The sequence below is a fragment of the Kitasatospora phosalacinea genome (genome assembly GCF_000716545.1).
In the GTDB taxonomy this organism is placed as follows: domain Bacteria; phylum Actinomycetota; class Actinomycetes; order Streptomycetales; family Streptomycetaceae; genus Kitasatospora; species Kitasatospora phosalacinea.
Window position 1 is genome coordinate 1 of the sequence record NZ_JNWZ01000060.1, and the last position, 43492, is coordinate 43492.

General features: G+C 72.7%; 36 protein-coding genes and 5 pseudogenes. 18 read left to right on the forward strand and 23 right to left on the reverse strand.

All coding sequences use genetic code 11. From position 1 onward, the window contains the following. Nucleotides 1–140, reverse strand: a pseudogene (locus tag OO48_RS37630) (5'-methylthioadenosine phosphorylase); the annotation flags it as partial. Nucleotides 141–608: 468 nt separating this feature from the next. Here OO48_RS37630 and OO48_RS25900 point away from each other — a divergent pair. Continuing rightward, on the forward strand, nucleotides 609–1367 hold the full coding sequence (locus OO48_RS25900; protein ID WP_033220447.1) for an alpha/beta hydrolase: 759 nt from the start codon (nucleotides 609–611) through the stop codon (nucleotides 1365–1367). A 293-nt stretch (nucleotides 1368–1660) separates the two neighbouring features. Continuing rightward, nucleotides 1661–2203, forward strand: a complete 543-nt coding sequence (locus OO48_RS25905; protein ID WP_033220449.1) for a GNAT family N-acetyltransferase — start codon at nucleotides 1661–1663, stop codon at nucleotides 2201–2203. Between the two features lie 140 nt (nucleotides 2204–2343). On the opposite strand, the gene OO48_RS25910 is transcribed toward OO48_RS25905, so the two are convergent. The 4 genes from OO48_RS25910 to OO48_RS25925 all read right to left on the reverse strand — a co-directional run bounded on the left by OO48_RS25910 (nucleotide 2344) and on the right by OO48_RS25925 (nucleotide 7204). Continuing rightward, nucleotides 2344–2925, reverse strand: a complete 582-nt coding sequence (locus OO48_RS25910) for a DUF4291 domain-containing protein (protein ID WP_033220451.1) — start codon at nucleotides 2923–2925, stop codon at nucleotides 2344–2346. Nucleotides 2926–3066: 141 nt separating this feature from the next. Further along, nucleotides 3067–5295: a serine/threonine-protein kinase gene (locus OO48_RS39350; protein WP_051732797.1), complete on the reverse strand. Its 2229-nt coding sequence runs from the start codon at nucleotides 5293–5295 to the stop codon at nucleotides 3067–3069. 69 nt (nucleotides 5296–5364) lie between these two features. Next, nucleotides 5365–6585: a serine hydrolase domain-containing protein gene (locus OO48_RS25920; protein WP_033220495.1), complete on the reverse strand. Its 1221-nt coding sequence runs from the start codon at nucleotides 6583–6585 to the stop codon at nucleotides 5365–5367. A 133-nt stretch (nucleotides 6586–6718) separates the two neighbouring features. Then, nucleotides 6719–7204, reverse strand: a complete 486-nt coding sequence (locus OO48_RS25925; RefSeq protein ID WP_081952378.1) for a carboxymuconolactone decarboxylase family protein — start codon at nucleotides 7202–7204, stop codon at nucleotides 6719–6721. A 127-nt stretch (nucleotides 7205–7331) separates the two neighbouring features. On the opposite strand from OO48_RS25925, the gene OO48_RS25930 reads away from it, so the two are divergent. Both OO48_RS25930 and OO48_RS41250 read left to right on the forward strand, forming a co-directional pair. Continuing rightward, nucleotides 7332–8261, forward strand: coding sequence for a pirin family protein (locus OO48_RS25930; protein ID WP_033220455.1), 930 nt, complete (start codon nucleotides 7332–7334; stop codon nucleotides 8259–8261). A 203-nt stretch (nucleotides 8262–8464) separates the two neighbouring features. After that, nucleotides 8465–9528 (forward strand): annotated as a pseudogene (locus OO48_RS41250) (IS630 family transposase). Nucleotides 9529–9542: 14 nt separating this feature from the next. Here OO48_RS41250 and OO48_RS25945 read toward each other — a convergent pair. Together OO48_RS25945 and OO48_RS25950 are read right to left on the reverse strand one after the other, a co-directional pair. Further along, entirely contained in the window at nucleotides 9543–10019 is a 477-nt protein-coding gene (locus tag OO48_RS25945; RefSeq protein WP_051732801.1) for a hypothetical protein, read from the reverse strand. Between the two features lie 174 nt (nucleotides 10020–10193). Beyond that, nucleotides 10194–10625: a helix-turn-helix domain-containing protein gene (locus OO48_RS25950; protein WP_051732803.1), complete on the reverse strand. Its 432-nt coding sequence runs from the start codon at nucleotides 10623–10625 to the stop codon at nucleotides 10194–10196. A 185-nt stretch (nucleotides 10626–10810) separates the two neighbouring features. Here OO48_RS25950 and OO48_RS25960 point away from each other — a divergent pair, with 185 nt between their 5' ends. Beyond that, nucleotides 10811–11605 (forward strand): hypothetical protein, encoded by a 795-nt coding sequence (locus OO48_RS25960; protein WP_033220459.1) that lies wholly within the window; start codon nucleotides 10811–10813, stop codon nucleotides 11603–11605. Between the two features lie 428 nt (nucleotides 11606–12033). Here the strand turns inward: OO48_RS25960 and OO48_RS25965 are convergent, their stop codons facing one another. From OO48_RS25965 to OO48_RS25975, 3 genes are all read right to left on the reverse strand, one after another. After that, a complete protein-coding gene (locus tag OO48_RS25965; protein WP_157845538.1) occupies nucleotides 12034–12648 on the reverse strand; it encodes a hypothetical protein in 615 nt (204 codons plus the stop codon). 65 nt (nucleotides 12649–12713) lie between these two features. After that, entirely contained in the window at nucleotides 12714–13913 is a 1200-nt protein-coding gene (locus OO48_RS25970) for an IS110 family RNA-guided transposase (RefSeq protein WP_033220463.1), read from the reverse strand. Nucleotides 13914–14240: 327 nt separating this feature from the next. Further along, nucleotides 14241–15077: a YwqG family protein gene (locus tag OO48_RS25975; RefSeq protein ID WP_033220500.1), complete on the reverse strand. Its 837-nt coding sequence runs from the start codon at nucleotides 15075–15077 to the stop codon at nucleotides 14241–14243. A gap of 159 nt (nucleotides 15078–15236) precedes the next feature. Between OO48_RS25975 and OO48_RS41255 the strand changes: the two are divergent. Both OO48_RS41255 and OO48_RS35780 read left to right on the forward strand, forming a co-directional pair. After that, nucleotides 15237–15729 (forward strand): annotated as a pseudogene (locus OO48_RS41255) (transposase family protein); the annotation flags it as partial. A gap of 219 nt (nucleotides 15730–15948) precedes the next feature. Further along, nucleotides 15949–16278: pseudogene (locus OO48_RS35780) on the forward strand (transposase family protein); the annotation flags it as partial. A 188-nt stretch (nucleotides 16279–16466) separates the two neighbouring features. Here the strand turns inward: OO48_RS35780 and OO48_RS25990 are convergent. Continuing rightward, nucleotides 16467–17324: a LysR family transcriptional regulator gene (locus OO48_RS25990; protein WP_106970415.1), complete on the reverse strand. Its 858-nt coding sequence runs from the start codon at nucleotides 17322–17324 to the stop codon at nucleotides 16467–16469. A 70-nt stretch (nucleotides 17325–17394) separates the two neighbouring features. Here OO48_RS25990 and OO48_RS25995 point away from each other — a divergent pair, with 70 nt between their 5' ends. The 4 genes and pseudogenes from OO48_RS25995 to OO48_RS26010 all read left to right on the forward strand — a co-directional run bounded on the left by OO48_RS25995 (nucleotide 17395) and on the right by OO48_RS26010 (nucleotide 23561). After that, nucleotides 17395–18126 (forward strand): SDR family oxidoreductase, encoded by a 732-nt coding sequence (locus OO48_RS25995; RefSeq protein WP_033220467.1) that lies wholly within the window; start codon nucleotides 17395–17397, stop codon nucleotides 18124–18126. 607 nt (nucleotides 18127–18733) lie between these two features. Next, nucleotides 18734–19053, forward strand: a pseudogene (locus OO48_RS26000) (NAD(P)(+) transhydrogenase (Re/Si-specific) subunit beta); the annotation flags it as partial. Between the two features lie 383 nt (nucleotides 19054–19436). After that, entirely contained in the window at nucleotides 19437–20957 is a 1521-nt protein-coding gene (locus tag OO48_RS26005; protein WP_051732809.1) for an arabinofuranosidase catalytic domain-containing protein, read from the forward strand. A 207-nt stretch (nucleotides 20958–21164) separates the two neighbouring features. After that, nucleotides 21165–23561, forward strand: a complete 2397-nt coding sequence (locus OO48_RS26010; RefSeq protein ID WP_081952381.1) for a ricin-type beta-trefoil lectin domain protein — start codon at nucleotides 21165–21167, stop codon at nucleotides 23559–23561. A gap of 130 nt (nucleotides 23562–23691) precedes the next feature. Here OO48_RS26010 and OO48_RS26015 read toward each other — a convergent pair whose 3' ends face one another. From OO48_RS26015 to OO48_RS26055, 9 genes are all read right to left on the reverse strand, one after another. Beyond that, nucleotides 23692–24957 carry an RICIN domain-containing protein gene (locus OO48_RS26015; protein ID WP_425338585.1) on the reverse strand — a complete coding sequence of 422 codons (1266 nt, stop codon included), beginning with the start codon at nucleotides 24955–24957 and terminating at the stop codon, nucleotides 23692–23694. Nucleotides 24958–25499: 542 nt separating this feature from the next. Then, nucleotides 25500–26504: an aldo/keto reductase gene (locus OO48_RS26020; RefSeq protein WP_033220471.1), complete on the reverse strand. Its 1005-nt coding sequence runs from the start codon at nucleotides 26502–26504 to the stop codon at nucleotides 25500–25502. Nucleotides 26505–26600: 96 nt separating this feature from the next. Further along, nucleotides 26601–27362, reverse strand: coding sequence for an SDR family oxidoreductase (locus OO48_RS26025; RefSeq protein ID WP_033220473.1), 762 nt, complete (start codon nucleotides 27360–27362; stop codon nucleotides 26601–26603). Beyond that, a complete protein-coding gene (locus OO48_RS26030) occupies nucleotides 27359–28402 on the reverse strand; it encodes a (R,R)-butanediol dehydrogenase (RefSeq protein WP_033220475.1) in 1044 nt (347 codons plus the stop codon). The genes OO48_RS26025 and OO48_RS26030 overlap by 4 nt, the downstream gene beginning before the upstream one ends. A gap of 4 nt (nucleotides 28403–28406) precedes the next feature. Beyond that, on the reverse strand, nucleotides 28407–29348 hold the full coding sequence (locus OO48_RS26035; RefSeq protein ID WP_051732811.1) for an amidohydrolase family protein: 942 nt from the start codon (nucleotides 29346–29348) through the stop codon (nucleotides 28407–28409). Between the two features lie 143 nt (nucleotides 29349–29491). Next, complete coding sequence (locus tag OO48_RS26040; protein ID WP_033220481.1) at nucleotides 29492–31477, reverse strand: DUF8034 domain-containing protein; 1986 nt, start codon at nucleotides 31475–31477, stop codon at nucleotides 29492–29494. Between the two features lie 36 nt (nucleotides 31478–31513). Next, on the reverse strand, nucleotides 31514–32422 hold the full coding sequence (locus tag OO48_RS26045; RefSeq protein ID WP_081952382.1) for a carbohydrate ABC transporter permease: 909 nt from the start codon (nucleotides 32420–32422) through the stop codon (nucleotides 31514–31516). After that, complete coding sequence (locus OO48_RS26050; RefSeq protein WP_033220483.1) at nucleotides 32412–33326, reverse strand: carbohydrate ABC transporter permease; 915 nt, start codon at nucleotides 33324–33326, stop codon at nucleotides 32412–32414. The genes OO48_RS26045 and OO48_RS26050 overlap by 11 nt, the downstream gene beginning before the upstream one ends. Further along, nucleotides 33323–34684 (reverse strand): ABC transporter substrate-binding protein, encoded by a 1362-nt coding sequence (locus OO48_RS26055; RefSeq protein WP_033220487.1) that lies wholly within the window; start codon nucleotides 34682–34684, stop codon nucleotides 33323–33325. The genes OO48_RS26050 and OO48_RS26055 overlap by 4 nt, the downstream gene beginning before the upstream one ends. A gap of 284 nt (nucleotides 34685–34968) precedes the next feature. Between OO48_RS26055 and OO48_RS41260 the strand changes: the two genes are divergently transcribed. Both OO48_RS41260 and OO48_RS34570 read left to right on the forward strand, forming a co-directional pair. Beyond that, on the forward strand, nucleotides 34969–35121 hold the full coding sequence (locus OO48_RS41260; protein ID WP_167346479.1) for a hypothetical protein: 153 nt from the start codon (nucleotides 34969–34971) through the stop codon (nucleotides 35119–35121). After that, nucleotides 35118–35516 carry an FCD domain-containing protein gene (locus OO48_RS34570; RefSeq protein ID WP_051732813.1) on the forward strand — a complete coding sequence of 133 codons (399 nt, stop codon included), beginning with the start codon at nucleotides 35118–35120 and terminating at the stop codon, nucleotides 35514–35516. Before OO48_RS41260 ends, OO48_RS34570 begins: the two co-directional genes overlap by 4 nt. Here OO48_RS34570 and OO48_RS26065 read toward each other — a convergent pair. Together OO48_RS26065 and OO48_RS26070 are read right to left on the reverse strand one after the other, a co-directional pair. Further along, nucleotides 35513–36313 (reverse strand): FadR/GntR family transcriptional regulator, encoded by an 801-nt coding sequence (locus OO48_RS26065; RefSeq protein WP_245194807.1) that lies wholly within the window; start codon nucleotides 36311–36313, stop codon nucleotides 35513–35515. The genes OO48_RS34570 and OO48_RS26065 overlap by 4 nt on opposite strands. Before the next feature lie 193 nt (nucleotides 36314–36506). Continuing rightward, nucleotides 36507–36944 (reverse strand): MarR family winged helix-turn-helix transcriptional regulator, encoded by a 438-nt coding sequence (locus tag OO48_RS26070; protein WP_033220488.1) that lies wholly within the window; start codon nucleotides 36942–36944, stop codon nucleotides 36507–36509. Nucleotides 36945–37056: 112 nt separating this feature from the next. Here OO48_RS26070 and OO48_RS26075 point away from each other — a divergent pair, with 112 nt between their 5' ends. From OO48_RS26075 to OO48_RS26085, 3 genes are all read left to right on the forward strand, one after another. After that, complete coding sequence (locus OO48_RS26075) at nucleotides 37057–39054, forward strand: aldehyde dehydrogenase family protein (RefSeq protein WP_081952384.1); 1998 nt, start codon at nucleotides 37057–37059, stop codon at nucleotides 39052–39054. 71 nt (nucleotides 39055–39125) lie between these two features. Continuing rightward, nucleotides 39126–39917: a maleylpyruvate isomerase family mycothiol-dependent enzyme gene (locus tag OO48_RS26080; protein WP_033220489.1), complete on the forward strand. Its 792-nt coding sequence runs from the start codon at nucleotides 39126–39128 to the stop codon at nucleotides 39915–39917. 223 nt (nucleotides 39918–40140) lie between these two features. Then, nucleotides 40141–40689 carry a hypothetical protein gene (locus OO48_RS26085; RefSeq protein ID WP_051732816.1) on the forward strand — a complete coding sequence of 183 codons (549 nt, stop codon included), beginning with the start codon at nucleotides 40141–40143 and terminating at the stop codon, nucleotides 40687–40689. 25 nt (nucleotides 40690–40714) lie between these two features. Here the strand turns inward: OO48_RS26085 and OO48_RS26090 are convergent, their stop codons facing one another. Next, the gene (locus tag OO48_RS26090) at nucleotides 40715–41137 is read right to left on the reverse strand and encodes a hypothetical protein (protein ID WP_033220491.1); all 423 of its coding nucleotides are present in this window, start codon (nucleotides 41135–41137) and stop codon (nucleotides 40715–40717) included. A 924-nt stretch (nucleotides 41138–42061) separates the two neighbouring features. On the opposite strand from OO48_RS26090, the gene OO48_RS36675 reads away from it, so the two are divergent. Together OO48_RS36675 and OO48_RS26095 are read left to right on the forward strand one after the other, a co-directional pair. Further along, nucleotides 42062–42262, forward strand: coding sequence for an RICIN domain-containing protein (locus OO48_RS36675; protein WP_245194808.1), 201 nt, complete (start codon nucleotides 42062–42064; stop codon nucleotides 42260–42262). Between the two features lie 192 nt (nucleotides 42263–42454). Beyond that, a partial coding sequence (locus OO48_RS26095; RefSeq protein ID WP_033220492.1) for a non-reducing end alpha-L-arabinofuranosidase family hydrolase occupies nucleotides 42455–43492 on the forward strand: 1038 nt, incomplete at its 3' end.

Genomic DNA, 43492 nt, shown 5'->3' on the forward strand with positions numbered 1-43492 from the left:
GCGTCGGACGGCGGCCCGTACGGGGTCTCGACACGCACCTCGGTGACGTCGTCGAGCAGGGCGTACAGGCCCGACCCGCCGATGACGCCGAGTTCGGCGGTCGGGGTGCCGTCGGTGCGGGGCGGGTGGACGTCGGCCATGGCTCTCCCTCGGCTCTGGCGATCGGTCGCGGCCCCGCTCCCGGCCCGGTCCCGGACCAGACCGGGCGGGGCCGGTGGCTCGGGTGGGTCCGGTGGGGCGGGTCCGCGGTGCGCGGGTCCGGCGCGTGGGCGGACCGGTCCGGCCGCGCGCCGTGGGCACGCTCCCAACCTTACGAGCAGTCAGCTCGCCCGACGCACACCGGCGGTCGCGGTGCGCCGCCCACCGGCCGCCCGCACACCGCGTGATCGCGGCCCGCCCGGCGCACGGGGCCGCACGCTCGTCCGGTGCGCTCGTCCGGTGGGCTCGGCCGGTGCAATTGGCCGGTGTGCCCGTCCGTTCGCCGTCCTCGGTCCGGGGCGGCCGTCCGACGGGGGCGCCCGCGTAGAGTGGCGGTTTCGGTCGTCGGGTGCGGGTGGGCCACTGCGAGCGACCACGGCATGTGAACGGCTAGGGCAGGGGACGGTGCGATGAGCGGTCGGGTCGCGGTGCGGGTGGGTGGTGGGGTGGTGGGGGCGCACCGGCCGCTGGCTTGGCGGGTGCTGCCGCCCTCACCGGACGCGGCGGTGCTGGTGCTGCACGGCGGCAAGGAGTTCGGGGCGCAGCCGCCTCCGGTGCTGAACCTGCCGGGGTTGCGGATGCGACCGTTCGCGAAGGCGGTGCAGCGCGGGGCGGGGGTGGCGGACGGCCGGTCGGTGGCGGTGGGCACGGTGCGCTACCGCTGCCGCGGGTGGAACGGTGACCGGGCGGACGCGGCCCGTGACGCGGAGGCGGCGCTGTCCGACCTGGCCGAACAGTTGGGGCCGGTGCCGACGGTGCTGATCGGACACTCGATGGGCGGCCGGGCCGCGCTGCGGGCGGCGTCGCACCCGTGCGTGCTGGGCGTGGTGGCGCTGGCACCGTGGTGCCCCCGGGACGAGCCGACCGAGCACCTGCGGGGCCGCTCGGTGCTGATGCTGCACGGCGACCGGGACAAGATCACCCCGCCGGAGGACACCGACCTGTTCGCACTGCGGGCCCGGGGGCACGGCGCGCGGGTGGCCGGCTACCGGGTGCCGGGCAGCGGTCACACCCTGATGCGGCGGGCCGGCGACTGGCACCGCGGCACCGCCGCGCTGGCCCTGGCCCTGCTCGGCGTGGGCCCGCTGCCCGAGGAGGTCGACACCGCGCTGTCCCTGCACGGCCAGGATCCGGACGGCCTGCGCCTCCCGCTCGGTCGCCGCCGCTGAGCAGCCCGGCACGGCAACGGCACGGCACGGCAACGGTCCGGCACGGCACGGCAACGGTCCGGCACGGCACGGCAACGGCCCGGCACGGCAACGGCCCGGCACGGCTCCACTCGGCCCGGCCCCGGTCGTGCCCGGCGGGCGGTGCCCAGCGGGCGGTGTACGGCGGTCGGCGGGCGGGTGACCGTCCGGTGACAGGTGGTGCGGATCAGGCTTCCGGCTCGCCTCGGGCGGGTAGGGAGCGCACACTCCGGTGGAGGGAGACGTCCGCCAATCGACTGAGGGAGGACCCGCCCATGGGGATCAGCCTGACCACTGATCGGCTCGTCGTCCGGGACTGGACACCGGACGACGCCGAGGACGCGCTGGCCGTGTACGGCTCCACGGATGTCGCCCGCTGGCTGACGCCCGTGATGGACCAGGTCGTCGACGCCGAGGCGATGCGTTCGGTGCTGCACCGCTGGGAGCGGGAACAGGCCGAGTTGCTGCCGCCGCGCGGACGGTGGGCGGTGGAGCGCCGCGAGGACGGGAAGGTGATCGGCGGGCTGGGGATCCGCCCGCTGCCGCCCTACGACGAGGACCTGGAGATCACCTGGCAGCTCTCCCCGCAGTCCTGGGGCCAGGGCTACGCGACGGAGGCGGGCCTGGCGCTGCTGCACTGGGTGTTCACCCAGGACATCGAGGAGGTCTTCGCGGTGGCCCGGCCCAAGAACGACCGGGCGCACGCGGTGGCGAAGCGGCTGGGGATGCGCTGGGTCGGCGAGACCACCAAGTACTACGGCCTGAACCTCCAGGTGTACCGGATCCGCCCGGCCGACCTGCCCGGAGACCGTCCCTGATCCCCGCCCCTCCCCGCCTCTGATTCCGGTGCCACGCCCACCCCGCCCCTGCTCCCCCACACCTGCTTTCCGGTCCTGATCCCCCGGCGCTGATCCCCGGCGGCCCCTGCCCGGCCGGGGCCGACGACCCGTCTGCTCGCTCAGTCCGCCCGGTACAGGCGTGCGGCGAGTCCGGCGGGCAGCGGGTAGGGGCGTTCGGTGGGCAGCAGACGCCGGGCCAGATCGGTGCGGCCGGCCCGGACGTGCTCGGCGGCGCGGCGGACGCGCGGGATGAGGTCGGTCAGTGCGACGGTCCACTCTTCGGCGTACGCGCGGACGGTGTCGCGGCCGAGGCCGACCTGGATGCTGTAGTGGTTGAGCGCGGCACCGCGCAGCGAGCGCTCCGGGTCCCACTGGACGTGGACGGGGGCGGCGGCCAGTCGGTCCTGGTCACCGGTGGTCAACTCGGCGGCGGCGAGCGCCTGTTCCCAGCCCCGGCGGGTGATCCGCACGGCGAGGACGCGTTCCTGCCCGGGCTTGGCCGCCCAGTTGCTGCGGTGCAGCAGCCAGGGCAGCGAGGGCTTGATCCAGGTCATCCGCCGGAACGAGAAGGGTGCGACGAAGCGGCCCGCGCGCAGCGCCGCGTCGGCGATCGCCGGGTAGTACGCCTGGTGGACCACGAGGGTGGTGTCGTCGTGGTCCGCCCGGATCTCGTACCGCCCGGCGGAGCGCTGCTGGGCCATGCCCCGACCCTGCCAGTCCCCCCGCCGCTCCGGCCAGGTGTTTTCCGCCGCCCACCACCGCGCACCACCACCGCGCACCACCGCCCACCCCGGCCCCCGCCCCCGCCCCCGATCCCGATCCCGGCCCCGACCGGTACGGCGTCAGGGCTGCTCCTCGACCTGGCGGCGGGTGAGGGCGATGGTGAGCAGTCGGCCGTGCTGTTCGCCGAAGTGCGCGGCGGTGTCCACGTGCAGCACGTTGAGGTGGTGCAGGGCGGCGGCGCGGTCGCCGGCCCGCGCGGTCAGGCGGGCGGCGTCGAGGCGGGCCCGGAAGGTGACGAAGTGGTGCGGGCCGAGGGTGCGGGCGGCTTCGGCGGCGGTGTCCGCGAGCACGGTGACGGCGGTGGCGGGGTCGCCGTGCTCACCGAGGGCGAGGGCGGCGCGGATCCGGGCGGTGAGGGCCCCTTCGTCCGCTCCCCCCGTCCCGACCGCCCCCGCCGTCCCTGCCGCACCCACCGCACCCACCACCGCGCCGGTCGCCGGGGCCGGGTTCGGGGCGGCGGTGCGGGCGTTCCAGCGCGTCCGGGCCTCGCGGGCGCCGAGGGTGCGGACGTGGGAGGGGCCGAGGGCGCTCTCGCAGTCGCGGACGAGTTCCTCGAACGCGGCGGCGGCGCTCTCCGTGGCGCCCAGCTCGCCGAGGTGGTGGGCGAGGCCGGAGCGGGCGGTGAGGGTGAGTTCGTCCAGCGGTCCGCGCAACTGCGCGCAGTCCCGGACCAGTCGGTCGTACAGCCGGAGCGCCTGCCCGCCGTCGCCCGCCCCGGCGGTGGCGTACGCGTGGCCCTCCCGGGCGGAGAGGGTCTCCATGGCGGCCGGTCCGTGGGCGGCCTCGCACTCGGCGGCGAGCCGGGCGAACAGCGCGATCGCCCGGCCGCTGCGGGGTGCGGCGCTGTACGTCCAGTGGGCCTGCCAGTAGCGGGCCTCCAGGACGTCGGGGTGCCGTTCGCCGTGCTGCCCGGCGAGGCCGTCGGCGGCGATCTCGTACGCGGCCGAGGCGGAGTCGTACTGCCGGCCCTCGGCGAGCAGTTCGCCGAGTTGGGTGTGCACCCGGTGGTGGAGCGGGTCGGCGGGGGCGAGTGCGGCGCGGGCGCGTTCGCCGAGCAGCGCGGACATGCCGAGGGCGACGCCGAGGGCGCCGGAGCGGGCGGTGTGGTGGACGAGTGCGACGCGCTGGTGGAACACGGCGGGGGCGTCCGGGCCGAGGACCCTGGCGGTGTGTTCGGCCAGGTCGGTGAGGAGCGCGGCGGCCTGGGCGGGCTGTCCGGCTTCGCCGGTGCGGGTGGCGTGGGCGAGTCGCAGGTCGAGGGCGTCGGGGTGGTCGGGGCCGTACAGTTCGGCGGCGGCGGGGAGGAGGGCGGCGAGGGCGCCACGGCCCGGGGCGGGCGGGAGTTGCTCGGCGGCGGCGCGGCGGGCGATCAGGTCGAGCACCTCGGGGTGCCGGGCGATCAGCGGGTGCGGGCGGACGGCTCCGGCGCCCCGGGGCGCGCCCCGGTCCTGTTCGTGCCGGGCGACCAGGGCGAGGCCGGCGGGCGGCAGCCAGGGCGCGGCCGGGTCGGGGTCGAGCAGGGTGATGAGTTGGCGGGGTGTCGGGCGCAGGGCCGGGTCGGGGTCGAGGCAGCGGGCGACGGCGGGCAGCAGCGGCGCGGGGACGTCGGTGAGGTCGGGCCGTCCGTCGACGGTGCGCTGCAGCACGGGCCAGATGTCCTCGGGTCCGCCGTTGCCGGTCCAGGGGTGGCGGCCCTGGGCCGCCGCGGCGAGGACGGCACCGAGGGCGAACACGTCGCTGGGCGGGCCGACTTCGGCGGGCCGTGCGATCTGCTCGGGCGACATGTAGCCGGGGGTGCCGGTGACACCGTCCATGGTGAGGGTCTGGCCGGGGGCGCGCGAGATGCCGAAGTCGATCACCTTCGGGCCGTGCGCGGTGACCAGCACATTGTCCGGTTTGACGTCGCGGTGGACCAGCCCGGCGGCGTGCACGGCGGCGAGTGCCTCGGCGATGCCCGCGCCCAGGCGGCGCACCGAGGGGACGGGCAGCGGCCCGGTGGCGCGCAGCAGTTCGGCCAGGCTCGGCGCGGGGACGTACGCGATCGCCAGCCAGGGGCGTTCGGCGTCCAGGTCGGCGTCCAGCACGGGCGCGGTCCACGCGCCGCCGACCCGCCGGGCGGCCCGGGCCTCCCGGGCGAAGCGGCGGCGGGCCGCGTCGTCGCGGGCGTACTCGGGGTGCATCACCTTGACGGCCACCAGCACCCCGCCGGCGGTGCGGCACAGGTGGACCTGCCCCATGCCGCCCGCCCCGAGTTCCCGCAGCACCCGGTACGGCCCGATCTCCCGCATGTCCGAACCCCTTCCCCCGTCGTCGCTGTCAGGACGACGGGAGGGCGGGCCGGGGTTCCCGGCCTGGGGTTACTTCTCGGCGGGCAGCTCGTACACGTGGCCGGGGGTGGCGATCGAGGTGACCGCCTCGGCGAACAGGGTGGAGGGTTCGTTGCCCTCGTGGATGATGTCGGTGTTCAGCAGGATCACCAGGGTCGCGTCCTGCTCGGGCAGGTGGAGGGTGACGCTCTCGTAGCCGGGCAGTGAGCCGTTGTGGCCGACCCAGCCGCCGATCCGGAACAGGCCGAGCCCGTAGCCGGCGCCGTCGCCGAAGCCCGGGACGGGCAGGAACTTCTCGCGTTCGGCCTGGGTGACGGGGCTGAGCAGGGCGCCGGTGGCCAGGGTCTTCGCCCAGTGGCGCAGGTCGTGCAGGTCGGAGATCATCGCGCCGGCCGCCCAGCTCCAGGACGGGTTCCAGTGGGTGGCGTCGGCGACGGAGCCGTCCGGGGTCTGGTCGGTGTAGCCGTGCGCGTAGGGGCGGGGCAGTTCGGCGGCGCGCGGGAAGAGGGTGCGGTTCAGGTGGGCGGGCTCGGTGACGTTGCGGTGGATGAAGTCGCGCAGCGGCATCCGGCCGAGCTTCTCGACCAGCAGGCCGAGCAGGACGGCGTTGGTGTTCGAGTACTGGTAGTCGGTGCCGGGCGGGAACACGTTGTCGTGCTTGAACGCGTACGAGAGCAACTCCTGCGGGGTGAAGGGCCGTTCGGGGTCGCTGAGCAGGGCGTGCACGAAGTCGTCGTCGAAGGTGTAGGAGTACAGCCCGCTGCGCATCTCGGCGAGCTGGCGGATCGTGACGTGCTCGCCGTCGGGGACGCCGTCGAGGTACTCGCCGATCGGGTCGTCGAGGCCGACCAGTCCCCGGTCGACGAGTTCGAGCACGGCGGTGACGGTGAAGGTCTTGGTCTCGCTGCCGATCCGCAGGTTCAGGTCGGGCGTCATCGGCTGTCCGGTGGCCTTGTCGGCGACGCCGTCCGCGTGGACGTACGTGCCGCGGCCGGGCATCCACAGTCCGACGATCACACCGGGCGTGCCGGTCCGTTCGCGCACGTCGGTGATCGCCGCGTCCAGCCGGGCCGCGAGGGCCGGGTCGAGCGGGCAGTCCTCGTCCGCCAGTTGGTGCACCGGGCGGAGCGCGGGTTGTACGGCGGGGCGGGCGAACGGGGCGCCGGAGTCGGCGGCGGCCGGGGCGGCGGGGAGGAGGGCGGTCAGGGCGAGCAGCGCGACGGCGAGTCGCCGGGCGCGGGGACGGCGCATGACGGGCATCTCTTCCGGGAGGGGGGTGGGCCTGTTCCGCACAGGTCACCACCCGGACGCCCCCGCCGCGCCCCGCCCGCCCGCCGCGCCCCGCGATTCCACCCGTGCGGCGGCCGGGCCTGCCGACGGGGCGTCAGCGGGCCGGGCGGACGGGGTGCTTGCTCAGGATCGACACCCGGTTGAACGCGTTGATGGTGATCGCCACCCAGATGACCGCCGAGATCTGCCCGTCGTCGAACACCTGCCTGGCCTGCGCGTACGCGGCCTCCTGCGCGGCCGCGTCGGCGGGGTGGGTGGTCGCCTCGGCGAGCGCGAGGGCGGCGCGCTCGCGGGCGTCGAACACGGCGGCGTCCCGCCACGCGGCCAGCACGCCGAGCCGCTGCACGCCCTCGCCCTCCTTGAGCGCGGCCTTGGTGTGCACGTCCAGGCAGTAGGCGCAGCCGTTGAGTTGCGAGACGCGCAGGTTGACCAGTTCGACCAGGCGGCGGTCGAGCCCGGCCTCGGCGGCGGCCTGCCGGACGGCCTCGGCGGTGCCCAGCATGGCGCGGAACGCCTGCGGGGTCTGCTTGTCGACGTAGACCCGACCCGTCGGGGCCGCCACCTCGGTCACCTCGGTCACCTGGACTCTCCTCCACTGCTCCACCGCGCACCGGTGTTTGTCGGATGCTCGGTTCCATGATAGTTGAAGATGAAACGATTTGCCGGACGTGCTCGCCGATCCGCGGCGGCACGGGAGGGAGCACCCGATGAGCAGCACCACCGAGAACGGCGCGGCCGAAGTCCTGCCCCCGCGCGACGTCCCGCTCGGCGGCCCGCGCGCGATGACCGTCCGGCGCACCCTCCCGCAGCGCGAACGCACCCTGATCGGCGCCTGGTGCTTCATCGACCACTACGGCCCCGACGACGTCGCCACCACCGGCGGCATGGACGTCGCCCCGCACCCGCACATCGGCCTGCAGACCGTCAGTTGGCTGTTCAGCGGCGAGATCGAGCACCGCGACAGCCTCGGCGTGCACGCCTTCGTCCGGCCCGGCGAACTCAACCTGATGACGGCCGGCCGGGGCATCGCGCACTCCGAGACCTCCACCGCCGCCACCACCGTCCTGCACGGCGTCCAGCTCTGGGTCGCCCTCCCCGACGCCCACCGGCACACCGCCCGCGACTTCCACCACCACGTCCCCGCCCCCGTCCCGCTCCCCGGCGGCGGCCAGGCCCGGGTCTTCCTCGGCACCCTGGCCGGCGACACCTCCCCCGTCCCCACCTTCACCCCCCTCCTCGGCGCCGAACTCACCCTCCCCGCCGGCGCCACCGCCACCCTGGACGTCGACCCCGCCTTCGAACACGGCCTCCTCGTCGACCAGGGCGACGTCCTCTTCGCCGGCACCCCCCTGCACCCCGCCGACCTCGGGCACCTCCCGCCCGGCCGCAGCACCCTCACCCTCACCAACACCTCCACCACCCCGGCCCGCCTGATCCTGCTCGGCGGCCCGCCCTTCGGCGAGTCCATCGTCATGTGGTGGAACTTCATCGGCCGCACCGGCGAGGAGATCGCACAAGCACGGCTCGACTGGGAGAGGGGCGAACGGTTCGGCGAAGTCCACGGCTACCCGGGCGACCGCCTGCCCGCACCGGAGCTGCCGAACGTGGCCCTCAAGGCGCGCGGAAACCGGCACTGACCTGCGGTAACCCACGGCCGGGGCGGTCGCGTCCACCGGAGCGAGACCGGTGCTCCACGACCGCCTCCGGCAAGGGATCCCGCACTGGCGAACGTTGTCGGCAAGGGTCTCGACGGCAGTCGCAGTCGACCTACTGAACCTGAAAGAGTGATGTCGGGGCTGTTGCCTGACGGCCACCGGTCTCCTCCGGTAGCTCTGTTGGCGTGAGGTACGCGCAGGATGGCGGGCTGACCGACACCGAGAGGGCCGCGCGGGAGCGGATCCGGTTGCGGGCCGTGGAACGCTTCGAGTCGGGGCAGAAGAACAGGGAGATCGCCGCCGCGTTGCGGGTGAGCGAGCGGTCGGTCGAGCGGTAGCGGCGGGCCTGGCGCGAGCGCGGAGAGACCGGCGTCCAGTCGAAGGGACCACCGGGGCGCCCGAGGCTCGGCCCTGGCCAGCTCGCCAGGCTGGAAAGGGAGTTGGGGAGCGGGCCGCTCGCCCATGGGTGGGCGGACCAGCGGTGGACGCTCGCGCGGATCAAGACGCTGATCGGCCGGCTGTTTCACGTCTCGTACACGGTCGAGGGCACGTGGCAGTTGCTCAAGCGGCTCGGCTGGTCGTGGCAGCAGCCGGCCCGTCGCGCGATCGAGCGCGAAGACAGTGCTGTCGAGGTGTGGCGGGAGGAGACCTGGCCGCGGGTAAGGGAATCGCGGCGGAGCGCAACGCGTGGCTGGTCTTCGAGGACGAAGCCGGGCAGTCGATGACTCCGCCGCGTGCCAGGACCTGGGGCCGGATCGGCCGTACCCCGGTCGTGCGGGTACGGGCCCGGGGCTCCGGACGGCTGTCGATGGCGGGGAAGACCTGCTTCAAACCGGGCGAGCGGTCCCGGCTGATCTACGCGGTGCGCGAGTACCGGGGCCGCAAGAACGAGCCGAAGGGCTTCGGCTGGCGGGACTTCCGCGACCTGATCGTCCGTGCCCGGATCCAGCTCGGCGGTCCGATCGTCCTGGTCTGGGACAACCTCCGCCTCCACCTGACAGTAGGGATGCGGGAGTTCATCGCCGCGAATGCCGACTGGCTCACGGTGTTCCAGCTGCCGACCTACGCCCCCGACCTCAATCCGACCGAGGGCGTCTGGTCCCTGGTCAAGCGCGACATCGGAAACCTCGCCGCCGCCGACCTCGGCCAGATCACACGGGCCGTGAAGCGCAGACTCAAGCGCATCCAGTACCGCCCGGACCTGGTCGACGGATGCCTCCTCGGCACCGGGCTCATCCTCGACGGCTGACCGACATCACGCTTTCAACTGCAGTAGTTGTTCCGGGCCGGTTCGTCGGGGTCGGCAGCCAGGGTGGGTGCGAGGGTGGCGGCGATCGCGGCGAGGTCCGCCTCGCGGTTTCGGCGGCGTAGCCGGCCCTGGTTGTTGGCGTCGAGGTCGCTGGGGCGGATGATCGCGAGGCGCAGTCCGTGGGCGGGGATCTCGGTGTCGCGGCGGGTGTCGTACAGCGCCCGCTGTTCGCCGCGGTGGACGCCGCTGATCGTCAGTTTCTCGGGCTTGTCGAAGAACGTGACCGGCTGGTCGTGCTGGCGCTCGCGGTACTCGACGACCAGTTCCAGGCCGGGCCAGTATCCGTCGACGGGCAGCGTCGCCCGTCGTCCGCCGGCGCCGGGGTCGCCGCGCAACCAGTCGAAGCGGTGCTCGCGCAGGCCGCTCTCACCGAGGTACTCGTCGCACAGGTCGAGGACGTACGCCTCGTCCCGGTCAGCTTTTGTGCCCATGACACGGCATCTTGCCAGCCGAACCGTCCGGACCGGGCCCGGTTCTGCATCCCTGCCCGATGCCCGGGGTGGGGCAGGCCGGTTGTCCCGCCCGGCCTGGCGTCCAGGGCGGAACCGGTGTCTCCCTGCGCCCGTGACAGGGGACCGCAAGGCCCCGGGGAGGCCGGTTCCGGGTCAGCCGGCGATGGTGAGCAGGGTGCGGCGGCGGCGGGCGCCGCGGGCGTCGCGGGTGGCGAGGCGCTTCTTGTAGTTGGTGATGAAGTGGTCGTCGTCGAGGCGGTCGTCGGGGTCCATGGCTTCGATGGCGTCCCATGCGTCGGCGGGGGTGCGGTAGCCGGAGATCATGGGGTTGAACTGGTAGCTCTTGTAGCCGCCGTCGGGCCGGTACACCAGGCGCGCGGCGTTCAGGGCGGCGAGGGCCACGATCGCGCTGGAGCGGCTGATCTTGAGCTTCTCCGCCAGTTTCGCCTGCTGGAAGACGCAGCGGCCGCCGGCCTCCTGCTGCTCCATGAGCATCCACAGCACGCGGTTGGCCTGCCCGGGCAGGTCGAGCTCGGCCACAACACCCAGCAGGTCCACCGGCGTGTACAGCACATCGGCAGCCATGATCATCCCTTCCCGTCGGGTTCTATGGCCTCGTCGCCGAACAGCATCCCAGCCTGCACCACCGCAGCGGCAGCCCGCCCGCGCTCCCGTGCCCGCTCCCGGCGCAGCTGCGCCCGCTCTTCGCGGTAGCTTTCCGGTGACGCAACGGCGAGGGCACCCGAGTGCCAACAGGGGGCGAACACGCGATGGTTTCCGCGCAGATACTGGTGGGCGGCGACGGTTCCGAGACGGTACTCGAAGAAGACGCTCTCCAGCACGTCGACCCCTGCGCCCGCACCGACATCCCGCTCGTGGTGGTCCAGGAGGCCAGGACCGACGGTGGGCACCACGTCGAGATCGTGCTCACCGATGGTGCCGTGCACCGTGTGGACGGCGGCAACCCGACGGCCGCCGCCGCCTTCCTGACCGCGCTGACCGCAGCCCTCCCCGAGCGGCGCGATCCCGCGGGCAGCGCTCGCGTCACGGTCGCCCCGCAGGCGCCGGCGGCGGAGCTGGAAAAGACGAAGCGGAAGCCGCTCGACCGGCCGCGCGCGATCGCGCTTGCCGTCCTCCTCGCCTACGTCGGCAACACGATCGGCGTCGGCGTCGTGTGCGGGGCCTTGGCGATCGTCCTCCCGCTCGTCGCGGTGATCCCGCTCATACTCGGAGCGAGCCTGCAGTTCAACGCCGTGCACCTGACGCGGGCGCATCTCGCGTTGAGGCGGCGCGGGATCACCGTGCCGGCCCATTTCAAATCCAGGGGGAAGGACGGGGCGTTCTGGTACGCGTACACCAGCGCCGATGGCGCCCAGCACCTGGCCAGGGGCAACAACCTGGGCCCGGTGACCCGCGTCGTCTACGACCCCGCGGACCCCGGGGAGCACTCCTTCGAACTGTCGGCCAAGAGCACCGCGCTCACCTCCGGCTTCCTCACCCTCTTCGGGTTGCCCCTTCTGGTCGGCGGCGTCGCCCTCACCGTGCTCCCGTTCTTCCTGGACTGACGGGGCCCGGGGCGGGCAGCGGACCACCCGGCACGAACTCCCTACCCGGCAGATCACGGTGGCCTGGCCGCCGTGGCCGTCCGGCCCGCCCGGCGTCGCTGGCGAGCAGCTGTGGCCGGTGTGGCCGCCGGGCCGCCGGTGCCTGAGCCGACTGTGCCCGCCGCGGCCACCGGCCCCCGGTGGCCGCCGCGTCGCCGTCCTCGGGCGCGGGAGATCCGTCGATTTCCCGCGCCCGAGCGGCTCGTCGCCACTGCTCCGGCACGGTGGGTGCCTGGGGCGAAGCCCCTGGGGCTCCGGGACTCGGTCGTGTCGGGCCCCGTTCCCGTCAGGGGCTTCGCTTTTGTCCGTGGACGGGTCACGTGTTGTCCGGTTCCGTCGCGGACACCCGGGTCATCCGTCTTTGCGGAGGATTTCCCGCCAGGCGGTCCTCAGAAGCCCAGTTTCCAGTCCTGGTAGTTCGAGCTGCAGAAATTCGGGGGGAGCAGCGGGGCCGGTTGCCAATCCGTATAGGACAGGTAGGGATGCATGCTTGTCGTGTCGGTCGGCGTATTGGCGTCGAGGCACCGCTGGGTGATCCCGGGATTCCACGCGAAGCGCCACGCGGTCCAGTTGTCGTTCGTCGGGAAGAGCAGCCAAGCCCGGAGGGCGTCCAACGAGCCGGATGTCCAGACCCCCGGCTGCCAGCTGCCGCAGGTGTCGCAATGGGGTTCGAGGAACCGGCCGGTCTGCACGTTCTGGATCCATACCGTGGCCCACTCGTCTTTGGGGTGGTTCTGAATGATGATGTTCCACTGCTGGTACCGACTCCCGTTGCACGGGATGGTGTAGACCTCGCCGTTGTCGTTGCTGTCCAGGCATCGGCCCTGTGCCCAGCTGCGGACGATCCCGGTGTACCAGACAGGACTGGGCCCCTCGGTGGCCTGGGCGGGGGCCGCGGCGACGCCGGCCGTGGCCATGACGGCGGCCAGGGCCGTCAGCGCGGCAGCCAGGCGGGCAACCACCCGGCGGCGCCAGCTTGGCGCCATTCGTATCCGATTGAACATTGCTGCTCCTTCCGTGACCGGGTTGCGGCCCGAGCCGGACCGGTAACGTGCCCCTATGGTTTTCGTCAAGCCGCGGTGACGGCCGGGGGTTCGTAGAGGGTTCCGTCTCGGAGCATGGCGAAGAGCACGTCGATGCGTCGGCGGGCCAGGCAGACGAGGGCGGCGACGTGGTGCTTGCCCTCGCGGCGTTTGCGGTCGTAGTAGGCGCGTGACTCGGGTTGGGAGAGCGACGCGAACGCGGCGAGGTAGAAGGCTCGTTTGAGCTGTTTGTTGCCTCGGCGGGATGGGTGTTCGCCGCGGATGGAGGAGCCGGAGGCGCGGGTGACGGGCGCCAGGCCGGCGTAGGCGGCCAAGTGGCCGGCGCTCGGGAAGGCCTTCGCGTCACCGACGTCGACGAGGATCCGGGCGGCGGTCCTGACCCCGATGCCCGGCATCGAGATCAGGACCGGGGAAAGAGGGTGGGCCTCCAGCAGGTCCTCGATCCTCGTGGCGAGGAGTTTTCGCTGGTCGAGGACCGCGGCCAGCGAGGTGGCGAGGCTGGGGACGATCAAGGCTGCGGCCTCGGTGCCGGGGACGACGACGCTCTGCTCGTCCAGGGCGGTGAAGATGTCCTCGACGAGGCGCTCGGCCACCCGCGGAGCCCTGGGCCGCAGCAGCGTGATCAGTCGCCGTCGGCCGGCCTTCCTCAACTGGGTTGGGGAGCCGTGGTGTTCGAGCAGGGAGAGGACGGCCGGGTGATCCAGGCGGGGACCCAGGACGCGTTCCAGTGACGGGTGGATCTGGGTGAGCAGGCCCCGCAGCCGGTTCTTGATCCTCGTCGACTCGCCCGCGAGGTCGTCGTCGAAGCCGGCGATCATCTCGAGCTCGGCGACGGTCTCGTCGGCCGGCACCAGGTCGCGCAGGGTGTGCGGCATGGTGCGGGCGGCGTCCGCGATGACGTGCGCGTCGCGGGCGTCGGTCTTCGCCTCGCCTGGATAGAGATCGGCGATCCGGCGCATGGTCAGGCCGGGCAGGTAGGCGGTGCGGCAGCCGGTGTCGCGGGCGACGGCCAGTGGCAGGGCGCCGACGGTGGCCGGCTGGTCCACCACCAGCACCGTCCCGTGCTTGGCCTGCAGTTTCGTGAACAGCTCACGGAGCCTGGGCTCGTTGTTGGGCAGTGCCTTGTCGAAGGCCTTCTTGCCGGCCGGTGTGAGCGCGGTTGCGTGGTGCTCGCCCTTGCCGACGTCCAGGCCGAGATAGAGATCTATGCCGTCGGTGCTGGTCATCTGCCCCTCCCCAGGTCTCGCTCTCCCCGGCCCTGCGGCATCGGCGTGCCGGCATCCACGTTACGGAGAGCCTGCCTCACCCGGGTGTGGGATCGGCGCTCAAACCCCTCATCAGCGGTCTGCCAACGCCTCCGAACCCGGTGACACCACTTTTTCGATCATGATCGACAAGGGGCACACAGTCATGCCGGGACCGGAGGCCGGGAACCCCGTTGCGGGGCCGTGAAGACGGTAACGGGATCTGCAGCGCGAACCTCCCGGCGGGATCGACACCGAGCCGGACGACCAGGTGACCACCCGTTACGGTCACCGGCTCGCCCCGCCGGGTCAGGGGTTGTAGTAGCCGGTCACGTAGGTGCGGTCGAAGCGACCGGCCTCCAGGTCCGCCCGCTGGATGACCCACTGCATTTGCGTGCCTTCCCGGTCTGCGACATCCGCGTCCCAGTGAACCAGCGCAACCCAGTCCTCGGGGTCGCCCGACACCGGCTCACCGCCACCCCACCGCCCTTGCTCGGCCTGCTGCACAGCGCAGCTCACGATCTCCTCCAGCGGGTCCGGGTACGCCGCGTAGCCGCCGAGCTGCAGATGCCGTTTCCTGCCCGCGACGTCCCACCAGACAGCCTGGAGCCCGTCCTGGTGCGGGAAACCGGGAGGTGCCTGGCCCGGCAGGTCCGGTTCGGCCGTGACTCTCAACTCGCCCTGCGGGAAGTCGTCGAAGTTCTCCCGGAACTCGCCGACGTAGTTGACCCCGTAGGCCGTCCAGGTATATCTGTCGCGCTCTGTCACCGGAGTGCCGGCCGGGACATAGACGGCATGGCCGCGATTGTCGCCGTCCCACAGCTCCCAGATCTCGGCGAAGAGCAGCAGGCGTCCGTCCGGCGGCAGAGGAAGGTCCGTCGAGCCCTTCGGCAACGCGGCGAAGTCGATGTACCCGACGTACGGGTGCCTGGGGTCCGGGACGTCGGCGGGCAGCAGCAGTGGCCCGCCGAACCTCCCCGCGACCGGCCCCTCTCCGTCCAACCGGAGGATCGCGCAAGGCCGGGCGTGGCCGATCCACCGGTCCACCTCCTCCGCCGGTATTGGGTCCACGCTGTGGAACACGCTGCCCACCTCAACGGCCCTCGTACGAAAAGGAATCAACGCTTCACGAAGCTCATCTGTCACACCGGCAAAGGTAGTCGCCGCCACCGACGACCTGCCCGGGCTGCCCGAGGCAACTCGTAGCGGTGGCATCCTTGATCATCGTGAGTTGTGTGCACTGACGATGAGACAGTGGCGGCTGGTCGCAGCACAGATCCCGTCCGCTGGCGGGAGGCGTTCGAGGTGGCCACGGGCCGGATCGCGGGCCGGTTCGCCCGGGTCGAACCCCGGTTGCGGGCCCGGCGGTTGGTACTGGGCCTGCTGTCGGACCTGCCGCGCAAGAACTGCTGGACGATCGCGGAGTGGGCCGGGGAGACCAGCCCACACGGCATGCAGCATCTGCTGTGCCGAGCCGTCCGGGATGCCGATGGCGTCCCTGACGACGTGCGCGAATACGTCGTCGAGCACCTGCATGACGACGTCGCGGTAGCTGCTGATCCGCCGTAACCGCAGCACCGGTGAACACGCCTACTACCGATGCCACTCCCGCACGCCGGCATCCCTGGCCACCCTGGTCAGGGTCGCAGGTTCCCGATGGCGGGTGGAGGAGACCTTCCAAACCGAGAAGGGACTGGCCGGGCTGGATGAGCACCAGGTCCGCCGCTATCCCTCGTGGGCCCGGTGGGTCACCCTCGCGATGCTGGCCCACGCCTTCCTCGCCGTCGTCCGCGCCGACGAACACGCACACCGGCCCTCGCCGGACGACCTGATCCCGCTGTCCTGCAACGAGATCTGCCGTCTGTTCACCGCGCTCGTCGTCCGGTCCGTCCGCGACGCGGCCCACCGGCTTGTTTGGTCCGACTGGCGCCGCCGCCACCAAGCACGTTCACGCACCAGTCACTACCGGCGACAAGCCGCATCCCAGACATGAAGATCACGCTCTACAGCTGAAGTACGAACCGGCCCCGGACGGCCACGCACCACACCCGACAAGGTCCGCGCCGACAAAGCCTACGGATCCCGGGCGAACCGCTCCTACCTGCGCAGACGCAGGATCGAGTGCACCATCCCGGAGAAGGCCGACCAGGTCCGCAACCGCAAGAAGCTCGGCTCCCGAGGCGGCCGGCCACCGACCTTCGACAAGGAGGACCACAAGGAGCGCCACGCGGTGGAGTGCGGGATCAACCGGCTGGAACGACACCGCGCGGTGGCCACCCGATACGACAAGCTGGCCGTGCGCTACGAGGCAACAGTGCCGGTCACCGCCATCAACGAGTGGCTGTGACCAGCACTTTCGCAACCGACCCTAGTGGCTCGGCTCGGATTGTCGACCGCGTAATTGGTTCGCCGTCCGGTGCCCGCATCGTTCTGCCTCCAGGCGTGATCTCGACGGTGGCCGTGAGGGCGTCCTGGAGTGTTCGCACGCCTGCGAGCATGGGCGAGGGCGCCTCCCACCCCGCGGGTCTCCCCGCTCTACCCGCCGTGGCCCGTCGCCTTGCCCGCCACGGCGGCGGCCGCGCGGACGAAGGCGGCCAGGGCCGGGGAGGTGGCGCGCTCGGGCCAGGCGAGGACGAGCGTGGTGGGCTCGGCATCATCGACTGGGACGGCGACCAGGTCGTCGCGGAGCTGGCCGCGGATGGAGGAGGGGAGGACGGCGACCATGCGGCGCAAGGCGATGAGGTGGAGAAGCTGCCCAAGGTCGTGGACCTCGGGTCCGGGTGAGCCGCCCTCGGATGCGCCCGGCCAGCGTGGCAGGGGCTCCTCGGCGAGGTCGTTCAGGCAGACCCGGGTACGGCCCGCGAGGCGGTGCGAACTCGGCATCACGAGAAGTTGGGTCTCGGTCAGGAGGTCCTGGGTGTCCAGGCCGGTGAGGTCGTGGTGGGGGCGGTGAAGCAGGGCGGCGTCGGCACGACCCTCCCGCAGGAGGATCTCACGCTCGCCGAAGCTGCACACCAGCTCGACCGGCAGCGCACCCGGCTCAGCCTGGTAGGCGTCGAGGATCGCGGGCAGCAGGCCACCGTCGCCGCCCGGCTTGATGACCAGGACCAGCCGCGGGTCGGCGCGGCCGGCCCGCCGGGTGCGGCGCGCCGCGGCCGACGCGGCGTCGAGCACCGTACGGCTCTCGCGGAGCAGGACGGCCCCCGCCTCGGTCAGTGCGACCCGGCGACTGCCACGTTCCAACAGGGCTACGCCCAGCCGTCGTTCGAGCTGCCGAATGGCGCGGGAGAGCGGCGGTTGGGCCATCCCCAGCCGGGCGGCCGCCCGACCGAAGTGCAGTTCTTCGGCGACAGCGGTGAAGTAGACGAGCTCGCGGACCTCCAGTCTTTCCATACCCGCACGGTATCGCTGCCTACCTGATCGGTGTTGGAACTCCCGGCCGCCCCCGTGGTGGGCTGAACGCATGACAGAAACCACGACTGCCCTGGTCACCGGTGCCAACAAGGGCATCGGACGCGAGGTCGCAGCCCGGCTCGCCTCGCTCGGCACGAACGTCCTGCTGGCCTCGCGCGACCCGCACCGCGGTGCGGCAGCCGCAGCCGACCTGGGCCCGCGGGTGCACCCGGTCACCCTGGACGTCACCGACCGCGCCGGCGTCCTATCCGCCGCCCGCTGGATCGAGGAGCGCTTCGGCCGGCTGGACATCCTGGTCAACAACGCCGGCATCTCTGGCGACCTCGCCGCCCAGAGCCCTGGCAGTGTCGAACTGACCGCTGTGCGCGAGGTGTTCGAGACCAACGTGTTCGGCGTGATCAGCGTGACCACCGCGGTGCTGCCGCTGCTCGCCCGCTCCCCCGCCGCCCGGATCGTCAATGTCAGCAGCGGACTGGGCTCCATCGCCCGGATGACCGATCCCGAGGACTACTTCACGACCCGGCCCTCATTGGCCGCGTACGTCCCGTCCAAGACCGCGCTCAACTCGCTGACCGTGCAGTACGCCAAGGAACTGCGCAGCCGCAACATCCTGGTCAACGCCGCCGATCCGGGGCCGTGTGCGACCGACCTGACCACCGCGTTCCCCGGCCTCACCCGCACCGCGGCCGATGGCGCGGCCGTGGTCGTCCGGCTCGCCACGCTGCCCGATGACGGGCCGACCGGCGGCTTCTTCGACGAGCACGGCCCGGTTCCCTGGTGAGCTGCCTGCCAGGGAACCGGGGGACGGGGTGGTGGGGGTCGGCCCGGACGGGACGGGCGAGCCGGAGACCGCGCCGGCGCCCGACGGGCCGCAGCGCCCGGGTCACCCAGCCGGACCGCCCCGGCAACGGCCGACGGAAGGGTAGCGCACCTCAGGCAGCCTTGGCCGGGTACTCGGTCCAGGTGCGGATGGGTGCGTCGGGGGCAAAGCCGGTCTTCGGTTCGGTGCGGGCATTTCGCCAGCGCACGTAGGCGCCGATGGCGGCGTTCCGTTCGCCGTGGCTGCGGTGGTCGGTGCCGTCGAGGGCGAAGCAGCGCAGGGCGGCGAACTCGGACTCGATCCGGTTCAGCCACGATCCGTAGGTCGGCAGGAGGAAGACCAGCTCGATGTCGGGACGAGGCGCCGCTCCAGTCGTCTCGCGGCCCGGCCGCGCTGCCCGCGCTACCCGCTTTCCTGACGCCGCACCACCTGCTACCGGTCATTTCGCGCTGCCGCCCGCAGACGCCGCAGGCAGGTGACCGAGCAGGCGGGTTCGAGTAGGCCCTGGTGGAAGTCGACGCGTTGCTCGTGGCGGGTGCGCAGCCGCTCGGACTGGTGCAGCCAGGCAATGGTCGTCGTCCGGGCCCAGCACCCGGTCGCGGAGCCGGGTCCGCCGCCTGCGCGAGCGCGGCATCGAGGTCCGCTCCGGCGTCCACCCCCGGTAGCCGGTCGGCCGCCCGGCACGTGCACGTGCTGCCGGCCGAGGCGCAGGTGCTGTACGACGTCGTCCTGGAGATGGACGAGATCCACGGCGGCGTCGCCGACACCTCGGTGGTCCTGGTCGTCGGTGCCCACGACACCGTCGACCCGGCCGCCCTGGGCGACCTGTCCGGTCCGGTCATCGGCATGCCCGTGCTCAAGGTGCGGGAGGCCGAGCAGGTCATCGTCGCCGCCCCGCTCCGTGCTTGCCGAAGGCTTGGGGTGCACGTCTCTTGAAGTACCACCGACATATGTGTCAGTCTCATTTCGCCGCGCTGGACACCCCCGTACGGCGAGCAGTGCACACCGGTTGAGACCCACCCTTCGTTGTTAGCGCTCACATTGCATCAACGACTGGCCCGCACCTGCCTGTCCTCGCGTCTGGCGGCCGCCCTACGAGGCGTCCGGACAGCAGCCGAGCGGTGCGCTCCCGCACATGAGACTGATCCATCGGCTTGAAAGTTTCGTACCAATGGCGGAGGCCGACGAAACGAGTCGGCCCCGACCACCGGCCCTGCTCCTGCTCCTGCTCCTGCTCCGCACTTCGCCCCTCTCCTCGAAGGAGGCTTCCGATGCACCACCGCACGCCCTCCGTCCCCACCCGCTTACGCCCGGTCGGCCCGGCCGCCGTGCTGCTGCTGGTCCTCGCGATGGCGATGGCCGCCCTCGGCGGCCGGGCCGCCGCGAGCGATCCCGCCGCCGGGGCGAACCCTGCCGCGGCCCAGGCCGCGGCGGCAGCGGCCCTGCCCTGTGACCTCTACGCGACCGGCGGCACGCCCTGCATCGCGGCGCACTCCACCACCCGGGCGCTGTTCGCGGGCTACAACGGCCCGCTCTACCAGGTCCAACGCGGGTCCGACCACACGTCCCACGACGTCGGCCTGCTCTCCGTCGGCGGCTATGCCGACGCGTCGGCCCAGACGTCGTTCTGCGCCGGCACCTCGTGCACCATCACCAAGATCTACGACCAGAGCAGTCGGCACAACGACCTGTCGATCTCGTGGGGCGGCTACTGGAAGGGGCCGGGCCCGAACGGCGCCGACGTCGGCGCCGACGCCGCGGCGCTGCCCGTCACCGCGGGCGGGCACCAGGTGTTCGGCGTCAAGGTCACGCCGGGCGTGGGCTACCGCGTGGACCACGCCAACGGAGCTCCCACCGGCTCCCAGCCCGAGGGCATCTACATGGTGACCTCCTCCAATCTCACCAACCAGTGGTGCTGCTTCGACTACGGGAGCGGCGAGAACAGCCACACCGACACCGGCAACGCCACGATGAACGCCATCTACTGGGGCAACGCCTGCTGGTTCGGCGGCTGTACCGGGACCGGCCCCTGGGTCGAGGCCGACCTGGAGAACGGGATGTTCCACACCAACACGGGCTCCAACAAGGACCCCAACAACCAGGGCGTCCACTACCCGTTCGTCAGCGCCCTGGAGAAGAACAACGGGACCAGCAACTTCACCCTGAAGTACGGGAACGCCGCGAGCGGCGGGCTCACCACCACCTACTCCGGTGCGCTGCCCAACGGCTACTCGCCCATGAAGACCGACAGCTCCCTGCTGCTCGGAACCGGGGGCGACAACAGCCCCACCGGCCAGGGCGAGTTCTTCGAGGGCGCCATCACCGCCGGTTTCCCCTCGGACGCGACCGAGAACGCGGTGCAGGCGAGCATCACCGCCGCCGGTTACGGCGGCACCGGCGGGGCCGCGGCCGCCCCGCTGCGCAGTACCAGCGCCAACCGCTGCCTGGACGTCCCGAACAGCAACCAGGCCAACGGCACCCAGACGGAGCTGTGGGACTGCAACGGCGGCACGAACCAGCAGTGGACGCCGACCACCGCCAAGGAGCTGCGGGTGTTCGGCGGCAAGTGCCTGGACGCCGAGGCCAAGGGCACGGCGAACGGCACCCGGGCGATCGTTTGGGACTGCAACGGCGGTACCAACCAGCAGTGGAACCTGAACGCCGACGGCACCGTCACCAGCGTCCAGTCCGGTCTGTGCCTGGACGTCAGCGCCTACGGCACCGCCAACGGCACCCTGGTCCAGCTGTGGCAGTGCACCGGCGCCGGCAACCAGAAGTGGGCCCGCAGCTGAGCCGGACGCGACCCGCGTTCCGGCCCCGCCTCGCCCGGCCCGGCCCGGCCCGGCTCAGGGCGGGCCGGCCCGGCCCCGCGCACACGAGGACCCGTCCCCGGCCGCCACCGCCGGGGACGGCTCGGTGAGGACGGTGCTCCCACCACTCCCGCCCGGCCCTCCGCCCCGCGAGGCGCCGGCCCCCACCACGCGAGGAGAGAGCAGTCGATGAAGCCCGACCGACACAGCCTTCCGGCGCCCGACCGCACGAGAGGGGCCCTCGTCGCGGCCCTGACCTTCGGCGCCGTCATGGTCGCGCCCGCCGCCGTCTCGCACGCGGCGACGACGACCACCCTGTACGTCTCACCGACCGGCGGCGGCACCGCGTGCTCCGTCTCGGCCCCGTGCTCCCTGACCCAGGCGAAGACCTCCGTCGAGGCCGTCAACGGGAACATGACCGGTGACATCGTGGTCCAACTCGCGGACGGCACCTACCGGTTGACCGCGCCGCTCACGCTCGGCAGCGCCGACTCGGGCAGCAACGGCCACCAGGTGATCTGGCAGGCCGCGCCGGGTGCGAGCCCGGTGTGGTCGGGCGGTCAGCGGGTCACGGGCTGGACGCTGAAGGACGCCGCGAACAACATCTACGCGGCACCGGTCCCGACCGGTGCCGACTCCCGGCAGCTGTACGTCGACGGGACGCTGGCGCCGCGGGCGTCGATCGCGATCTCGCGCAGCGACGTGAGCATCACCGGCAGCGGGATGACCATCGTCAACCCGGCGCTGAACTACCTGGCCACGCTGCCGCAGCAGAACCGGATCGAGCTGGAGAGCCAGAACTCCTTCACCGACCGCTACGCCCCGGTGCAGTCCATCAGCGGAACGGCCGTCACCATGCAGCAGCCGGCGTGGAACAACAACAACTGGGGCTACGACACCCTGGCCAAGCCCTTCGCTGGCGGGTCGCTGCAACTGGAGAACTCCTACGCGTTCCTGAAGTCCGCCGGACAGTGGTTCCTCGACCCGCAGGCGGGCCAGCTGTACTACAAGGCACCGGCGGGCTGGTCGGCACCCGCCCACGACGTCGAACTGCCGCGGCTGACCTCCCTGCTGCAGATCAGCGGCAGCTACACCAACCCCGTGCACGACATCGCCTTCCAGGGCATCGGCTTCCAGCACACCACCTGGCTCCAGCCCGGCACCTCCGTCGGCTACGCCGACCAGCAGAGCGGGGCGTTCCTCGCCCGCCCCTACACCCAGCCCGCGGACTTCATGACGTCCTGCCAGTCCGGGTGCCAGTTGTTCGAGGCCGCCCGCAACAGCTGGAACCAGGTGCCGGCGGCCGTGCAGGTCTCGGCGGCCGCCTCCCTCACCTTCTCCGGGAACACCTTCTCCCATCTGGGCCAGGTGGGCCTCGGCATCGGCAACGACGCCGACGCCCACGCCTCCGGCGTCGGCCTGGGAGCCTCGAACATCACGGTCTCCGGCAACGCGTTCACCGACGACTCGGGGGCGGGGATCGTGGTCGGCGGCGTGCAGCCCGACGCCCACCACCCGTCCAACGCCGCGATGACGAACCAGAACATCACCATCCAGGGCAACCGGATCAGCGACGTCGCCAAGGACTACAAGGACATGGCCGGGATCCTCTCGACCTACGTCACCCACGCCGTCATCACCCACAACGAGGTGTCGAACCTCGCCTACGACGGCATCGACGTCGGATGGGGCTGGGGGGCCAACGACGCCGGCGGCAGCCAGGACTACCGCAACCGCGGCCTCTACAACTACCAGCCCGTCTACACCACGGCGACGACCCTGAAGAACACCGTCGTCAGCTACAACAAGGTGCACGGCACCAAGAAGGTGTTCCACGACGGCGGCAGCATCTACACGCTGTCGGCCGACCCCGGCACGAGCATCGACCACAACTACGTCTACGACAACAAGAACACCGTCGGCCTCTACCTCGACGAGGGCTCCCGCTACGAGACCCTCAGCAGCAACGTGGTCCAGGACTCGGGCGTCTGGGCCTTCACCAACGCGAGCGGCGGCAACAACACCAGCGACTCCACCTTCTCCGGCAACTGGTACAACGGGGGCGCCACACAGGTCGCCACCGGAGCTCCGCACAACAACGTCCTGACCGGGAACGTGCAGGTCAGCGGGGTCAACTGGCCGTCCGGAGCGCAGCAGGTGATCGCCCAGGCCGGGACGACGGACGGCGGCGGCGGCCCCACCGGAGCCGTGCACGCCCTGGGCGCGGGCAAGTGCCTGGACGTACCGAACGCGTCGACCACCCCGGGGACGCAAACCCAGATCTGGGACTGCACCGGCGCGGCCAACCAGACCTTCACCCGCACGGCGGCCGGGGAGTTGACGGTCTACGACGGGACGAACCGGCTCTGCCTGGACGCCTACGCGAAGGGCACCACCAACGGCACCAAGGTCGCCGTCTGGAGCTGCAACGGCCAGAGCAACCAGCAGTGGACCTTCCACTCCGACGGCACCGTCACCGGCGTGCAGTCCGGACTCTGCCTCGACGTGACCGGCGCTTCCACCAGCAACGGCGCCCTGGTCGAACTGTGGTCCTGCAACGGCCAGTCCAACCAGACGTGGTCTTGAACCGGCCGCGTGGTCGGCTCCCCCACCGGCTCACCCACGGTGACGCCGGGGGCTGACCGATCCCCCTGACCTCCTCGCCGGTCGCCTCCGCCCGCCCCCGTCACCGAGACGGGGGGCGGGCGGAGGGCGTTCAACTGCGCAGGCTCCACTGCTGGTTGCCCGCGCCCGAGCAGGCCCACAGCTGGATCTTCGTCCCGTTGGCCGTGCCCGTGCCGGCGGCGTCCACGCACAGGCCCGACTGCACTCCGGTGACGGTGCCGTTGGAGTTGACGTTCCACTGCTGGTTGGCCTGACCGTTGCAGTCCCAGATCACGACGGCGGTGCCGTTGCCGGTCCCCTGGCCCGAGGCGTCCAGGCACTTGTTGCCGTACACCACCAACTGCTTGCTCGCCGTGTAGGTCCAGCGCTGGTTGGTGCCGCCGTGGCAGTCCCACAACTGGGCCTGGGTGCCGTTGCTCGTGGCGGAGCCGGGGATGTCGACGCAGCGGCCCGACGCCTGGCCCACGACCTCCTGGCCGATGGGCGGCGGGGTGGGGGTGCCGGAGCCGAACTGGCTGAAGAACTTCCACACTTCGCCGGAGGTCCAGGTGCGCCAGCCGTCGCAGGTGCACCCGTCGATCGGACCGGGGTCGTGGCCCGCGCCGTCGAACGCCGCCCAGACGACCGGGTACCCGGACCTGCACCCGGAGTAGGCGGTGACGACGTGGGTGAGGCTGCCGGGGGCCGGCTCGGGCGGGTTCTGCGGGGTGCAGCCGTTGTTCCTGACGAACTGGTCACGCAGCCCCCTGCCCAGGGAGATGGGCAGGACGTCGTCGCGGAGGCCGTGCAGCCCCATGTAGGCGATCGGCTGCGTGCCGCCGCCGCAGCCGCTGAGGTTCGCCCCGGAGTAGACCGCGACCGCACGGAAGACCGTCGCCCGGGAGCAGGCGAGCGCGTAGCTCATCGAGCCGCCGTAGCTGAAGCCGGCGGCGAACAGCTGCGTGGTGTCGACGCACAGACCGGCTTCGAGCTGCCTGGTCAGGTCGTCGACGAAGGCGATGTCCTGGCCGTTGGAGTTGGCCCAGCCGTTGTCGAAGCCCTGCGGTGCGACGAAGACGGTGCCGTTGCTGTCGGCGTCCGCCAGTCGCCGCAGGCCGTAGTAGGACCAGTTGTAGCCGTCGGTGCCGCCCGAGTCGACGTCGTTGGCGGTGCCGCCCCGCCAGTGGAATCCGAAGACCAGCCGGTACGGGTGGTTCTGGTCGTAGTTGGCGGGGACCCGCAGGATGTAGCTGCGGGTCTGGCCGCTGCTGGTGATCGTGCGGGCGCCGCTCGCCAGCGACGGCGCCTTGCCACAGCCGCCGCTGGCCGCGGCGGCGGCGACCGGCGCGGCGCTCGCGCTGAAGCCGGGGCCCAGCATCATGCTGATCACGGCGACGACGACGGCCGCCGTGGCCAGCACGGGCGTGAACGGGGATCTGCGTTTCACGGGCTCTTCCTTCACTGTGGGTGGACAGGAGCTCAGGGCGCCGGACGGCGGATCTTCCGCGGTCCGGTGGAAACGGTTCGAGCGAGCGGGGGCCGACCTCGAACGCAGGCTGCCGCTGCGGGCGCCTCCCGCGTGTGAGCGCTAACAATCCGGCGGGCGTCAGCGCCGACGACTTTGCGGGGAGGGCGCTCCTTCCGGACGGGCGAGGGACCGGGAAGGCGGCGGCAGCAGCGTGCACACGTTCCTGACGCGGCGTCAACCTCCTCCCGGACGGCCGGGCACCGCGCTCGGCGCCCCGGCACCACCGCCCGGGCCCCGGCGGGGGCGGAATCCCGGGAACCGGGCGGGGCGGCGTGCCTGGTGGGCGGGCCCGGGCGCAGGAGACGGCCCCGGCCCCGCGCGGGGCGGGCCGCGCTCGGGCCGCGGCACCGGGCGCGTGAAGCTTTCGGGCTGCCGGCTGGCCGGAGCGGCGCTCACCCGGCGCTCTCCGCGCTGTCCCGGCTCGGAGTGTCGGGCCTGATCAGCCCCCGGGCGCGGAGGTCGTCCCAGAGGCCGTCGGGCACCGGTCGGCGGTGGAGTTCCACGTTCCGCTCGACCTGCTGCCGGTCCCTCATCCCCAGCGTGACGTTGACGACGCAGGGGTGGGTGAGGGGGAAGGCGATGGCGGCGGCGGGCAGGGTGGTGCCGTGGCGTTCGCAGACCTCGGCGATGGCGAGGGCGCGGTCCACCAGGTCCGCGGGCGCGTCCCGGTAGTCGTACGTCAGGCCGGGCGTGGGGCGGTCCCGGGACAGCAGGCCCGAGTTGAACACGCCGACGGCGACCACGCTCTTGTCGTGTTCGCGGGCGGCGGGCAGCACGTCGTCCAGCGCCGACTGGTCGAGGAGGGTGTAGCGCCCGGCCAGCATCACCACGTCGGCGGCGGTCTCGCGCAGGAAGCGGGCGAGCATGGCGGACTGGTTCATGCCGGCGCCGATCGCGCCGATCACCCCTTGGTCGCGGAGGCCGGCGAGGGCGGGCAGGGCTTGGTCGGCGGCCTGCGGCCAGTGGGCGTCGGGGTCGTGGAGGTAGACGACGTCGAGGCGGTCCAGGCCGGTGCGCTCCAGGGTGGCGTCGATGGAGCGCAGCACGCCGTCGCGGCTGAAGTCCCACCGGCGGCGCAGCTCGTCGGGGACGGCGAAGCCGTCGGCGTCCGTGCCCCGCGGGTGCTCGTTGGGGACGAGGAGGCGGCCGACCTTGGAGGAGACGACGTACTGGTCACGGGCGCGGCCGCGCAGGGCGGCGCCGAGGCGCCGTTCGGAGAGGCCGAGGCCGTAGTGGGGTGCGGTGTCGAAGTACCGGATTCCGCCGTTCCAGGCCGCCTCGACCGCGGCGGCCGCGTCCTCGTCCGAGGTGGCCCGGTAGAGGTTGCCGATGACGGAGGCGCCGAAGCCGAGTTCGGTGACCGTGACGGTGGTGCTGTTGATCTTCCGTACGCGCAAGGCAGGGCTCCTCGGTTCCGGCGGGAGGGACAGGCCGTGCGGTTCGGCGCCGGACGGCAGCCGGGTCGGTGTGCCGGGCAGCGGGCGGGTCGGCGTTCACCGGGCGAGCCATCCGCCGTCGACGGGGAGGACGGCGCCGTGGACGTACGCGGCGGCGTCCGAGGCCAGGAACACGGTGGCGCCGGCGAGGTCGTCCGCGCTGCCCCAGCGCCCGGCGGGGATGCGCTCCAGGATCGACCGGCTGCGCACCGGATCCTCCCGCAGGGCCTGCGTGTTGTCGGTGGCGATGTACCCGGGCGCGATCGCGTTGACGTTGACGCCGTGCGGGGCCCACTCGTTGGCCAGCGCCTTGGTCAGGCCGGCGATGCCGTGCTTGGCGGCGGTGTAGCCGGGGACGGTGATGCCGCCCTGGAAACTGAGCAGCGACGCGGTGAAGACGATCTTCCCGCGGCCGCGCGCCACCATGCTCGCCCCCACCGCCCGGGTCAGCGCGAACTGGGCGCCGAGGTTGACCTGGAGCACCAGCTCCCAGTCGGCGTCCGGGTGTTCGGCGGCCGGTGCGCGCCGGATCGTCCCCGCGTTGTTGATCAGGATGTCGACCGGGCGCTCGCGTGCGGCGAGGTCGGCACCGAGCGCGCGGACGGCGCCGGGGTCCGCGAAGTCGGTGCGGATCGCCTCGAAGGTGCGGCCCGCGGCGAGGACGTCCTCCTCCACCGCGCTGCCGGACGCCTCCAGCGAGGCGCTGACGCCGATGACGTCCGCGCCGGCTCCGGCCAGTGCGCGGGCCGTGGCGCGGCCGATGCCCCGGCCCGCGCCGGTGACGACGGCGAGCCGGCCGGTGAGGTCGAAGGCGCTCATGCGGCGGCTCCCCGGGTGTCGTCGTCGGTGCAGTCCAGGAGGACCTTCATCACGTCGCCGCCCTCCAGCGCCTCGAACGCGGCCGGGGCCTGGGCGAGTGGGAGGACCTTGCTGATCAGCCGCTCGGCGGGGACGGTGCCCGCGGCGATCTGTGCGACGGCCCCCTCGAAGTCGGAGCGGTCGTACAACCGGGCGCCCACCAGCGTCAGTTCGCGCCAGAAGAAGCGGTGCAGGTCCACCTCGCGCGGGCGGGGGTGGATGGCCACCAGGCAGAGCCGGCCGCGCACGCCCAGCACGTCGACGGCCGTGTCCACGCCGCCCGGCGCACCGGAGACCTCGAAGGCGACGTCCGCACCCGCGCCCCGGGTCCACTCCTGGACCAGAGCGGGCACGTCCTCGACCGCCGGGTTCCACGTGTCGAGCCCCGACTCCTCGGCGATCAGCCGCCGGTGGGCGCTCGGCTCCGCCACCCGCACCCGCGCGCCCGCCGCCCGCGCGACCAGGGCGATCAGCACGCCGACGGGGCCGCCGCCGACCACGACGACGTTCTCACCTGCCCGTACTCCGGCACGGCCCACGTCGTGCACGGCGACCGCGGTGGGCTCCACCAGCGCGGCCCGGTCCAGCGGAAGGGAGTCCGGCAGCCGGACCAGCGTGGCGGCGGGCACGGTCCACCGCTGCTGCATCGCACCCGGGGAGTCGATGCCGATGAAGTCCAGGTGCTGGCAGACGTGCTGGTGGCCCCTCAGGCAGGCCGGGCAGGTGCCGTCCCAGCGCAGCGGCATCACGGTGACGGCGTCACCGGGCCGCCAGCCCTCGACGCCCGGGCCGACCCGCACCACGCGGCCGGACATCTCGTGCCCGAGGACGGCGGGCGCCTGCACCCGGGCGTCCAGGTCACCGTGGAAGACGTGCAGGTCGGTCCCGCAGACACCCACGTAGGCGGGGGCGAGTTCCACCTCCCCCGGGCCCGGTGGGCGGACCTCGGCCGCGGCCGTGTCCAGGGTCCGGGCAGCCGTGTAGCGGACGGCGAGTGACATGACGTCAGGATCCCTTCGGAGCAGGAACAGGAACAGGGGCAGGGGCAGGGACAGGAGCAGGGGCGGTACCTGGGTCGGGAAGGCGGTAGAAGGCGGCGGCGGTGCCGGACAGCAGGGCTTGGACCTCGTGCTCGGCGCAGCCGCTGAGCAGCTCGTCCACGGTGGCGGCCCAGCGGTTCCAGCCGCCGGCGAGGTCGGCGACCGGCCAGTCCGAGCCGAACATCAGCCGGTCGGGGCCGAAGGCGGAGAGCAGGACGTCCCAGACGGGCCGCAGGTCGGCGGTGGTCCAGGTGTGGTGGTCGGCCTCGGTGATCAGTCCGGACACCTTGCAGACCACCTGGGGGTGCCCGGCCAGTCGGCGCGTCCGGGCTTCCCAGTCCGCCAGTTCACGCCGGGCGATGGACGGCTTTCCGGCGTGGTCGAGCACCTGGGGCAGGTCGGGGAGGCGTTCGGCGAGCCGGATCGCCTGGTCGAGCTGGTGGCTGCGGACGAGCACGTCGTAGCCGAGCCCGCGGTCGCGGACGGCCGCGAGCCCGCGTTCGACGTCCGGGCGTTGCAGCCAGTGCGGGTCGGGCTCGCCCTGGACGAGGTGGCGCAGCGACCGCAGGTACCCGCCGCCCGGTCCGGCGAGCAGCCGGTCGAGCACGTCACCGACGTCCGGGGAGGTCAGGTCCGCCCAGCCGACGACCGCGGCGACCAGCGGCTCCTGTTCCGCGAGCGCGAGCAGGTCCGCGGTCTCGGGCACGTCCGCCACGCACTGCACCACGACGGTGCTGTGCAGCCGGCGGCCCGCGACGGCGCGGGTGGCGGTGGCGCGCAGGTCGTCGGGGGTGAAGGTGCGGCGGATCGGTGCCGCGGCCGGGTCGTCGAGCCAGGGTTGGGGGCGGCGGGCGAGGTCCCACAGGTGGTGGTGGGCGTCGATGAGCACGGGGGCGGCGGTGGTCACGGGGGCATCCCAGTCTGCGGCGGGTCGGTCAGCGGGCGGAGTCGTCGGCGGGTGCGCTCAGGTGCCGGACCTCCGGGATCTCCGTCCTCCGGCGGGAGTCGCCCCGGTCGGGCCGGAGCCTGGTGGTCCGGGCCAGGCGCTTCTCATGCGGCCTCCCCCTCCGTGCCCGCCCCGGGCGCGTCGAACGGCGTGCGGTAGGTGGGGGTGCGGGAGCGCAGCCGCAGCCGCAGCGTCAGCCGGATCCGGGTGGACGCCGGCAGCCGGACCGTCAGGAAGCCGGCTGCGCAGGCCGACTCCTCCTCGGTGACCACCGGCTCGGCGTGGCCGTAGTCGTACATGTCGCCGATCCAGCCGTCGTCCGTGCAGGTGGTGTAGCGGACGGAGGCGATGGTGTGCTCGGCGAAGGCGCCCGCCTGGACGACGACCGTGCGGTCCGTCCCGGGCGAGAGGTTCACCAGCTCGACGGTGGTCGCCCGGGGGTCGATGGAGGTGACCAGGGCGGCGACCTCCGGCGGCAGGCCGGCCCGGCGGGCCTCGCCATCGTGGTAGCGCAGTCGGGCCTGTTGGAGGCCGCCGTTGTAGAGCACCTGCGGGCCGCCCCAGGTCAGCTGGACGAGGGCTTCGGTGACGACCGGGTTGCACTGCTGCCAGACGTGGATGTCGGCCTCGGACACGTCCAGGTCGCGGTAGCGGTCGATGCGGCGCAGGCGGTGGCGGATCTGGGCCTGGGCGGTGGCGAGGATCCGCTCGGGGTAGTCGGGGTCGTCGCCGGCCAGGAAGGCGAACCAGGCCCTCTCGTGGGCGGACTCCTCCTTGGCGCGGAACGGCCGCAGGACGCGCCAGTCGATGCCCTCGGCCGCGCGCAGCCGCTCCAGCCGGGCGCGGTCGGCGGGGGACGCGGTGTGGTGCCACAGCGCCACCGGCACCGGCGGGGTCACCGGGTTGTGGTCGAACCAGCCGGAGTCGTCGTGCCGGAACGGGACGTGCAGGGTGGGCGTGTCGACGTCCGGTCCGAGTTCGACCGTCCACTTGGAGGGCAGGCTGGAGTCCGCCGCGCTGAACGGCATCACCTTGCCGTGCCCGATCATCGTGTCGAGGGTGGCCGAGACCATCGAGAGGTAGTCGTCGTCGCCGGTGACCGTCGCCGCGGCGAGTGCGGCCACGGTGGCCGCGGGGCCGACGCTGTGCCAGCCGTGCGGCCAGGACCAGCCGTAGTGGCCGCCGTACCAGCGGCCCTCCAGCAGGCCGCCGACGACCCCGTCCGGGCTGACGTTGTCCGGGAGGAGTCCGCCCTGCGCACGGGTGCGCTCGCGCCAGGCGCCCACGTACTCGACGATCCAGTCGCGGTAGCGCTCCTCGCCGGACAGGATCCAGGCGTTGAACACCAGTCCGGCGGCGGCGAGGTTGACGGCGGTGTCGCCGACGCCGATGCGGTCCCGCATCGGCCGGCCGAGGCGGGGGTCCGCGGTGAGCGGGAACGGACCGCCGGCCGCCTCGGGTATCCAGTCGAGCGGGTAGCCGTAGGTGTCGGCCTCCTTCTGCAGCCACGGGTAGGTCTCGCCGTCGGACAGGCCCTCGCGGTCGGGGTCGCTGCCGTTGTGCGGGCGGGTGACGATGCGGTGCTCGGGGTCGTAGTTGCCGCGGGCCGGGTCGACGTAGAGGTCGGCGAAGCGCAGGGCGCGTTCGGCCCAGCGGTCGGGGGCCGCCATGCACAGGAAGTAGAGCAGCAGCAGGCTCTCGCCCTGGTGGAACCAGTCGTAGCCGCGCTCGAACTCGTCCTTCAGCATGCCGAGTTCGGTCAGCTGGGCGGTCACGCCCGCCCAGTGCCGCTCGCTGGCCGGCAGCAGGTCGTCGGCGCCGCCGAGCAGGTACAGCTGGGGCCAGTTGAAGAACGCCTCGTAGAAGTCGTCGACGCCGTCGCGGGTGGTCAGCCGGCCGGCGTAGTTCAGCCGGCCGTCCGCCCCGGTGAAGTCGCTGGCGAAGCGCCGCCAGGCGTGGTCGAGCAGGGAGAACAGCGCACGCTGGGCGACGGCCCAGCCGGGTGTGTCGAGCAGCGGGACGGTGGCCCGGAGCTCCGGCCCGTGGCCGGGGTCGGGATCAGGGGCGGGATCGGCGGCGCTGTGGACCATGGCGGGGGTCTCCGTTCGGGGGAGGTGGCACGGGCGTCATTCCTTGGTGGCGCCGGCGAGCATCCCGCTGACCAGGAAGCGCTGGGCGAAGAGGAAGACGATCAGCACGGGGGCGACGGCGATCAGGGTGGCCAGCGCCAGTTGGGGGCGCTCGACCGCGAGCGAGCCGACCGTGGGGTTGAACGACGGCACGTTGCTGAGCAGGCTGGTGACGCCGACCTGGACCGGCATCTGGTCGTTCTCCGGGAGCATCACGTACGGCAGGAAGTAGTTGGTCCAGTTCGCGGCGAAGCTGAAGAACCCGACGAGCGCGATGACGGGCGTCGCCAGCGGGAGGGCCACCCGGCGGAAGACGTCGAACTCCGAGCAGCCGTCGATCCGCGCGGCCGCCAGCAGGTCCTTCGGGACGGCGGTGGTGAAGTAGATGTAGGTCAGGTACACGCCGAACGGGTAGAACGAGTACGGCAGGACGACCGACCACACCGTGCCGATCAGGTTCACCGCGTTGAGCTCCAGGAACAGCGGGACCACCAGCGTGGCGTTCGGCATCAGCATCACGACCAGGGTCGAGACCAGCAGGGCGCGCCGGCCGCGGAACTCGGTCATCGCCAGGGCGTACCCCGCCGGCACGGACACGCAGAGCGTGACGACCAGTGAGATTCCGGCGTACAGCGCGGAGTTGCCCAGCCACTGCAGGACGGCGTCGTCCTGGAAGGCGGTGAGCGCGTCCCAGTTGGCCCTGAGCGCACCCCAGGAGCCGAAGGAGAGCGGGCTGCCGTGGACCAGTTGCCGGTCGGTCTTGGTCGTCGCCAGGACGAGCCAGAGCACCGGCAGCACGAAGAACACCGCGAAGGCGGCCAGCACGGATCCGGCCAGCAGCCTGGGCGGCAGGCGGCGCGGGGCGCCGGACGGCAGGCGGCGCGGGGCGGGGGTCTCAGTCCGCATCGAAGAATCCCGACCGTGCGACGAACAGGGCGGCGGCCGACACGCTGACGACCAGGAGTTCCACCGAGATCGCGGCGGCGCTGTTGACGTCGTTCAGCTGGAACGCGAAGTCGTAGGTCAGCTGGGAGAGCGAGTAGTCCCGACCGGCGACGCCGACGCTGGCGAGGGAGAGCAGCTGCGGCTCGACGAAGAGCTGGGCGCCGCCCGCGAAGGCCAGGATCACCATGTAGACGATCCACTTGCGCAGCATCGGGATCTGCACCCTCCGGGCGGTCTGCCAGGCACCGGCGCCGTCGATCCGCGCGGCCTCCATGACGTCCCGGGGGATGTTGTTGAGCGCGCCGTACATGACGACGATCCAGCCGCCCGCACCGGTCCAGAACGCGATGACCGTGAACAGCACCGGGAGGTTGCCGGGCGCGACGACCTCGCCGAAGGTGTCGAACCCGAGCGCCGCGAGCAGCGGACGGACCGGGCTGACCGTCGGATCGAGCATGAACAGCCACACCAGCACGCCGGCCGCACCGGCCAGCGCCCCGGGGACGTAGTAGAGGAACCGCAGCGCCTTCCCGGTCCCGTCGGCGGCCAGGCGGTGCAGCAGCAGGGCCAGCCCCACCACGAACACCACCAGCGAGACGAGCCAGCAGACCAGGTACACCGCGACGTGTCCCACCGAGTCGAGGAACCGGAAGTCGCGGGCCGCGGTGACGAAGTTGTCGAATCCGGTGAACGTGCCCCCGGCGGAGGTGAAGGCGAAGTAGACCGCGTAGCCGGTGGGCAGGACGCCGAAGGCGATCAGCAGGACCAGGTAGCCGGCCACGAACGCCGTGCCGGCCCGGCTCCGCCGGGCCGCGCCGCGGGGGCGCCGGCCGGTCGAGCCCGCCGCGGTGGGGGCGGTGGTCACTGGGAGACCTGGTATCCGCTGGACTTGGCGTACTTGACGATGGAGTCGTGCCAGGCCGGCAGCAGGGAGACGATGCTCCGGCCCTGCGTCATGCCGGGCTTGACCGTGGCGGCCCAGATCGCCTCCTGGCTGAACTGACCCGAGCCCCAGCCCGGCCAGACCTGCGGGGCGGCGTCCTTGAGCGGGGCGAGGTCGCCGACGAAGTAGCCGGCGGCTGCCTGTGCCTTCAGCCAGTTGTCGGCGGCGGGCGCGTAGGCGGGGAAACCGGGCGCCGTCGCCCCCTGGTAGGCGTTGTCGGTGGTGACCCAGGTCAGGAAGTCGGTGGCCGCCTCGAGGTGGGCGGAGTGCTGCGACACCAGCCAGGTGCCGCCGCCGACGTTGCCGGTGGCGGGCGAGCCGTCGCCCTTCCACTGCGGTATCGGCGCCACCGCGATCTGCTGGGCCGGGGTCTTCAGGGTGTCCTTGAACACCGCGCCGCCGTACCACGCCGGGCCGGGCATGAGCAGGACCTTGTCGGCCTCGTTCTTCGCGAAGTCCGTGCTGAACACGCCGGTGGTGGACATCGACTTGTTGGCGATCAGGCCGTCCATGAGCCCGGCCATCCTCGTGCACGCCTCGCTGCCGGTGTTCACCGTGACCGCCTTGGCACCGGTGATCTGGTTGGCGCCGCACTTGCCGGCCCACAGGTAGATCTCGGGGGTGAAGGCGTCTCCGGCGTCGCCCACCAGGTAGCCGGGGTGCTCGGCGGCGACCCTCCTGCCCAGCTCGGCGTAGTCCTCCCAGGTGGCGGGCGTCTCGTAGCCGAACTGCTTCATCAGCGGGGCGTTGTACCAGAGCACCACCTGGGAGAGGTCGTTGCGCAGGCAGTACAGCGTGCCGTTGACGGTGCAGACGTCGTTGGCGCCCTTGGCGAACCCGCCGAGCGTCGCCGCGGGGAGCAGGCCCTTGTCGAGCGGAGCCGCGAAGCCCGCGTCGACCGCCCAGGTCACCTCGTTGTTCTGGGAGCTGAAGACCACGTCGGGCCAGCCCTTGCCGGTGCGGTTGAACAGCTGGACCTTGGTCTGGAGGTAGTTCGACCCGTTGGCGTCGCCGTCGTAGGAGACGATGTCCAGCTTCACCTCCGGGTGCAGCTGCTGGTACTGCTTGGCGGCGGCCATCCGGGTGGCGTCCACCCAGACGGTCAACGCGCCGTCGGCCTGGGCGACTTGGGCGAACCCGTCCTTGCTGGTCCTCGCCCCGGCGCCGCCGCTGCTGCAGGCGGTCAGGGCCAGCGCTAACGCCGTCGTACAGCCGACCAGCAGCGCCGCGCCTCTCCTGGCGCGCGCTCCGGTTCCGGCCGAAGGCTTGGTGAGCATCATGAACGACTCCACTGGGTTGGCGGGCCCCCGAGCTGCTCGGGAGGGGTGGCGCCTGGACGGGGCGACGCCGGACCGTCCCGGTCGGGCGTCGAGTGGCGAGGACGGCCGGGCCGTTGTCGCTGCGGACGAAATTAGCCGCCCTGTCGAGGGGGGCGTCAAGGGGTTGTTCGCCTATTTCCCCGAGATTTCCACGGATGAGTACGACTCAACCGACGCCGGACCACGATGAACGCCGTTCCACGGCGAGCAGTCGCCCTCGTCGCGTCGGCACCGGAGCAGGACGGATGAACGACACGCCCGCGGTTCCGGGCGGTCCGGACGAGGCCCGGCGCGACCACCGGCCCGGGTACGGGGTGGTGGCCGAGCAGATCCTCGAACTCATCGCCCGCGCACGGCTGGTGGCGGGCGACCGGCTGCCCACCGAGAACGAGAGGTGACCGCTGGCAGCCTGGCGGCCGACCGCGCCACGCCCGCGGAGCTGCGCGCCGTCGAGGCCGCCCACCGGCAGTGCCGGCACGGCTTCGCCCAGCGCCAGGTCGAGCCGTCCGCCCGGGGCGACGACGACTTCCACACCGCCGTGGCCGTCGCCTCGCACAACGCCTTCCTGGACAGCGCCGTGCGCGGCGCCCGCCGACTGCAGCGGCGGTCCAGCGCCATCGGCATCCACGACGAGTTCGGCGAGGACGCCGCGGCCGCGATCGAGGAGCACGAGGCGATCCACCGGGCCGTCGAGCAGGGCCGGCCCGACCGGGCGGCCGAGGCCACCGGGACGCACCTCGACCGGACGCTGGAGACCTACCGGCGGGAGATCCGGCGGCGGCTGTTGGGCTAGGCGCTGTCCGGCCGTCCCGCGGGGTCGGGCGCACCGGCCGGCGGGCCGCCGAAGACGCGCTCCTGGATCTGCCGGCGGTAGTCCTCCAGGGTGTTGTCGATGTGCACGGCGGCCGCGCGCGCGGCGTCCTCCGGGCGGCCGTCCCGGACGGCGCGGTGGATCGCCTCGTGCTCCTCGATCGCGGCCGCCGCGTGGCCGCCGAGCGTGCCTCGCAGCGCCATCACGCCCGACTGGCTCTGCAGGCGCCGGGCCTCCTGGACGGCGGTGAGCAGGAAGGCGTTGTGGGCCGCGGTGGCGATGCCGAGGTGGAACGCGTCGTCCGCCCTCATGAACAGCTCGACGTCGCCCGACTCGAAGGCCCGGCGACAGGTGGCGGCGGCCTCCTCGATGGCCCGCAGTTCCACGGGGTTCGCCCGGGCGGAGGCCAGTCGGCTCGCCTCCACCTCCTGGATCCTGCGGAACTCGAAGAGCATGAACAGGTGGTCGAGGTTGGTCGGCAGGAAGAACCCGCCGAGCCGGCCCGCCGCCAGCATCCCCGGGTCGTCGGCGACGTACAGCCCGCGGCCCTTCTGGGCGCGCACCCGGCCCAGCGCGGAGAGGATCTTGACGCCCTCGCGCACCACCGTCCGGCTCGTCCCGAGCCGTCCGGCGAGCTCCACCTCCGTGGGCAGGCGGTCGCCGGGGCGCAGGCCGAGGGAGGCGATGAGTTCGAGCAACTGCTCGGCCGCCACCTCGTACCCGGGGCGGTACGGCGCAGTCTCCGCGACGTCGGCCGCTGCTCCTGGTGCGTCGGTCACGTGTCGCCTCTCCTCGGTCCGTGAATGGGTCCGACTCATTTTCCCCGGATCGGGGACGCGCGGCAAGGAGCCCCCTCATGGGCGTGCACATGCTCCGGCGGAGCGTCACTCCTCCAGGGCCGCCGCCACGCGCTGCGGCGGGATCGCCTCCACCGCGCGGCCCGGACTCGGCGTGGCGGGGGGCTCGGCCGGTTCAGTCGGTGCCGGCGGGAAAGAGCCGGCCCAGCACGCGCTGGAGGGTGCGCCGGTCCCGGTCGCCGAGGTCGTCCAGCCCGCCGAGGGTGGTCAGCAGCTCGGCGCGGATCTCCCGGACGGTCCGCTCGCCCTCCTCGGTCAGGGTCACTCTCTTGATCCGCCGGTCGGCCGGGTCGGCCTCGCGGCGGACCAGGCCGTGCCCCTCCAGCCGGTCGACGATCCCGGTGACGTTGGACGCGTCACAGGCGAGCAGCTCGGCGAGGGTCCGCATGGGCACGGGGCGCCGGAGCAGGCTCAGCATCTTGCCCTGCATCAGGGTGAGGCCGCGCGCCGCCGCCACGGTGGCGAAGCTCCGGTAGTACGCGGCCGCGGCCTGGGCCAGCTGGTCCATCAGCTCGACGGACGTGGGCGCGGCGGGCGGGGTGGTGCCGGTCATGGAGCGAGTGTAGGCGGGATTAGTTGACATCCTCAAGCATCGCGGCCTACCGTCGAGGAATTACTTGAGGTCATCAACTATCGAGGCCCTCAACCCCTCCGGGAGCACCATCATGACCGCAGCCCTCTTCGTCGTCACCGGCGCCACGCACTGGACCCTCGCCGACGGCACCGCCCGTCCGACCGGCTACTGGGCCGAGGAACTCGCCGAGCCGCACCGCGTCTTCCGCGAGGCCGGCTACGAGATCACCATCGCCACGCCCGGCGGCGTCCCGGCCACCGTCGACCCGGGCAGCCTGACCGCTGCGGCCAACGGCGGCCAGGAGCGGGCCGACTCGATAGCCGCTTACCTCGACTCCGTCCGCGCCTCGCTCACCCGCCCCACCAGGCTGGAGGACGTCGACCCGGACGCCTACGACCTGGTCTTCTACCCCGGCGGCCACGGCCCCATGGAGGATCTCGCGGTCAACGAGGCGTCCGGCCGGATCCTCACCCGCGCCCTCGACTCGGGCCGACCGCTCGGCGTGGTCTGCCACGCACCGGCCGCGCTGCTCGCCGCGCGCCGCGACGACGGCAGCTGGCCCTTCGCCGGCTACCGGATGACGGCGTTCACCAACGCCGAGGAGACCGCGGCCGGCCTGGCCGCCCGCGCCGAGTGGCTGCTCCAGGACCGTCTGGTCGAGCTGGGCGCCGACTTCGCCGAGGCCACCCCCTTCGCCCCGCACACCGTCATCGACCGCAACCTGTACACCGGGCAGAACCCGGCCTCCTCCGCGGCGCTCGCCCACCAGCTGGTCGAAGCCCTCGCCGCCGACGCCGGCACCGTCGTGAAGCGGCTGCGCGACACGTTCCGGTCCGGCCGCACCAAGCCGCTCACCTGGCGCCTCGCCCAGCTGCGCGCCCTGCGATCGCTGCTCACCGAGCAGTCCGAGGCGTTCCTGGCCGCTCTCCACGCGGACCTGGGCAAGAGCGCCACCGAGGCGTACCGCACCGAGGTGGCCTTCACCGTCAACGAGCTCGACCACACGGTGGAGCACCTGGAGGAGTGGCTGCGCCCGAAGCCGGCCGCCGTGCCCGCCGCCTTCCTCCCGGCCGAGGCCCGGGTGGTCCGCGAGCCGCTCGGCGTGGTCCTGGTCATCGCGCCGTGGAACTATCCGCTGCAGCTGGCCCTCGCCCCGCTGGTGGGCGCCCTGGCGGCCGGCAACACCGCGGTGGTCAAGCCCAGCGAGCTCGCCCCGGCGACCTCGGCGGCCCTCGCCCGGCTGCTGCCGCGCTACCTCGACCCCCGGGCCGTCGCCGTCGTCGAGGGCGCCGTCCCGGAGACCACGGCGTTGCTGGAGCAGCGCTTCGACCACATCTTCTACACCGGCAACGGCACGGTCGGACGGGTCGTCATGGCGGCGGCGGCCAGGCACCTCACCCCCGTCACCCTGGAACTCGGCGGCAAGAGCCCCGTCGTGGTCGAGCCCGGTGTCGACCTGGCCGTCACCGCGCAGCGGATCGCCCGGGGCAAGTTCCTCAACGCGGGCCAGACCTGCGTCGCGCCCGACTACGTCCTGGCCGTCGGCGACACCGCGGCCGCGCTCGAGACCGAGCTCGCCGCCGCCGTCCGCGCGGCCTACGGCGACGACCCGGCCGGGAACCCCGAGTACGGACGGATCGTCAACGAGCGCCACTTCGACCGGCTCACCGCTCTGCTCGCCGAGGGACGGGTCGTCACCGGCGGCGACCACGACCGCGCCGCCCGCCATCTCGCACCCACCGTGCTCGCCGACGTCACGCCCGAGGCTCCGGTGATGCGGGAGGAGATCTTCGGACCGATCCTGCCGATCGTCACCGTGCCCGACCTCGACGCGGCGATCGCCTTCGTCAACGAGCGCGACAAGCCGCTCGCGCTGTACGCGTTCACCGAGTCCGACCGCACCAAGCAGCGGCTGGCCGAGGAGACCTCCTCCGGCGCGCTCGTCTTCGGCCTGCCCGTGTCGCACCTGGCAGTACCCGAGCTGCCGTTCGGCGGCGTCGGCGAGAGCGGCACCGGCCGGTACCACGGCGAGTACTCCATCGACACCTTCAGCCACACCAAGGCCGTCCTCGACAAGCCGCTCGGCTGAGCGACCCGACCGGCCTCCCGGGATCCCGTCAGAGCCGTCAGAGCCGTCGACCCACCGAGAGGAACCGCACGATGAGCACCCCCGACCGCCCCGGCTGCCGGCCGTCCCCGGTCGACCACCGCGCCGCCGTCGCGACCGAGACCGCCCGGTTCGTCGCGGTGGTCGAGGGCGCCGACCCGACGACCCCGGTGCCCAGCTGCCCGGGCTGGACGCTGGCCGATCTGGTCCGCCACGCCGGCAGCGTGCAGCGCTGGTTCTCCGTCCTGCTGCGCGGGCGCGTCCAGGAGCCGCCGCGCGGCCGCGACGTCGACCTGCGCCTGCCGTCCGCGGCGGACGGCTGGGCCGACTGGCTGGCCGACAGCGCGACCGAGGCGGCGAGCGCCTTCGCGGCGACCGACCCGGACACGCCGATGTGGGCGTGGGGCGCCGATCCGCACGCCCGGTTCTGGGCGCGCCGGATGCTCTTCGAGACGCTGCTGCACCGGGTCGACGCGGAGCTGGCGCTGGGGATCCGGCCCGAGGTCGACCGTGCGCTCGCCGTCGACGGCGTGGACGAGTTCCTGGTGGACCTGCCGCACGCCGCCCTGTTCGCCCCCGAGGTGGCCAACCTCCGCGGCGCCGACGAGACCATCCGGTTCCGGTCCGTCGACGGGGACGGCGACTGGCTGGTCCGGCTGCGGCCCGACGGCTTCGGAGTCGATCCGGCCGGTGAGGGGACGGGCCCCGCCGATGCGACCGTCCGGGCAGCCGCGGGCGATCTGCTGCTGCTCGTCTACGGCCGCCTGCGCCTCGACGCGGACGCCATCGAGCACACCGGCGACCAGGAGCTGCTGACGCGCTGGTTCTCCGACTCCGGGTTCTGAGCGCGGTCGAGCACCCGACCACGACCGGGGGCGCGGACCGGAGACCGGACCGAAACGCTCGAACCACTGGTGACCGGGGCACCGGAGCCCGGCCGGTCCCCCGTACCCGCGGCAGCGGTCTTGGGCCGTCCGGGTGGCGGATCGCGGGGGAGGCGACCGCACGGGGCGGGGCGGGAACGCATCGGACCGAGCGTCGGCCGCGACGACGAGAGGGGACCGGTTCATGAGCGCCCGTGCAGAGCAGCGCGGCTCCCCGACCAGAGGTCTGGCACACCGCTGGAGCCAGGCCGCCGATACCCACCTGACGCCGACCAAGCGGTCCCTCCTGGTGACCTGGACCGCCTTCGGTACCACCTTCGGCGCCGTCCGGCTGATCACCCACGGCATCCGGGGCGGCTGGCTGCCCTGGGGCAACGTGTCGGCGGGCGGGCACCACCTGCACCACTACAACATCGGCATCGCCACCCTGGCCGGCGTCGGCCTGGTCGCCGTTCGCGGCGACGAGCAGGCCGTCCGGCATCCGCTGGTCGCCGCGGGCTACGGAGCGGGCACAGCACTGATCGCGGACGAGTTCGCCCTGCTGCTGGACCTGCAGGACGTGTACTGGACCGAGGAGGGCCGGATCAGCGTGGACGTGGCCCTGGGGATCATGGCCGCCCTCGGCGTCTACCTCACCGCCGCGCCCTTCTGGCACGAGATCGTCCGGATCACCCACGACCACGTGAGGCGCCGCGCTGCCGCCCTCACGGTGCGCTCGGCGCCGGACGATTGACGCCCTCGGGGCATCCGGCGGACCGTCAGTCCGCCGCGTTCCGGCCCGGACCGGTCTCGGCCGCACGGGCGGCAGACGGCGCGGGCGCCGCAGCTGCCGCCCCTGGGTCGGCGAGCTCGTCGGCGGGCGCACGCAACCGCGCCACCTCTGCTTCCAGCTCCGCGACACGGGCCTCCAGCACCCGCACGTCGCGGGCCGCGTCCTGGTATCCCTCCTTGTTGCGCCTGGCGAGGTGCGTGAGGGTGTCCACCCGGTCCGCGAAGGCGTCGCGTTCGGCGACGATCGGCTGGACGACCTGGCCGGCGACGACCGCCGCGATCCAGTCGACCCATTCGTTGATGCGCCGGGTGCCCGGCGCGCCGATCAGTTCGGCGTCCTGCAGGCCGTTGAGCATCGCTGGTCGGATGGCGTCGGCGATGCGCTGCTGCGGGCCGGGCTGCTCGGTCACGGTTGCTCCTCGGTGACGGGCCGGACGAGTCGGACGGCTTCTCGCCGACCGCTCTGGTGCGGATGGTGCCGGAGAAGCGATCTTCCCAGCTGTGAGCCCCCTCCCGCCCGCACCGGCCGCCGGGCGTCGTCCGGTCACCACGCGTCGCGCCCGCGAACCGCCGCACGATCACCTCGTGCCCACGGCAGCGCGGCGCAGGTCTTCCCGTAGAGGTCGGCGGGCGCGGCGAGCGCTGCCAGCCGGTCGAGCGCGCCGGGTGAAGTTCCCCCTCGGGGTCGGACGCCGGGAGACCGGGCGGCGCAAGCCCGGGGGAAGCAGCGCCAGGACCGGCGCCCCCGAAGGCGTCCCGGACCTCCGCGCGGGGCACGGCCGAGTCGCGGCCGTTTCGCGCGGCGTTGTGAAAGCTTCACGTCCGCGCTGTCGCGGCGTTCGGAGGAAAGCACGAACTGCGTGGCGTCAGGACGGCGGGAGTGGCGCCTGCGGCGCCTCGACCGCCGACGAGAGAGCGCGTGCACCGACTCCCCGGCGCGCTCCTCGAGTTCGCAACCATCCTCACCGGACGCCCCCGCACCGAGCCCCGAGCCGGGCAGCACGGCGGGGCCGTCCCCGCCCGTCGCCCGCCCGAACTCCAGGTCGCCCCCACCCGGCCGATGCGCCGCGGACGTCCCGTCACCTGCGGTTCCGCGGCCGGAAGGGAGGTTCCGGAGGGTTTCCGGAGGCCCGCGCCTCGCGGGTGCCGCCTGACCGGGCCGATTGTTCGCCGCCACCGCGAGCTCCGGCGCCGCGGGATTCACCGGCGGACGGACGGGTGGGGGCGGGATGCCGGATCCGACCGCCGGATGCCGCGCAGAGTATTGACAACTCACAACGCCTGCTGGAGATTTCACTCTGCACGTCCCCGGAAGAGAACGTTTTCGCGGTGAATTGTTAGCGCTAACAGAACGTGTCACCCCCAGGCCGGTCTCCCCCTGGCGGGCGGCCCGGAACGACGACGGCTCCTACGCCCTGACGAACGTCGCCGGCGGCCGGGCGCTGGAGATCCCCGGCGGTCGGACCGCCAACGGCGCTCCCGTCCGGAGCCGGGACTCCGACGGCGGTGCCAACCAGCCCTGGACCTTCAAGTGAGCTGAGGCGCAGCAACCGCGGCGCCGGTCGGCACGGACGGCAGCGGGACTCCCGAGGCCACACCACCCCGGAGGGGAGGCGCCCCGCTCCGGCCGACCGTCGGCGCTTGTGCGCGCACTCACGGCGGCACGCACAGGTGAGCCAGAACAACGCCGTGCGACAGCTCCATCCGTTCACAGTAAGGAGATATCCATGCGCAGACGCAGTTCCAGCCGCAGGCAGCTGCATGCGGTGCTCACCGCCGTGGTCGCGGTCGTGGCGGCGTTGGCGGCGCTGCTCGTCGCCAACCCGGCGCAGGCGGCCACCAGTGCCGCCTTGCGCGGGGTGGGTTCCGGGCGGTGTCTCGACGTGTCGAACGCCAGCCAGGCGGACGGCGCGTCCGTGCAGATCTACGACTGCTCGGGCGGGGCCAACCAGCTCTGGACGTCCACGTCCAGCAACCAGCTGACCGTGTACGGCAACAAGTGCCTGGACGTTCCGAACCACGCCACCACGGCCGGGACCAAGGTGCAGATCTGGGCCTGCAGCGGCGCCGCGAACCAGCAGTGGCGGGTGAACTCCGACGGGACGATCGTCGGCGTGGAGTCCGGGCTGTGCCTGGACGTCACGGGCAACGGCACGGCCAACGGCACGGCCGTGGAGATCTGGACGTGCAACGGCGGCAGCAACCAGAAGTGGACCGGTCTGTCGGGCACGCCCACCACGCCCCCGCCGACCGGCGGCACCTGCCCCCTCCCCTCCACCTACCGCTGGTCCTCGACCGGCGCGCTGGCGCAGCCGGCGAACGGCTGGGCCGCGGTGAAGGACTTCACCGACGTCGTCTACAACGGCAAGCACCTGGTGTACGCCTCGAACGTGAACGGCTCCTCGTACGGGTCGATGATGTTCAGCCCGTTCACCAACTGGTCGGACATGGCGTCGACCGGACAGATCGGGATGAGCCAGTCCACCGTCGCGCCCACCCTGTTCTACTTCGCGCCGAAGAACATCTGGGTGCTGGCCTACCAGTGGGGCGCGTGGCCGTTCATCTACCGCACCTCCAGCGACCCGACCAACCCCAACGGCTGGTCCGCGCCGCAGCCGCTGTTCACCGGCAGCCTCTCGGGCGGCGCCGCCCCGATCGACCAGACGCTGATCGCCGACGACCAGAACATGTACCTGTTCTTCGCCGGTGACAACGGCAGCATCTACCGGGCGAGCATGCCGATCGGCAACTTCCCCGGCAACTTC

What these genes read in the sequence shown, in the direction of transcription:
- OO48_RS25900 (WP_033220447.1), top strand. Translation starts at nt 609, where the DNA reads ATGAGCGGTCGGGTCGCGGTGCGGGTGGGTGGTGGGGTGGTGGGGGCG.
- OO48_RS25905 (WP_033220449.1), top strand. Translation starts at nt 1,661, where the DNA reads ATGGGGATCAGCCTGACCACTGATCGGCTCGTCGTCCGGGACTGGACA.
- OO48_RS25910 (WP_033220451.1), bottom strand. Translation starts at nt 2,925, where the DNA reads ATGGCCCAGCAGCGCTCCGCCGGGCGGTACGAGATCCGGGCGGACCAC.
- OO48_RS39350 (WP_051732797.1), bottom strand. Translation starts at nt 5,295, where the DNA reads ATGCGGGAGATCGGGCCGTACCGGGTGCTGCGGGAACTCGGGGCGGGC.
- OO48_RS25920 (WP_033220495.1), bottom strand. Translation starts at nt 6,585, where the DNA reads ATGCGCCGTCCCCGCGCCCGGCGACTCGCCGTCGCGCTGCTCGCCCTG.
- OO48_RS25930 (WP_033220455.1), top strand. Translation starts at nt 7,332, where the DNA reads ATGAGCAGCACCACCGAGAACGGCGCGGCCGAAGTCCTGCCCCCGCGC.
- OO48_RS25945 (WP_051732801.1), bottom strand. Translation starts at nt 10,019, where the DNA reads ATGGGCACAAAAGCTGACCGGGACGAGGCGTACGTCCTCGACCTGTGC.
- OO48_RS25950 (WP_051732803.1), bottom strand. Translation starts at nt 10,625, where the DNA reads ATGGCTGCCGATGTGCTGTACACGCCGGTGGACCTGCTGGGTGTTGTG.
- OO48_RS25960 (WP_033220459.1), top strand. Translation starts at nt 10,811, where the DNA reads ATGGTTTCCGCGCAGATACTGGTGGGCGGCGACGGTTCCGAGACGGTA.
- OO48_RS25965 (WP_157845538.1), bottom strand. Translation starts at nt 12,648, where the DNA reads ATGTTCAATCGGATACGAATGGCGCCAAGCTGGCGCCGCCGGGTGGTT.
- OO48_RS25970 (WP_033220463.1), bottom strand. Translation starts at nt 13,913, where the DNA reads ATGACCAGCACCGACGGCATAGATCTCTATCTCGGCCTGGACGTCGGC.
- OO48_RS25990 (WP_106970415.1), bottom strand. Translation starts at nt 17,324, where the DNA reads ATGGAAAGACTGGAGGTCCGCGAGCTCGTCTACTTCACCGCTGTCGCC.
- OO48_RS25995 (WP_033220467.1), top strand. Translation starts at nt 17,395, where the DNA reads ATGACAGAAACCACGACTGCCCTGGTCACCGGTGCCAACAAGGGCATC.
- OO48_RS26005 (WP_051732809.1), top strand. Translation starts at nt 19,437, where the DNA reads ATGCACCACCGCACGCCCTCCGTCCCCACCCGCTTACGCCCGGTCGGC.
- OO48_RS26010 (WP_081952381.1), top strand. Translation starts at nt 21,165, where the DNA reads ATGAAGCCCGACCGACACAGCCTTCCGGCGCCCGACCGCACGAGAGGG.
- OO48_RS26015 (WP_425338585.1), bottom strand. Translation starts at nt 24,957, where the DNA reads ATGCTGGGCCCCGGCTTCAGCGCGAGCGCCGCGCCGGTCGCCGCCGCC.
- OO48_RS26025 (WP_033220473.1), bottom strand. Translation starts at nt 27,362, where the DNA reads ATGAGCGCCTTCGACCTCACCGGCCGGCTCGCCGTCGTCACCGGCGCG.
- OO48_RS26030 (WP_033220475.1), bottom strand. Translation starts at nt 28,402, where the DNA reads ATGTCACTCGCCGTCCGCTACACGGCTGCCCGGACCCTGGACACGGCC.
- OO48_RS26040 (WP_033220481.1), bottom strand. Translation starts at nt 31,477, where the DNA reads ATGGTCCACAGCGCCGCCGATCCCGCCCCTGATCCCGACCCCGGCCAC.
- OO48_RS26045 (WP_081952382.1), bottom strand. Translation starts at nt 32,422, where the DNA reads ATGCGGACTGAGACCCCCGCCCCGCGCCGCCTGCCGTCCGGCGCCCCG.
- OO48_RS26055 (WP_033220487.1), bottom strand. Translation starts at nt 34,684, where the DNA reads ATGATGCTCACCAAGCCTTCGGCCGGAACCGGAGCGCGCGCCAGGAGA.
- OO48_RS41260 (WP_167346479.1), top strand. Translation starts at nt 34,969, where the DNA reads ATGAACGACACGCCCGCGGTTCCGGGCGGTCCGGACGAGGCCCGGCGC.
- OO48_RS26070 (WP_033220488.1), bottom strand. Translation starts at nt 36,944, where the DNA reads ATGACCGGCACCACCCCGCCCGCCGCGCCCACGTCCGTCGAGCTGATG.
- OO48_RS26075 (WP_081952384.1), top strand. Translation starts at nt 37,057, where the DNA reads ATGACCGCAGCCCTCTTCGTCGTCACCGGCGCCACGCACTGGACCCTC.
- OO48_RS26080 (WP_033220489.1), top strand. Translation starts at nt 39,126, where the DNA reads ATGAGCACCCCCGACCGCCCCGGCTGCCGGCCGTCCCCGGTCGACCAC.
- OO48_RS26085 (WP_051732816.1), top strand. Translation starts at nt 40,141, where the DNA reads ATGAGCGCCCGTGCAGAGCAGCGCGGCTCCCCGACCAGAGGTCTGGCA.